The organism is Methylophilus sp. VKM B-3414 (assembly GCF_032248435.1).
Classification (GTDB): domain Bacteria; phylum Pseudomonadota; class Gammaproteobacteria; order Burkholderiales; family Methylophilaceae; genus Methylophilus; species Methylophilus glucosoxydans.
This window is the reverse complement of sequence record NZ_JAVTLI010000010.1, coordinates 1-53,540: the sequence shown is the minus strand read 5'-3', so window position 1 is coordinate 53,540 and position 53,540 is coordinate 1. Positions and strand designations below refer to the sequence as shown.

Annotated in this window: 69 protein-coding genes, 3 tRNA genes and 1 pseudogene; 46 read left to right on the top strand and 27 right to left on the bottom strand. The window is 49.8% G+C overall.

The window, feature by feature from the left end; genetic code table 11:
• Positions 1–441: 441 nt before the first annotated feature.
• The 6 genes from Q9292_RS10135 to gloB form a co-directional block, all read right to left on the bottom strand.
• A complete protein-coding gene (locus Q9292_RS10135) occupies positions 442–1,227 on the bottom strand; it encodes an enoyl-ACP reductase (RefSeq protein WP_194747633.1) in 786 nt (261 codons plus the stop codon).
• Between the two features lie 48 nt (positions 1,228–1,275).
• On the bottom strand, positions 1,276–2,100 hold the full coding sequence (locus Q9292_RS10130; protein ID WP_194747631.1) for an ABC transporter permease: 825 nt from the start codon (positions 2,098–2,100) through the stop codon (positions 1,276–1,278).
• 11 nt (positions 2,101–2,111) lie between these two features.
• Positions 2,112–3,137 carry an ABC transporter permease gene (locus Q9292_RS10125; RefSeq protein ID WP_313987584.1) on the bottom strand — a complete coding sequence of 342 codons (1,026 nt, stop codon included), beginning with the start codon at positions 3,135–3,137 and terminating at the stop codon, positions 2,112–2,114.
• 3 nt (positions 3,138–3,140) lie between these two features.
• Positions 3,141–4,748, bottom strand: a complete 1,608-nt coding sequence (locus Q9292_RS10120; RefSeq protein WP_313987982.1) for a peptide-binding protein — start codon at positions 4,746–4,748, stop codon at positions 3,141–3,143.
• A gap of 125 nt (positions 4,749–4,873) precedes the next feature.
• Entirely contained in the window at positions 4,874–6,442 is a 1,569-nt protein-coding gene (locus Q9292_RS10115; protein WP_313987582.1) for a transglycosylase SLT domain-containing protein, read from the bottom strand.
• A gap of 210 nt (positions 6,443–6,652) precedes the next feature.
• Positions 6,653–7,432, bottom strand: a complete 780-nt coding sequence (gloB, locus tag Q9292_RS10110) for a hydroxyacylglutathione hydrolase (protein WP_313987579.1) — start codon at positions 7,430–7,432, stop codon at positions 6,653–6,655.
• Between the two features lie 90 nt (positions 7,433–7,522).
• Here gloB and Q9292_RS10105 point away from each other — a divergent pair, with 90 nt between their 5' ends.
• From Q9292_RS10105 to rfbD, 7 genes are all read left to right on the top strand, one after another.
• Entirely contained in the window at positions 7,523–8,302 is a 780-nt protein-coding gene (locus Q9292_RS10105; RefSeq protein ID WP_275355281.1) for a class I SAM-dependent methyltransferase, read from the top strand.
• Positions 8,292–8,717 (top strand): ribonuclease HI, encoded by a 426-nt coding sequence (gene rnhA / locus Q9292_RS10100; protein WP_409934496.1) that lies wholly within the window; start codon positions 8,292–8,294, stop codon positions 8,715–8,717. Before Q9292_RS10105 ends, rnhA begins: the two co-directional genes overlap by 11 nt.
• Before the next feature lie 13 nt (positions 8,718–8,730).
• Positions 8,731–9,411: a DNA polymerase III subunit epsilon gene (gene dnaQ / locus Q9292_RS10095; RefSeq protein ID WP_275355277.1), complete on the top strand. Its 681-nt coding sequence runs from the start codon at positions 8,731–8,733 to the stop codon at positions 9,409–9,411.
• A 122-nt stretch (positions 9,412–9,533) separates the two neighbouring features.
• The gene (rfbB, locus tag Q9292_RS10090) at positions 9,534–10,619 is read left to right on the top strand and encodes a dTDP-glucose 4,6-dehydratase (RefSeq protein WP_313987573.1); all 1,086 of its coding nucleotides are present in this window, start codon (positions 9,534–9,536) and stop codon (positions 10,617–10,619) included.
• The gene (gene rfbA, locus Q9292_RS10085) at positions 10,619–11,500 is read left to right on the top strand and encodes a glucose-1-phosphate thymidylyltransferase RfbA (protein WP_275355273.1); all 882 of its coding nucleotides are present in this window, start codon (positions 10,619–10,621) and stop codon (positions 11,498–11,500) included. The genes rfbB and rfbA overlap by 1 nt, the downstream gene beginning before the upstream one ends.
• Positions 11,500–12,045, top strand: a complete 546-nt coding sequence (gene rfbC, locus Q9292_RS10080; RefSeq protein ID WP_313987568.1) for a dTDP-4-dehydrorhamnose 3,5-epimerase — start codon at positions 11,500–11,502, stop codon at positions 12,043–12,045. The genes rfbA and rfbC overlap by 1 nt, the downstream gene beginning before the upstream one ends.
• Positions 12,046–12,084: 39 nt before the next feature.
• Positions 12,085–13,002, top strand: a complete 918-nt coding sequence (gene rfbD, locus Q9292_RS10075; RefSeq protein ID WP_313987566.1) for a dTDP-4-dehydrorhamnose reductase — start codon at positions 12,085–12,087, stop codon at positions 13,000–13,002.
• A gap of 13 nt (positions 13,003–13,015) precedes the next feature.
• Here rfbD and queD read toward each other — a convergent pair whose 3' ends face one another.
• A complete protein-coding gene (gene queD / locus Q9292_RS10070) occupies positions 13,016–13,462 on the bottom strand; it encodes a 6-carboxytetrahydropterin synthase QueD (RefSeq protein ID WP_194747617.1) in 447 nt (148 codons plus the stop codon).
• Positions 13,463–13,532: 70 nt separating this feature from the next.
• A complete protein-coding gene (locus Q9292_RS10065; RefSeq protein ID WP_194747616.1) occupies positions 13,533–13,706 on the bottom strand; it encodes a hypothetical protein in 174 nt (57 codons plus the stop codon).
• A gap of 221 nt (positions 13,707–13,927) precedes the next feature.
• On the opposite strand from Q9292_RS10065, the gene Q9292_RS10060 reads away from it, so the two are divergent.
• The 4 genes from Q9292_RS10060 to Q9292_RS10045 all read left to right on the top strand — a co-directional run bounded on the left by Q9292_RS10060 (position 13,928) and on the right by Q9292_RS10045 (position 15,778).
• Positions 13,928–14,458: a glutathione peroxidase gene (locus Q9292_RS10060; RefSeq protein WP_409934495.1), complete on the top strand. Its 531-nt coding sequence runs from the start codon at positions 13,928–13,930 to the stop codon at positions 14,456–14,458.
• Positions 14,459–14,640: 182 nt separating this feature from the next.
• Positions 14,641–14,716 (top strand) — tRNA-Ala (locus tag Q9292_RS10055).
• 88 nt (positions 14,717–14,804) lie between these two features.
• Positions 14,805–14,880: transfer RNA gene (locus tag Q9292_RS10050), tRNA-Glu, on the top strand.
• Positions 14,881–15,514: 634 nt separating this feature from the next.
• On the top strand, positions 15,515–15,778 hold the full coding sequence (locus Q9292_RS10045) for a hypothetical protein (RefSeq protein WP_313987563.1): 264 nt from the start codon (positions 15,515–15,517) through the stop codon (positions 15,776–15,778).
• A gap of 144 nt (positions 15,779–15,922) precedes the next feature.
• Here the strand turns inward: Q9292_RS10045 and Q9292_RS14340 are convergent.
• The 7 genes and pseudogenes from Q9292_RS14340 to Q9292_RS10015 form a co-directional block, all read right to left on the bottom strand.
• A pseudogene (locus Q9292_RS14340) lies at positions 15,923–16,351 on the bottom strand (recombinase family protein); the annotation flags it as partial.
• 68 nt (positions 16,352–16,419) lie between these two features.
• Complete coding sequence (locus tag Q9292_RS10040) at positions 16,420–16,587, bottom strand: hypothetical protein (RefSeq protein ID WP_313987560.1); 168 nt, start codon at positions 16,585–16,587, stop codon at positions 16,420–16,422.
• A 4-nt stretch (positions 16,588–16,591) separates the two neighbouring features.
• Positions 16,592–16,954 carry a hypothetical protein gene (locus tag Q9292_RS10035; protein WP_313987559.1) on the bottom strand — a complete coding sequence of 121 codons (363 nt, stop codon included), beginning with the start codon at positions 16,952–16,954 and terminating at the stop codon, positions 16,592–16,594.
• Between the two features lie 5 nt (positions 16,955–16,959).
• On the bottom strand, positions 16,960–17,130 hold the full coding sequence (locus Q9292_RS10030; RefSeq protein WP_313987556.1) for a hypothetical protein: 171 nt from the start codon (positions 17,128–17,130) through the stop codon (positions 16,960–16,962).
• Positions 17,127–17,612 (bottom strand): hypothetical protein, encoded by a 486-nt coding sequence (locus tag Q9292_RS10025; protein ID WP_313987553.1) that lies wholly within the window; start codon positions 17,610–17,612, stop codon positions 17,127–17,129. The genes Q9292_RS10030 and Q9292_RS10025 overlap by 4 nt, the downstream gene beginning before the upstream one ends.
• The gene (locus Q9292_RS10020) at positions 17,609–17,857 is read right to left on the bottom strand and encodes a hypothetical protein (protein ID WP_313987550.1); all 249 of its coding nucleotides are present in this window, start codon (positions 17,855–17,857) and stop codon (positions 17,609–17,611) included. Before Q9292_RS10020 ends, Q9292_RS10025 begins: the two co-directional genes overlap by 4 nt.
• A 58-nt stretch (positions 17,858–17,915) precedes the next feature.
• Positions 17,916–19,667 carry a ParB/RepB/Spo0J family partition protein gene (locus Q9292_RS10015; protein WP_313987547.1) on the bottom strand — a complete coding sequence of 584 codons (1,752 nt, stop codon included), beginning with the start codon at positions 19,665–19,667 and terminating at the stop codon, positions 17,916–17,918.
• A 17-nt stretch (positions 19,668–19,684) separates the two neighbouring features.
• Between Q9292_RS10015 and Q9292_RS10010 the strand changes: the two genes are divergently transcribed.
• A complete protein-coding gene (locus Q9292_RS10010) occupies positions 19,685–20,017 on the top strand; it encodes a hypothetical protein (protein WP_313987543.1) in 333 nt (110 codons plus the stop codon).
• Positions 20,018–20,028: 11 nt separating this feature from the next.
• Here Q9292_RS10010 and Q9292_RS10005 read toward each other — a convergent pair whose 3' ends face one another.
• The 11 genes from Q9292_RS10005 to Q9292_RS09955 form a co-directional block, all read right to left on the bottom strand.
• Complete coding sequence (locus Q9292_RS10005; protein ID WP_313987541.1) at positions 20,029–21,384, bottom strand: RNA-directed DNA polymerase; 1,356 nt, start codon at positions 21,382–21,384, stop codon at positions 20,029–20,031.
• Positions 21,385–21,397: 13 nt separating this feature from the next.
• Positions 21,398–21,748 carry a four helix bundle protein gene (locus tag Q9292_RS10000; RefSeq protein WP_313987538.1) on the bottom strand — a complete coding sequence of 117 codons (351 nt, stop codon included), beginning with the start codon at positions 21,746–21,748 and terminating at the stop codon, positions 21,398–21,400.
• Between the two features lie 18 nt (positions 21,749–21,766).
• On the bottom strand, positions 21,767–22,216 hold the full coding sequence (locus Q9292_RS09995) for a hypothetical protein (RefSeq protein ID WP_313987535.1): 450 nt from the start codon (positions 22,214–22,216) through the stop codon (positions 21,767–21,769).
• Positions 22,217–22,244: 28 nt separating this feature from the next.
• Positions 22,245–22,610: a hypothetical protein gene (locus Q9292_RS09990; protein ID WP_313987532.1), complete on the bottom strand. Its 366-nt coding sequence runs from the start codon at positions 22,608–22,610 to the stop codon at positions 22,245–22,247.
• A gap of 145 nt (positions 22,611–22,755) precedes the next feature.
• Positions 22,756–22,893, bottom strand: a complete 138-nt coding sequence (locus Q9292_RS09985; RefSeq protein ID WP_313987530.1) for a hypothetical protein — start codon at positions 22,891–22,893, stop codon at positions 22,756–22,758.
• Complete coding sequence (locus Q9292_RS09980; protein WP_313987528.1) at positions 22,890–23,156, bottom strand: hypothetical protein; 267 nt, start codon at positions 23,154–23,156, stop codon at positions 22,890–22,892. Before Q9292_RS09980 ends, Q9292_RS09985 begins: the two co-directional genes overlap by 4 nt.
• The gene (locus Q9292_RS09975; RefSeq protein WP_313987526.1) at positions 23,149–23,400 is read right to left on the bottom strand and encodes a hypothetical protein; all 252 of its coding nucleotides are present in this window, start codon (positions 23,398–23,400) and stop codon (positions 23,149–23,151) included. The genes Q9292_RS09980 and Q9292_RS09975 overlap by 8 nt, the downstream gene beginning before the upstream one ends.
• Positions 23,401–23,403: 3 nt before the next feature.
• Positions 23,404–23,652 (bottom strand): hypothetical protein, encoded by a 249-nt coding sequence (locus Q9292_RS09970; RefSeq protein ID WP_313987523.1) that lies wholly within the window; start codon positions 23,650–23,652, stop codon positions 23,404–23,406.
• A gap of 5 nt (positions 23,653–23,657) precedes the next feature.
• Positions 23,658–23,900, bottom strand: coding sequence for a hypothetical protein (locus Q9292_RS09965; RefSeq protein WP_313987520.1), 243 nt, complete (start codon positions 23,898–23,900; stop codon positions 23,658–23,660).
• Positions 23,901–24,286: 386 nt separating this feature from the next.
• Entirely contained in the window at positions 24,287–24,799 is a 513-nt protein-coding gene (locus tag Q9292_RS09960) for a hypothetical protein (protein ID WP_313987517.1), read from the bottom strand.
• Positions 24,800–24,830: 31 nt separating this feature from the next.
• On the bottom strand, positions 24,831–25,217 hold the full coding sequence (locus tag Q9292_RS09955) for a helix-turn-helix transcriptional regulator (RefSeq protein WP_313987515.1): 387 nt from the start codon (positions 25,215–25,217) through the stop codon (positions 24,831–24,833).
• 84 nt (positions 25,218–25,301) lie between these two features.
• Between Q9292_RS09955 and Q9292_RS09950 the strand changes: the two genes are divergently transcribed.
• Positions 25,302–25,562, top strand: coding sequence for a YdaS family helix-turn-helix protein (locus Q9292_RS09950; RefSeq protein WP_313987513.1), 261 nt, complete (start codon positions 25,302–25,304; stop codon positions 25,560–25,562).
• Positions 25,563–25,575: 13 nt separating this feature from the next.
• On the opposite strand, the gene Q9292_RS09945 is transcribed toward Q9292_RS09950, so the two are convergent.
• On the bottom strand, positions 25,576–25,872 hold the full coding sequence (locus tag Q9292_RS09945) for a hypothetical protein (RefSeq protein WP_313987511.1): 297 nt from the start codon (positions 25,870–25,872) through the stop codon (positions 25,576–25,578).
• A 67-nt stretch (positions 25,873–25,939) separates the two neighbouring features.
• Here Q9292_RS09945 and Q9292_RS09940 point away from each other — a divergent pair.
• The 33 genes from Q9292_RS09940 to Q9292_RS14335 all read left to right on the top strand — a co-directional run.
• Positions 25,940–26,012 (top strand) — tRNA-Met (locus Q9292_RS09940).
• Positions 26,013–26,299: 287 nt separating this feature from the next.
• Positions 26,300–26,662: a phage regulatory CII family protein gene (locus Q9292_RS09935; protein ID WP_313987978.1), complete on the top strand. Its 363-nt coding sequence runs from the start codon at positions 26,300–26,302 to the stop codon at positions 26,660–26,662.
• Complete coding sequence (locus tag Q9292_RS09930; RefSeq protein ID WP_313987508.1) at positions 26,659–26,841, top strand: hypothetical protein; 183 nt, start codon at positions 26,659–26,661, stop codon at positions 26,839–26,841. The genes Q9292_RS09935 and Q9292_RS09930 overlap by 4 nt, the downstream gene beginning before the upstream one ends.
• Complete coding sequence (locus Q9292_RS09925) at positions 26,834–29,299, top strand: VapE domain-containing protein (protein WP_313987506.1); 2,466 nt, start codon at positions 26,834–26,836, stop codon at positions 29,297–29,299. The genes Q9292_RS09930 and Q9292_RS09925 overlap by 8 nt, the downstream gene beginning before the upstream one ends.
• Before the next feature lie 283 nt (positions 29,300–29,582).
• Positions 29,583–29,882 carry a hypothetical protein gene (locus tag Q9292_RS09920; RefSeq protein ID WP_313987503.1) on the top strand — a complete coding sequence of 100 codons (300 nt, stop codon included), beginning with the start codon at positions 29,583–29,585 and terminating at the stop codon, positions 29,880–29,882.
• Between the two features lie 210 nt (positions 29,883–30,092).
• On the top strand, positions 30,093–30,500 hold the full coding sequence (locus Q9292_RS09915; RefSeq protein ID WP_313987501.1) for a hypothetical protein: 408 nt from the start codon (positions 30,093–30,095) through the stop codon (positions 30,498–30,500).
• A 38-nt stretch (positions 30,501–30,538) separates the two neighbouring features.
• Positions 30,539–30,739 carry a hypothetical protein gene (locus Q9292_RS09910; RefSeq protein WP_313987498.1) on the top strand — a complete coding sequence of 67 codons (201 nt, stop codon included), beginning with the start codon at positions 30,539–30,541 and terminating at the stop codon, positions 30,737–30,739.
• Positions 30,740–31,053: 314 nt separating this feature from the next.
• A complete protein-coding gene (locus tag Q9292_RS09905) occupies positions 31,054–31,815 on the top strand; it encodes a hypothetical protein (protein WP_313987496.1) in 762 nt (253 codons plus the stop codon).
• 150 nt (positions 31,816–31,965) lie between these two features.
• A complete protein-coding gene (locus Q9292_RS09900; protein WP_313987494.1) occupies positions 31,966–32,526 on the top strand; it encodes a hypothetical protein in 561 nt (186 codons plus the stop codon).
• Entirely contained in the window at positions 32,526–34,514 is a 1,989-nt protein-coding gene (locus Q9292_RS09895; RefSeq protein WP_313987492.1) for a phage terminase large subunit family protein, read from the top strand. Before Q9292_RS09900 ends, Q9292_RS09895 begins: the two co-directional genes overlap by 1 nt.
• Positions 34,515–34,526: 12 nt before the next feature.
• On the top strand, positions 34,527–36,323 hold the full coding sequence (locus Q9292_RS09890) for a hypothetical protein (protein ID WP_313987490.1): 1,797 nt from the start codon (positions 34,527–34,529) through the stop codon (positions 36,321–36,323).
• 5 nt (positions 36,324–36,328) lie between these two features.
• Positions 36,329–36,871, top strand: coding sequence for a hypothetical protein (locus Q9292_RS09885; protein WP_313987488.1), 543 nt, complete (start codon positions 36,329–36,331; stop codon positions 36,869–36,871).
• Positions 36,871–38,553 carry a phage portal protein gene (locus tag Q9292_RS09880; protein WP_313987486.1) on the top strand — a complete coding sequence of 561 codons (1,683 nt, stop codon included), beginning with the start codon at positions 36,871–36,873 and terminating at the stop codon, positions 38,551–38,553. Before Q9292_RS09885 ends, Q9292_RS09880 begins: the two co-directional genes overlap by 1 nt.
• Entirely contained in the window at positions 38,546–40,456 is a 1,911-nt protein-coding gene (locus tag Q9292_RS09875; protein ID WP_313987484.1) for a phage major capsid protein, read from the top strand. Before Q9292_RS09880 ends, Q9292_RS09875 begins: the two co-directional genes overlap by 8 nt.
• Before the next feature lie 64 nt (positions 40,457–40,520).
• Positions 40,521–40,940, top strand: coding sequence for a hypothetical protein (locus tag Q9292_RS09870; RefSeq protein WP_313987482.1), 420 nt, complete (start codon positions 40,521–40,523; stop codon positions 40,938–40,940).
• 2 nt (positions 40,941–40,942) lie between these two features.
• Complete coding sequence (locus Q9292_RS09865) at positions 40,943–41,221, top strand: hypothetical protein (RefSeq protein WP_313987479.1); 279 nt, start codon at positions 40,943–40,945, stop codon at positions 41,219–41,221.
• A gap of 2 nt (positions 41,222–41,223) precedes the next feature.
• Entirely contained in the window at positions 41,224–41,664 is a 441-nt protein-coding gene (gpU, locus tag Q9292_RS09860) for a phage tail terminator protein (protein ID WP_313987477.1), read from the top strand.
• 39 nt (positions 41,665–41,703) lie between these two features.
• Positions 41,704–42,321: a phage tail tube protein gene (locus Q9292_RS09855; protein WP_313987474.1), complete on the top strand. Its 618-nt coding sequence runs from the start codon at positions 41,704–41,706 to the stop codon at positions 42,319–42,321.
• Positions 42,321–42,641 carry a hypothetical protein gene (locus Q9292_RS09850; RefSeq protein WP_313987472.1) on the top strand — a complete coding sequence of 107 codons (321 nt, stop codon included), beginning with the start codon at positions 42,321–42,323 and terminating at the stop codon, positions 42,639–42,641. The genes Q9292_RS09855 and Q9292_RS09850 overlap by 1 nt, the downstream gene beginning before the upstream one ends.
• 20 nt (positions 42,642–42,661) lie before the next feature.
• Entirely contained in the window at positions 42,662–42,790 is a 129-nt protein-coding gene (locus Q9292_RS09845) for a hypothetical protein (RefSeq protein ID WP_313987469.1), read from the top strand.
• On the top strand, positions 42,774–44,981 hold the full coding sequence (locus Q9292_RS09840; protein WP_313987467.1) for a hypothetical protein: 2,208 nt from the start codon (positions 42,774–42,776) through the stop codon (positions 44,979–44,981). Before Q9292_RS09845 ends, Q9292_RS09840 begins: the two co-directional genes overlap by 17 nt.
• Positions 44,981–45,343, top strand: a complete 363-nt coding sequence (locus Q9292_RS09835; protein WP_313987464.1) for a hypothetical protein — start codon at positions 44,981–44,983, stop codon at positions 45,341–45,343. The genes Q9292_RS09840 and Q9292_RS09835 overlap by 1 nt, the downstream gene beginning before the upstream one ends.
• Complete coding sequence (locus tag Q9292_RS09830; protein ID WP_313987460.1) at positions 45,336–45,869, top strand: DUF1833 family protein; 534 nt, start codon at positions 45,336–45,338, stop codon at positions 45,867–45,869. The genes Q9292_RS09835 and Q9292_RS09830 overlap by 8 nt, the downstream gene beginning before the upstream one ends.
• Entirely contained in the window at positions 45,838–46,278 is a 441-nt protein-coding gene (locus Q9292_RS09825; RefSeq protein WP_313987457.1) for a C40 family peptidase, read from the top strand. Before Q9292_RS09830 ends, Q9292_RS09825 begins: the two co-directional genes overlap by 32 nt.
• Positions 46,262–49,981: a host specificity factor TipJ family phage tail protein gene (locus Q9292_RS09820; RefSeq protein ID WP_313987454.1), complete on the top strand. Its 3,720-nt coding sequence runs from the start codon at positions 46,262–46,264 to the stop codon at positions 49,979–49,981. The genes Q9292_RS09825 and Q9292_RS09820 overlap by 17 nt, the downstream gene beginning before the upstream one ends.
• A complete protein-coding gene (locus Q9292_RS09815) occupies positions 49,978–50,322 on the top strand; it encodes a hypothetical protein (protein ID WP_313987451.1) in 345 nt (114 codons plus the stop codon). Before Q9292_RS09820 ends, Q9292_RS09815 begins: the two co-directional genes overlap by 4 nt.
• The gene (locus Q9292_RS09810) at positions 50,319–50,960 is read left to right on the top strand and encodes a DUF6453 family protein (RefSeq protein ID WP_313987449.1); all 642 of its coding nucleotides are present in this window, start codon (positions 50,319–50,321) and stop codon (positions 50,958–50,960) included. The genes Q9292_RS09815 and Q9292_RS09810 overlap by 4 nt, the downstream gene beginning before the upstream one ends.
• A complete protein-coding gene (locus Q9292_RS09805; protein WP_313987447.1) occupies positions 50,957–51,550 on the top strand; it encodes a hypothetical protein in 594 nt (197 codons plus the stop codon). The genes Q9292_RS09810 and Q9292_RS09805 overlap by 4 nt, the downstream gene beginning before the upstream one ends.
• Before the next feature lie 28 nt (positions 51,551–51,578).
• Positions 51,579–51,968, top strand: coding sequence for a phage holin family protein (locus tag Q9292_RS09800; protein ID WP_313987443.1), 390 nt, complete (start codon positions 51,579–51,581; stop codon positions 51,966–51,968).
• Entirely contained in the window at positions 51,961–52,359 is a 399-nt protein-coding gene (locus Q9292_RS09795; protein ID WP_313987441.1) for a hypothetical protein, read from the top strand. The genes Q9292_RS09800 and Q9292_RS09795 overlap by 8 nt, the downstream gene beginning before the upstream one ends.
• A gap of 17 nt (positions 52,360–52,376) precedes the next feature.
• The gene (locus Q9292_RS09790) at positions 52,377–52,583 is read left to right on the top strand and encodes a hypothetical protein (RefSeq protein WP_313987438.1); all 207 of its coding nucleotides are present in this window, start codon (positions 52,377–52,379) and stop codon (positions 52,581–52,583) included.
• The gene (locus Q9292_RS09785) at positions 52,584–53,123 is read left to right on the top strand and encodes a hypothetical protein (RefSeq protein ID WP_313987435.1); all 540 of its coding nucleotides are present in this window, start codon (positions 52,584–52,586) and stop codon (positions 53,121–53,123) included.
• Between the two features lie 189 nt (positions 53,124–53,312).
• Positions 53,313–53,540: DUF6538 domain-containing protein (locus Q9292_RS14335; protein ID WP_409934494.1), on the top strand; the 228-nt coding region annotated here is incomplete at its 3' end.

The following is a 53,540-nucleotide window of genomic DNA, read 5'->3' as shown; positions in this document are numbered from 1 at the left end:
TCAACTACAAGGAAGCGTCACGTACCAAGAGCTAAAATGCGGCGTTCGCATCAACTCAGTTATGCGACGACGCATACTTCGTCCTTCGTTTTTTACCAGCTTTTCCAGAGTTTATACACCCGCTTTTTTTCTTCGTCCGAAGAGCTGTCAAAATCTAACGTTGATTAGACTCCAAAAACGAACCAAAAATTTTATTTTGAATAGGGTCTATAAATATTAAAAAATAAATTATTATTAAAATACAATATATTATATATTTTTAGTGCACCATAATTAAATGGGAGTTAAATTTTAGTGCACCTTTATTAATTTTTTTGATTGCTTTGAGATACTGGGCAATTTAGCGCATTGTTGTTAAACAGTGCAAGTATTCGGCGTTTAGCCATAAAAAAACGCCTGGCTTTTTACAGCTCAGGCGTTTTGTTTTGCTAGTGGTCAGCTTTAGTCAATTTGACCGGCAGCAGTAATATTCATGCCACCATCTACATAAGTGATTTCACCAGTCACACCAGAGGCGAGGTCGCTGGTCAGGAAGGCGGCGACATTGCCAACTTCGTCGATGGTCACGTTACGGCGCAAGGCGGCGTGTTTTTCGTTAAAACCGATCATTTTGTCAAAGTCAGCGATGCCAGAGGCAGCCAGCGTTTTGATTGGGCCGGCTGAGACAGCGTTAACACGGATGCCACGTGGGCCCAGGCTTTGTGCCAGGTAACGCACGTTGGCTTCGAGGCTGGCTTTGGCTACGCCCATGACGTTGTAGTTAGGCATGGTGCGTTCTGCGCCCAGGTAGCTGATGGTCAACAGGCTGCCATTGCGGCCTTGCATCATCGGGTAGGCTGCTTTGGCCATCGCAGAGAAGCTGTAGGAGCTGATATCGTGTGCAATGCGGAAATATTCGCGGTCGATTCTTTCGAGGTAGTCACCATCAAGAGCGACTTTAGGGACGAAAGCAATCGAGTGCACCAGGCTATCCAGGCCATCCCAGACTTTAGCCAGCTCTACAAACAGGTTGTCGATTTGTGCATCTTCAGCAACGTCACAGGGGAGAACGATCTCGGATTCAAAGTCTGCGGCCAGGTCACGTACACGCTTTTCGTGCTTGTCGACTTGATAGGTAAATGCCAGTTCGGCACCTTCACGTTTCATTGCGGCTGCGATGCCATAAGCGATTGAACGGTTGCTCAGCAAACCGGCAATCAGGATTTTTTTTCCAGCAAGAAATGCCATGCTTGTTCCTGTGTGGTTGTTAGTTCGTTTGGTCAGTTGATTGAAGGGTTAGCGTACTGTGTTGGAACGTGGGTCGAACACATCCCGCAGTCCTTCGCCGAGCAGATTATACCCTAACACCGTGATTAAAATGGCAAGTCCGGGAAACACGGATAACCACCAGGCAAACTGGATATACTCTTTACCATCGGTGAGGATGTTGCCCCAGGAGGCTTGCGGCGGTTGCACGCCCAGACCTAAAAAGCTGAGGCCAGACTCAAGGAGCACGGCGCTGGCGATGCCCAGCACGACACTGACCAGAATAGGGGTGAGGCTGTTAGGCAGGCAATGCTTGAAAATAATGCGACTGTCCAGAGCACCGAGAGCCGTGGAAGCGGTGACAAATTCACGTTGTGTCAGACTCAGGAATTCAGCGCGCACCAGCCGCGTGACGCCCATCCAGGAGGTGAGGCCGATGACCACCATGACGTTGGTGATCGAAGGACTTAAAAAGGCAATCACGGCTAAAATCAAGAAAAAACTGGGAATAGACAACATCAAATCAACCAGTCGCATGATCAGCGTATCTACCCAACCACGATAGTAGCCAGCTAAAGCACCGAGCACGACCCCGATGGCAGTCGAAATCCCCACCGCGACCAGGCCTACCAATAGCGAGACGCGACCGCCAAACAGCATCCGGCTCCAGACATCCCGCCCCAGACCATCGGTGCCCATCCAGTGCTGGCCCGAAGGCCCCACCAGAATCTGCTTGACCTGGATTGCATCCGGGTCATAAGGGGCAATCCAGGGCGCGAGTAGTGCCAGCAGCAAGATGATGCTGATAATGATCAACCCGGTTAGGGCTAAGGGATTTTGCAGGACTTTTTTCATGTCTGGATAGCCTAGCGTTGTGGCATGACCCCTTTACGCAAACGCGGATCCGCCCACGCGTAGGCCAGATCAGCCAATATGTTGCCCACCAGTGTCAGGGCTGAGCCTATGGTGAGTATGCCCATGACGACCGGGAAATCACGCATCATCACCGCTTCATAAAACAGTTTACCCATGCCTGGAATGGCAAAAATGGTTTCTGCAATCACCGAGCCGCCAATCAAGCCCGGCAGTGACAGGCCGACCAAAGTAATCAGTGGTAGCAGGGCATTGCGCAGAGCATGTCTATAAGTCACGACCCGGTCACTCAAGCCCTTGGCGCGGGCGGTGATCACAAAGTCTTGGCTCAATACGTCCAGCATGCCGTTTTTCACAAACATGGTGACACCTGCGAGGCCCGTCAATGCTGGAATGATCACAGGCAAACACAAATGCATGAACAGATCCTGTGCTTGCTGCCAGGCGTTGAGTTGGTCGTAGTTGAGGCTATGCAGGCCAGAAATCGGAAACCAGGGGTGAATTACGCCCAGCCAGTACATCAGCAACAGGGATAACCAGAAGCCGGGGATAGAAAAACCAATAAAATTAAATAAGGTAATGCTGCGATCTTGCCAATGACCATGTTTTTTGGCCGCCATGACGCCCAGCGGAATCGCAAGGCTCAGCGTCAACAACAAACCAACTAAATTCATGAGTAAGGTCACTGGCAAGGCTTCTTCAATCATGCCCTTGGTGGTATTACCGTCTTTGTCGGTTTCTGACCAAAACACCGGTTTTTGATGGCTGGCAAACGAATGGCCGAAATCAAGGTGCACCATGCGCTCCAGCCATAAGCCATACTGCACGATAATGGGTTTATCCAGATGATAAAGCTCACGCAGTTTTTGCCGTGACTCTTCTGAGGATTTGGGGTCGAACGCAGATTCCGTACTGGTGATATCGCCGGGCGCCAGATGCATGATAAAAAACGAAATCAGACTGATGCCGATCAACATCGGGATCATCCATAACACACGTCTGATTAAATAACGTAGCATGTTTTATTCAGCCTGTATTTGCGCGCGGCGCAGCGGCGCCGGAATATACCATTTTTGTGAGTCGTAGCCGACACCCGCCGGAGGTATAGGATTCATAATCCCTTGCACACGTTTGTGGATGGCGGTCAGCCCGTAGCCGGCAGACAGGTAAACCAGAGGACTGTCGTCATAGAGGGCCTTGGCAAATGCATGATAAATCTGCATGCGTTTTTCCGGGTCAAACTCAAGCCGCCCTTGCTCCAGTAGATGGTCTACTTGAGGATTGTGGTAGCCGATAAAGTTGAATTGCCCAGGATTCTGCTGACTGGAATGCCAGATATTGTACTGGTCAGGGTCCAGACCCAGTCCCCAGCCCATTACCACGGCATCAAAATTACCCGGTTTGATAAAATTGGTCAGTAAACTGGCCCATTCCAGCGTACGCAAGCGGGTATCAATCCCGACTTCCTTGAGTCTGCGCTGAATAATGACCGAGGTTTTCTCGCGCTGCTTGTTACCGAGGTTGGTCAGGATTTCAAATGACAGTTTTTGACCATTTTTGTCTAGATAACCGTCGCCATCGCTGTCTGTGTAACCTGCCTCGGCTAGCAATTGTCTGGCTTTGGCCGGATCGAAGGCATAGGGTTGAAGATCAGGATTGCTCCAGCGCGTGCCCGGCTTGTAAGGGGAGGCAATCGCAATGCCGAGGCCAAGATAGACACCATCAATAATTTCCTGTTTATCAATGGCATAGTTGATCGCTTTACGCACACGCACATCATCAAATGGTTTGCGTTTGAGGTTAAAGCCCAGGTAGGTATAGCTGTTGCCTAGCTCTTTGTATTGGTTGAGCCTGGCTGCGAGTGCCGGACGCGAAGGAATAATGCGTGCATAGGTAATCGGATCCATGTTCATGCTATCAATATGGTCCGCCATGAGCTCGAGAAATTGGGCGGCTGGATCAGGGATCACGCGTTCGACCAGTGTTTCGATGTTGGCGGGTCCCATGACAGACTTGGGGTTGCGACTTAATTTGATGTATTCGCCGTGTCGCCATTCCTGAAGCTGGTAATAATGACTGCCTAACGGTTTTTGCGCAAAACTGGTGGTATGTATATCCTGTCCTGCCAGTTTGTGTTTAGGCAGCACTTGCAAACTGGCCCAGCTTTCGAGCGCGGGTGCAAAGGGCTGCGAATAGTGCACGATAAACGTTTGTGGATCTGGCGCTTCTGCCTGGGTAACGAGTTGATAATCAGAGGCATAAGGGCTATGCGTTTTTTCGTCTGTGATCAGCTGCCAGGTGAAAAGCACATCCGCACTGGTAAGCGGCTTGCCATCGGCCCATTGCAGATTGGGTTTGAGCTTGAAAGTGATGGTCTTATTGTCGTCTGCCACTTGCCAGGAAGCGGCTAATTCGCCGGCCAAATCCAGATTCTGGTCGTATTTGAGCAGTGAATTAAACAGGTAACTGCCAATTGCCAGCGAGGCGGATTCGCCAGCCACCATACCGATCATGCTGCTCGGATCTGAGGGCATGGCGCTCATCATGGTGCCCCCGGCCTGTGGTGGGTAGGCCTGATCAAACGCCAGTGTCTCCTGGTTGGCTTGCTCTGGACTACAGGCTGACAGCATGGCCGCCAGAGCCATGGTCATCATGGCATGGCGCACATATCCTCGGCGCTTGCCTTGCGCATTCTGCGGATGAGACACAACGTGCAAATTGAGCGGTGAGTGTGCAGTGCGCATGATGGGCCGATTTAATGTTTGCTGGACTGACTTTTCTTATGATGCGATGTTGTGCTCTTTTTAGCTGAATCTGATGAAGAGGCACTATGTTTACTGTGGCTGCCTGCTTTCTTAGCACCAGATTTTACGCTTGTTTTTGAGTAATGCGATTTTCCAGAGTTCCCTTTACTTGATTTGCTGGCATGGCTTTCTTGTTTTTGCAGTTGCAATACCTGGCCAGCCGCCAGTTTTTTAGACTTGAGATGGTTCTGTTGCATGATTTGCTGGCTGCTGATGCCATAGCGCTTGGCCAGAGTGGACAAGGTCTCGCCAGCTTTCACTTTATGGGAAAAAGTCGTTGGTTCGCTGGATGACTCTTTTTCAACCGGCACTTCTACGGAAAGTTTAGCCATGGCTGCAACATCAATCGGTTTGGTCAGACCGGCTGACTCCACGCTGGCGGGCACTAACAATGGTCGCTGGACAATCAGATTGCGATTCGGCTTCAGGTTATTGGTTGCGCTCAATTCGTAAATACTGATATCAAACTTGCTGGCAATCACACCCAGGCGCTCACCACGCTTGGGCTGGTAGCTGTGCCAGTTGGAGAGAGGACGGTTATACGCATTCAGATTTTGTGTAAAGTTGCTGGCCGCCCAGGTTGGTAACAGAAGTTTTTGATAACTGTTTTCCGTGATGAGGACCGGCCGCGTAAAACTTGGGTTGAGTGCGCTAAACTCCTCCAGCGTAATCCCTGCCAACTCTGCAGCCAGTTTTGCATCAATCTTGTTGGGGGCCTGGACGGTGGTAAAGTAAGGCCGGTTTGGAATTTCGTTGAGCGTCAATCCATATTGTTCAGGCCGGAAAATAATGTTTTTGATGGCCTGCAGCTTGGGCACGTAATTGCGAGTTTCATCCGGTAAGGACAAGTGCTGGTAATCGGTCGGCAAGCCCAGGCGCTCATTGCGCTCAATGGCGCGTGCAATCGTGCCTTCGCCCGCGTTGTAAGCGGCCAGTGCCAAGTCCCAGGCGCCAAACATGGTATAAAGCTTTTGCAGATAATTGAGCGCAGCCTGGGTGGCGGCAGTCACGTCTTTGCGTGAGTCTTTCCAGTAGTTCTGCTTGAGGCCAAAGTCTTTGCCGGTAGAGGGGATGAATTGCCAGATGCCTGACGCCTTGCTGGTAGACAGCGCTTTAGGATTAAAGCCGCTTTCTATCATGGGCAGTAGCGCAATCTCGGTGGGCATGCCTCTTTTTTCAACTTCAACAACGATGTGGTAAAGATACTTTTTACTCCGCTCCAGCATGCGTGAAACGTAGTCGGGGCGAGAGGCGTACCATTGTTCGTGTTTGTTGGTGTAGCTTGAGTCGATGTCCGGCATGTTAAAGCCATCGCGCACGCGGTCCCACAAGCTGTTTTGCAAGGTCAGGCTATCTTCAAACTGATAACTGGAGGTGTAGCCTTCTACGCCAGTCTCTCCATAGCTTTCGTCATAACTGCCATTGTCATCGGACAAGGTGGCTGGTTCCACGTATTCAGCCGATCCGCACCATGGCGAGGCTGACAGTGCAATGCAGACGATGAATCTTTTAAAACGCATGACGGTAATACTTTATCCTGAGAGTGTTGCGCATCCGGCAGGGCGGATACACATGGATTGCTAAATCCGGATGGCCGTAGCGGCCGCGCCGATCTGTTTGAGATAGGCCTAACGCACACAAGCGCTTTAAGGAGGACATCATTCTACGTTAAATTCGGGGGGAGACAAGCCCTTGCCAGCGAGCCCAGACTGTGCTTGAAGGTTGTGCGATCAGAAGTCATTGCGGCGGGTGCGGATCTCGGTAAACACTTCCAGCGCCGAGCGCGATTGAAATTCAGGGCGCAGACGCAACTGTTCACAGCGCAAAAACGGATTGGTCGCCAATTCTTGTGCCAAGGACGTTGGCAGACTGGGGCGTTGCTGATGGCGTAACTCGCGGGTGGTTGCGATACGTTGGAGTAATGCGCGGTTATCCGGCTCTATGGTCTGCGCAAAAGCAAGATTGTGCGCGGTATATTCATGCGCAGGATAAACGAGTGTTTCTGGGGGAAGCGCGGCAATCTGTTGTAGTGAGGCATACATTTGCACAGGCGTGCCTTCAAACAGGCGGCCACACCCTGCACCAAACAGTACGTCGCCGCTAAACAAATGCTGCTGATTGACATAATAAGCCACATGATCAAGTGTATGGCCCGGCAGCGAAAGCACTTCGCAGCTTATTATGTCTTCTGGCAGCAGACTGATAGTGTCCCCGGCGTGGACGGGGATGGTCTGCATGGCCTGATAAGACGGCTGTGAACTGTCTGGGGCATAGACAAGACAGCGCCAATGCTTTTGCAAGCTGGCAGCGCCGCCCACATGGTCTGCATGATGATGTGTGAGTAAAATCCCTTTTAAGCTCAGTTCTCTCTTGCTCAAAGCCTCTTCAACCACGTCGGCATCGCCCGGATCAACCACCCAGGCCAGCGAGCCAGACTGAATTAACCACAGATAATTGTCGCTAAAAGCGGGCAGGGGGATGATTTCTATACTTGCAGAACTTTTGTCCATCACGCATCATTGAAAAAATCATGATGCTTGTCAAGGGAGATGCCCTGGACGGTATTCAAGAGGTGTTTTAAGTGCGTGAGGGAATCTATCTTGCAATCAAGCCAGTCAGTGTTCTTTGAACAAATGCCTCTGGGTCAATATATTGTCGCGCGTGAAACGCCTTTGTACGCGCAGGCCGTGGCTGATGTGTTCGGCTTTCATGCTCTGCAGATCGGATGGTCTGCGCATGACCTGCTCGAGCAGTGTCGGATTCCTTACAAACACTCCCTACAGCTAACCGCCTCGGCCAATGCATCGTTATTATGCGAAAGCGAGTTTTTGCCATTTGCCGAAAATTCAGTTGACTTGGTCTGCATGCCCCATGTGCTGGAGCAGTGTGCGGATCCACAGCAGACGTTACGCGAAGTGTTTCGGGTACTGGTGCCTGAAGGTAGTTTGGTGCTGACCGGGATTAGCCCTGCCAGTTGTTTAGGCATGCGCGCCAGAGTCGGGCAATTCAGGCAGGCAGGCGGTTTCAGCAGATTGTTTACAGCCTGGCGCATTCGTGACTGGTTGAGTGTATTGGGATTTGAGGTCGTGCGTAGTGGTTATTTGATGCACGCTTTTCCATTCAATGATCCTGACTGGCTGGCGCGCCAGTCTTGCCTGGAACGGTGGGGGCCACGCTTGTGTGGCATGAGTGGTGGCATTTATTTCCTGATCGCCAAAAAAAGAGTGCTCAACATCCGTTTGTTAAAACCAGACTGGAAAATGTTGCCGCTGAATCCGGCGTTGCAGGTCAGAAAAGGCCGTTCCAGCATACAAAAAAACGGCCAAAAGCAGTTAGAATGCGCGGATGTCGAATCAACAATGGATAGAAATGTACGCTGATGGTGCTTGCAAGGGCAACCCTGGCGTCGGTGGCTGGGGCGTATGGCTTAAAGCGGGCTCGCACGAAAAATCCCTCTATGGTGGCGAAGCGCTGACCACCAATAATCGTATGGAGCTGACGGCGGTGATTCAAGGCTTGCAGGCGCTCAAGAAACCCTCGCATGTCAGAGTGTATACCGATTCCAGCTATGTGCAAAAAGGCATGACCGAGTGGTTGGCAGGCTGGAAGCTCAAGCAATGGCGTACGGCGGATAAAAAACCGGTTAAAAATGCGGACTTATGGCAACAGTTGGATGACATCGCCAAGCCTCACCAGATTGAATGGATTTGGGTGAAAGGGCATGCCGGCAACGAGGGCAACGAGCGTGCGGATGCCTTGGCAAATCAAGGTGTACTAACCGTGGCGATAGGATAGGAGCGTAGCTTAAATGAGACAGATTTTCCTCGATACCGAGACCACTGGCCTCTATCCCGATCAGGGACATCGAATTATTGAAATTGCTGCGGTCGAGATGTTGAACCGCCGACCAACCCAGCGTCACTTTCACTTGTATATCAATCCCGAGCGTGAGATTGATGCCGGTGCGCAGGAAGTACATGGAATTTCGCTGGAGTTCTTGCAGGATAAGCCGCTTTTTGCGCAAATTGCACAGGATTTCATTGCGTTTATTCGTGGTGCAGAGCTCATTATTCATAACGCTCCGTTTGATGTCGGCTTCCTCAATATGGAGTTGTCCAGGCTTAGCATGGACCCGCTGCCGTCATTCGTCAGTGGTATCGTTGATACCTTGAAAATGGCCAAGGAAATGCGTCCCGGCCAGCGTAACAATCTGGATGCCTTGTGCCGCCACTACGGTATCGATAACTCACAGCGGACCTTGCACGGCGCCTTGCTCGATGCGGAATTGCTCGCCGATGTCTACATTGCCATGACGCGCGGACAAGAGAGCCTGTTGATGGAACTCTCAACCTCCGAGCAACAAACCATGCAAAGCCATATTGAGGTCGACTTTTCTGCAATGAAGCGATTGCCGCCTAGCGAAGAGGAGTTGGCCAGCCATCAGCAATATATAGAAAGTCTCAGCAAGTCTGGCGCTTCACCCTGGTGACGACCGTCTTTTGTTGTGATTTGATGCGGCTCTGCTGCGCTTATTCACTCTTTACATGCCGGGTGCTTGCGGTAGTATCAAAAGATATTTCCAAGTTGTAATCACTATTAAGCAGAGATTTTATGCACACAGACACCATTGTAGTGACCGGGGGTGCCGGTTTTATCGGCAGCAATTTCGTCAATGCCTGGGTAAAGCTGAAGCTGGGTAAACTGGTCAATCTGGACAAGCTCACTTATGCCGGTAACATGGAGAATCTGGCGGAGATTAGCCATGACCCGGACCATGTCTTCATTCATGCGGATATCGGTGACCGTGTTGCGGTGAAGTCACTGCTAGAAACCCATAAACCCAGGGCAGTGCTTAATTTTGCTGCAGAAAGTCATGTAGACCGCTCTATCCACGGGCCGGATGCGTTTATCCAGACCAATGTGGTCGGTACGTTTAACCTGCTTGAAGAGGTCAGGGCCTATTGGCAAGCATTGCCGGTAGAGTCGCAGCAGTCGTTCCGTTTCCTGCATGTGTCTACCGATGAAGTCTATGGCTCACTGGAACCCAATGATCCTGCATTCAAGGAAACCAACCCTTATCAGCCCAACAGTCCATATTCAGCCTCAAAAGCGGCCTCAGATCATCTGGTGCGTGCCTATCATCACACCTATGGCCTGCCGACGCTCACCACCAATTGCTCCAACAATTATGGCCCTTACCACTTCCCGGAAAAACTGATTCCGTTAGTGATTCATAACGCCTTGTCTGGCAAACCCTTACCGATCTATGGGAATGGTAGCAATATCCGTGACTGGCTGTATGTCGAAGACCACTGCAATGCCATCCGTGAAGTGCTGGCCAAGGGCCTGCCTGGCGAGACATACAATATTGGTGGCTGGAATGAGAAAACCAATCTGGACGTTGTACATACGCTGTGCGACATCCTCGATCAGGAGCAGCCCAAAGCACAAGGCAGCTACCGCGACCAGATTACGTTTGTCAAAGACCGTCCCGGTCATGACCTGCGTTACGCCATTGACGCCAGCAAGATCGAGCAGACCTTAGGCTGGAAACCTCAGGAAACCTTTGAAACCGGGATCCGTAAAACGGTGCGCTGGTATCTGGAGCATACCCAATGGGTGGCACGCGTCACCAGCGGTGAATACCAGCACTGGCTCAGTACAAACTACCATGAACGTGGCGAGGAGTTGGCATAATGGCAAGAAAAGGCATCGTATTGGCCGGTGGCTCCGGCACCCGCTTATATCCAGTGACGCAAGTCGTCTCCAAACAACTGTTGCCGGTGTATGACAAACCCATGATCTACTACCCCCTGTCCGCACTCATGCTGGCAGGCATCCGGGAAGTGTTGATTATTTCTACCCCGATGGACACGCCACGCTTTAAAGAACTGCTGGGCGATGGCAGCCAGTGGGGCATGCGCATTGAGTATCAGGTACAACCCTCACCCGATGGGCTGGCACAAGCCTTTATCCTCGGCGAGTCGTTCATTGGTAACGACAGCAGCGCCCTGGTGCTCGGTGACAATATTTTTTACGGGCATGAGCTCGGTGACATGGCCATGACTGCCGGTAAACGCGAGCAGGGCGCCACCGTGTTTGCCTACCCGGTCAACGACCCCGAGCGCTATGGCGTGGTCGAGTTTGATGCGCACGGCACGGCCATCAGCCTGGAAGAAAAGCCTACACAACCCAAGTCGCGCTATGCGGTAACGGGGCTGTATTTTTACGATCAGCGCGTGGTTGAGATTGCCAAGAACCTCAAGCCCTCGGCCCGTGGCGAACTCGAGATCACTGACGTCAACAAGCATTATTTGGCCTCTGGGGACCTCAATGTCGAAGTCATGGGGCGTGGCATGGCCTGGCTGGATACTGGTACCCACGAATCACTGCTGGAAGCCAGTGGCTTTATTCAAACGATTGAAAAGCGCCAGGGCCTGAAGATTGCCTGTCTGGAAGAAATCGCCTATCGCCAGGGCTTTATCAATGCAGAGCAACTGGACAAACTGGCGGACAAATATGCCAAGAATGGGTACGGACAGTATTTGAAGATGATTTTAAAAGAGCGGGTGTTTTAATGCTGGTGACTGCGACCAAAATTCCAGAGGTGTTGATTCTAGAACCCAAGATATTCGGCGATGCACGAGGCTTTTTTATAGAGAGCTTCAATGCGCAAGCCTTTAAACAAGCCACGGGGCTGGAGGTGACATTCGTGCAAGATAACCATTCCCGTTCGGCCAAGGGCGTATTACGCGGCCTGCACTATCAAGTCCAGCAAGCGCAGGGCAAGCTGGTGAGAGTGGTTGCCGGAGAAGTGTTTGATGTCGCGGTCGATCTGCGCCAGAGTTCAGCGACCTTTGGACTATGGGAAGGCGTGCATTTAAGCGCTGACAATCACCGTCAGTTATGGATTCCGCCTGGCTTCGCGCATGGCTTTGTCGTGCTCTCTGACACGGCTGACTTTCTGTATAAAACAACGGATTACTATGCACCACAACATGAGGCCTGCCTTAAGTGGGATGACCCGACGATTGGCATAGACTGGCCGCTGGACATGCCCCCCAGCCTGTCTGCCAAAGATCAGCAAGGGCTCCCCTGGGCACAGGCGCCTAAATTTGACTAATCATTAGCATATTCTTTGATTCGGACCTTGTTCACGCATATGAAAAAAATCCTGTTAACAGGCGTCAATGGTCAAGTGGGGCATGCACTTGCCGCACAGCTGCAACAACAGCCCATTGCTCAAGTACAGCTAATCAGCTGTACCCGCCAACAACTGGACCTCAGTCAGCCAGCGCACATCCGGCAAGTCATCCGCCAGGTCAAACCAGACCTGATTATTAACCCCGCCGCCTATACCGCGGTAGACCAGGCCGAAACCGAGCGTGAACTTGCCTTTGCCATCAACGCCACGGCCCCACAAGTGATTGCAGAAGAGGCCGCACGAGTGAATGCAGCGCTGATCCATTTCTCGACTGACTATGTATATGACGGCAGCAAAGCCACAGCTTACCTTGAAACCGACGCAGTTAATCCAGTCAGTGTTTATGGTGCCAGCAAACTTGCAGGCGAGCAGGCGATTGCTGCGGTTGGCCTCCCGCATCTCATCCTGCGTACCAGCTGGGTCTATGGCAGCTACGGCAAGAACTTCCTCAAAACCATCATTCGGTTAGCACAGAGTAGGGAACAACTACGCATTGTGGCAGACCAGCATGGCGCCCCCACGGCCGATATCGCAATTGCTGAAGCAGTCGCGCAATTAATTGAACGCTGGCATCCGCACAACGCTGAACAAACCGGGATTTATCATTTGGTGAATCGAGGTGAAACCACCTGGTATGGTTTTGCCAGTGAGATTGTGGCGCAGTATCAAGCGCTGGCGCTACAACAAGGCTGGCCCGCCTTGCTACTTAAAGAGCTGCAAGCCATATCATCCGCAGAATACCCAACGCCTGCCAGACGCCCCCAAAACTCAAGGCTGGTTAGTAATAAGCTGGAGCAGGTGTTTGGCGTGCGTTTGCCAGTATGGGGTGAGTCACTTGTGAAAGTCATGCCAGCGTTGAGTGCGCTGGAAAATTAATTCTGATCGCAGACTATTTCTGATCGAATGCGTCCGTCCAGCTATTGGGCGTTTCGTAAAGGCGAACTCTCACCAGCTTGAGCTGGTTGCCAAAGGTATCACGATATTGCGCCTTGAGCAGCTTAAAGGCTTCCGCAGCCATGTTTTCTGCCGTCGGGATGGTTGGGAACACCACAGTCTTGTGATTGGGCAAGCTGTTTAGAAAATCCAGCACCGCCGTATCGCCATGGTAGACCAGAAAAGCATGGTCCCAGCGATCGACAATGGTTTCACGGGCAATTCTTTTTACATCGGCAAAATCCATTACCATGCCATTTTCAGAGGCATGCTCTGCCTGAATCACCTCTCCAGACAGTGTAATTTCAATTGCGTAGCGATGACCGTGCAGATTACGGCATTGACTCTTGTGATCAGGAATGCGATGGCCCGCATCGAATTCCAAGCGTGTAGTAATTTCCATCACGCCATTATATCAGCAACCACGGCTCACGCTGATGCGCGATCACGGATTGCAAATGCAAGTGCATGCATTAATACAAATCATCAATATTCATCAATGCATCTTCATCGGCAGAGTAGTGCTTATGACTTTTTTCATAGCTGCCATAGCCACTGTCATAATCATCGACTTCATCGCCGGCAAAGTCTTCGAGCATTTGATCAATTTTCTTGAATTTATCGTTAGGTGCTGCTTTTTGTAACATGATGATCTCCCATGACGTTATTCTGTTAACAAAACCTGTCAGTATCAAATTGCTTTAGAACATCTTTAGCATAGACTGTGCCAAGCATGGCAAAGGTTCCTTACAAGAAGGTTAACGGCACCTATTAAAAAAAGTAAAATATGAAAACTTAATTGAGAACAATCAAGCTAACACATTGTCTACAAAGGCATAACACAATCATAACTATTTGGAGAGATGCAATGCGTAGTTTTATATTGATGTTTTTAACCCTGGGGGGGGTATCCATGGCTGGGGCAGAATGTCTACCGTTATACCAGCACCAGTTTAAGACACTGCAAGGTCAAACTGTCGATTTTTGTCAATTTCAGGACAAGCCAGTGCTCATTGTGAACACTGCCAGCAAATGCGGATTCACGCCACAGTTTGAAGCGCTGGAAGCCATGTATGAGCAATATAAGGATAAAGGGCTGGTGGTGATTGGCTTCCCCTCCAATGATTTCCGTCAGGAGCCTGGCAACAACAAGCAGATTGGCGACTTTTGCAAGCTGACTTATTCGGTCAAGTTTCCTATGGTTGAAAAATCCAGCGTGACTGGAAGTGGCGCCAATCCGCTTTATCAGCAACTGATCAAACAAACAGGGCAGGCACCACAATGGAATTTTTACAAATATCTGATTTTGCCAGGCGGGCAGAAGGTTTATTCTTTTAACAGTATGACACGTCCGGAAAGTGAAGAAATTCTCGGCAAGATCAAACCCCATCTCAAGTAAGTTTCTCAAGTTTTTTCACGGCAGGCTCTGTGCAACACAAGGCAGGGCCTCATAAAACAAAACGATATAAAGTTTTTTTCATGTTTTCTTATCAAAGTCGTTGACAAGATATCTGGGCATCATTAATATGGCGCCTTCTTTGAATTGCACTGCAAAACAAAGAACTGCAATACCAGAGATTTGGGGGTATAGCTCAGCTGGGAGAGCGCTTGCATGGCATGCAAGAGGTCAGCGGTTCGATCCCGCTTATCTCCACCAAGTGATTGAAAATATTGAATTTTTTAAAAAATAAATATTTTAATTATTTGAAAAACTGGTATAATGCACGGGTTGTTAAATTTCTTAGGTCCCCATCGTCTAGAGGCCTAGGACACCTCCCTTTCACGGAGGCGACCGGGGTTCGAATCCCCGTGGGGACGCCACACTATCCCCGCTACTGATTCTGTAATGAATGTTAAAAGTCAGTTGCGGTGATTCTGTTAGCTCAATTCTTTCTACTACGCTTTGCAGGTAGTCTTTTACAGAATCAGGATCGTCGATATCCACATTGGCTTGCAGTGATTCCAGTATCCGTTTTAAATCTCTTTGTGTGATCACTCTGAGCACATTGGCTGATTCATAGTCGAATTGTGCTTTTTCCATTTGTTCCAGGGTTGCCTGGCGCTCGGTTTCTAGTCTGTTGATCTTTTCAAGCCATGGCCGTGGGTGTTCTGCTTCTGCCGCCATATCCGTGAGTTTGTCTATTTTTTCGTTTATGGCCTTAAGCTGGGCTTTGCAGGCTTTTAGCTCGTTATCTGGCGCGGCGGTCTTGCTGGCTTGTTTGCGGGCTGCTTCTAGCAAGTTGTTTAAAAATTGCTCGCTTTTGGTCTCAGCCATAATGTCCTGGAGTAGAAACCGCTCGATTTTCTCTTTGGGCAGGCGTTTGCCCTTTTTAGCGCGGTAATAGAGGCCGTCGCAGCCGTGATAAGGCGTGCCTGCAGCACTAAATAACAGGCCTGTGAGCACGTAGTGCGTGCCATTGCGACGTGTGGTCCTGTGCGCGTTGTTTTCAATGGCATGGATGATCAGCTCGGCTTGCTCTTCGGTGATCATGGCTTCATGGGTGTTTTTATTGATGACCCACTCATTGCGCGGTTTACGCTTTGCGCCGCCTTTATAGCCGCCATTGGGGAGGGTTTCATTGTGCACGTTCCATACGGTGTGGCCAGCATAGGTGAGGGCGTTCCATTCAACACCGACCAGGCTGGTGTGCGCGATGTTGGTCACGCCGGCAGCTTTTGCCGCCCTGGTTCTTGCCATGCCGTTGGCGCGCAGCTCTAAAAATTTTTTGATCTTTGGCGCTTGCTCATCAAATATCAATTTGGATTTTTTAACCGGCATGCCGTCGCGCATGGCGCCGGTCTCGATGTGCTCAAGTTTGTAGCCTATGGGCGCACGTCCACCGGCGCGAAAGCCTTGTTTCACATTCTCGGCCATGCCGCTTAAACCTTTTTCTTTACTCATGAGGCTGTGCAGCTGGTCAAACGCCTGCATCACTGCGCGGATCACCAGGTCGACCGCTGAGCCTGTCTCGGGCATTTTGGAGTAAATGATCTTAATGTTTCGCTTTTCGCACTCGTAGTGTAGCGCGTGGGCAAGGTATTGATTGCGGGCGATGCGCGAGGTGTCCATGGCCATAAGCACGGACCAGGTGCGCTCTTTGTGTTTAAGCCTGGCAAGTAACGACTGAAAACCAGGTCGGTTATCATCTTTGCCGGATTCGACCGCATCGCTAAACTCTTCAACGATGCTGAAGCCTTTTTCTTTGGCCAGTGCCTGAAGCTCTCGGCGCTGGGCGTCAATAGAGACGTCTGAACGGTCCTTGGAAGACCGCAGATAAATTGCAGCGTGCATTTATATCCTCAACGATTTATCGTTTTATTGTGTGCGTAGTGTAATCCCCGCATGAGGATAAAAGCAAATCAGGCCGCTGCCTGGGTGATTTGTTGGGGTTGATCTTCTGGCTGCAGCTTTTCAATAGCGGCCATCACAAGCGGCAAGATCGCCTGCGCCGCAATATGCGGGTCAGGCTGGCCGTGAGTAATCACGGTCATTTCAAAATCGCCGTCTTTGTGATGGTAAGTGGTCATGGTTTTAATCGTATTTAAATTCTATTCGAGTGACGATTGCGTCTGGCGTACATCCTTTATGAGTAGCGCAAAACATGGCCACAAACTTACCTGGGTGACAGTAGTCAGGGTGAGATCCGAAGCCCTCCAGTTCACACTCTTTCATGCCATATTCCAGGTTATCTAGCATTGAGTTCAGTGGTTCGCGACGAATACTTACGACCGTTATTGGATCTCGCAAAATATCCAATTTTTCCCCGGGTTTAAGACCCATGCATTTACGCACTGGGCGCAGCTGTTGACCTGGCTTTAAATTCAGCCATCCTAAGCGACGAGTGACGGTCTTTGTACCTTCCATGATTTGGTCAGTAGTTAGTGCAAAGCTCATGTTTCTCATTTCTTTCTAAACTCCCACTCACGTTCACAATTCACCTGGCCATAGTCGCTCACCTCGCAGCGTTGCGTTTGCTCGTTTTCCGGGATAGGCTCCAGCCCGGTTTGGCAGGCCGTTAATTCGGCAGCAATTGCGATGATTAATAGTTTTTTTGTGACATTCCTACTCATAGCCTGGACTCCCCTGTGTACATGACACCGCTGGCGCGCGTTTTTCGGTCGCGGCGAGTGGCGGCAGATTGTTGAGCGTGTTGCTCTTTGGTATGGCCATAAACGGCGACAGCATTGGATGCAGGCTGCTCGATCACCGGCGTGATCGCACGCAAGAAGCTGGGCAGCTTGGCCAGCTCGGCAACGGCCACCGGCTCAGCTTTAAGCGCTGCCTCTGGTGGTGGCGCTTTAGGCACGCGCACAGGGGTGCGTAAAGGCAACGGCCTGCCGGTGACGCGATACAGCATCTGATAGCCATTTGTGATGACTTGTTTTTGAGTTGCCAACGCCCCTGCGGTTGTCATCTTTGATAGCACGTTCATGGTGCTGGTGATGTGATAGTCAATGGCTTCTGCAATCTGCCTGGAGCTGCTGTTGGGGTGCTCGGCTACATAGGCAAGAATAGCCTCGGCCTTTTGGTAAGCGGCGACTGAGAGCATCATGGTTTGCTTACCTGCAAAATGCCACGCTCGATTTGATGCTTACGGCGGGCTATTTCTTGAGCGCCTTGGTGCGGACGGCTGTACTTTGAATTTGAGCGACGAAAGGGGTATGAGTATGTATTTTTTTGCTTAACAACCCCACGGGACCTTGATGGACTTTCGGTGTACTTAGTTAAAGCACCTGCTAAAGAGCTAAGACCGGCAATCGCTCGCATTGCAGCTATTGTTGCAAATGGATTCTTCATTTTGATACTCCTTGAGTTAGTGGGCATGGTTTACCCTGGCCAATCGGCCAGGGCTTGATTAAGCGTCCGCTTGGGCGGACTCCTTTTGTGATTTTTTCGCGGCTTTACGGGCGCGTTTTGCTTCGGCTTTTTCACGAATGGCCGCGAAGCGGGCAGCTTCGGCAGCTTTTTCTGCGTCCAGCGGAGCGGGCGTAGGGGTATCGGCGGGTTCAGACGTCTCGACCGTAGGGGTCGCGTTAGCGGCCGGGGTTTCGGCAACCGGCTCGGGCGCCTCGGGCTCGGGCGTCAATTCTTGCGCTTGCGCAGCAGGAAGTGGGGGGGGGGCAACGCCGGTGAGGTTTTTTAGCGTGTTTAAGGTTGCTTCTCGATCTTCGTCTTCTTCAAGTTCATCGTTATCGTTTAGATCCCAAATCCCAATTTCAAGAGAGCTAACTAAATCCAAACATAAAATGCTGATTAGCATTTGTTGGGGGGTTAGGTTTTGGGTGTTAAATGTTTCGTAGAAAAAATCTAAATCTCCGTTGTACTCCATGAAGTCCGCAAAACGGGTGTTAATGAACGATAGAAATTGATACTGGCAATCTTCTGTTTTGCCCTGGTCATCAATAATTTGCAGGCAGGTCTTTAAATAGTTTCTAAAATTTTCATTTATTTGAGCTGCAATGGGTTCTTGCCGCTCACGTTGAAGCTGCTGACGTGATTTCCCAGGTGGATTTTGCGTTTTTGGCGGCTGTAATTCGCCGCTGGCTATTTTTTCGGCCAGCTTTTCTTTGACTAGGGTTATTACCTCGTTTTCTTGGTAAACAAGATTGATATTTTTTTTCTCATCAACCAATTTAAACGGTTCTGGCGCGTCATCTCCAAGGATTTCTGCAGCGTTAAATCCATCAACTTCCACTTTATCCAGGCTGCGCACATAGCCATTTGTAATGAAATAATCGTAGCCATAAGGCGCGACCTGCTTGGCTTCGTCCCCATGAATCACCCGTGGCATGGTTTTAATCACACGGTCGGCATAAGCGGCTTTTTTATTGCTATAGCATGTTGGGTCAGTGCAGACGTCTGGACTCTCAATGTCCGGATGCAGCTCGGGATAGTTGCCGCTGCGTTTGGGGCATTTAGCGCAGCTGGGTGTCTCTGCCAGTACAGTTTCGTCAAACTTATCCCAGGTGGCTTTGGTCAGGTCAAAAGTAAAGTCGCGGTGGATGTAGTCCTTGGCGGCGCGATATGATAATTCGCTTTGAACGATGGCTGTCACCAATTTTTCCTGAAGCTTTTCACCTGGTACGCGTGAAACCAGCAGGGCGGTTTCGCGCCCGAATTTATCTTCTAGAAACTTGTCTTTAGCAAAGTTGCTGAGTTTTAGCAGGTTGAGGCTGGCAAAGACATAGGATCTGGATTTGCCGATTTTTGTGCCTAGCTCTTCATGCGTCCATTGCTTGTGGCCATTGCTACCGGTGGCTTGCAGCATGTTTTGCAGGGCCTGTGCCTCTTCAAGTGGGTGCAGGTCAGAGCGCTGCATGTTTTCGATGATTTGCAGCTGCAGGGTTTCAATGTCGTCCAGCTCGCGGACTGTGGCAGGGATGGTTTCAAGCCCGGCCAGTTTGCTGGCCCGCCAGCGACGTTCCCCGGCTACAATCTCGTAGCTTTCAAATAATCCAGGCATTGGGCGCGCCAATATTGGCTGCATGACGCCTTTTTCTTTGATGCTGGCGGCGAGATCCTGCAGCTCTTTTTCATTAAAGCGCTTGCGTGGGTTGGTTGGGCTGGGTGACAGTGAATCTATGGGTAATTCTTGAAAATTGAGCATAGCAATCCCTTAAAAAAATGTATTTATCAAAAGTGCAGCTAAACGTGATTGATGAGATAGCGGATTCCGGGGCGACCTCGGCGGCGCCGGAGCTTGTTGATTACTTGATTAAGCAAGGCTTGATAGCAGCTGACTTGCTGGGCTATGTGGTGACCGAGCGGGGCACAGAGGCTTGCATGGCTAACAGGGCAGATCAGCAAAAGCTTAAAACGGATTTTTCTGACAATGTGTTTGCAGCCAGGCGTGATAAATTTAGCCAGGCGGATGACATAGCTTTGAAAAAACGAAAGCCCCTGGACCCTGTGCCAACTAAGGCAAAGACATTGAAAAGATATAAATCGTATAATTAGAGTGTGATTTATCATGGGCGCGTTTTTCTAAACACTTTGCTCATATCTGATTTCACGGTGAATCCGTGCTGCATCATTATTTTGGCGACTCTGGTTTTGTTGTGATGGCTTGCGGTGGACTGTCCCATTAAGCCTAGATAGCTGTTACCAACAACGAATTGATCATGTGAATTTGTTTGTTTAAGTCTTGCCAGTGCAGTGTTGACTGTGCGTTTTCTGGTGTGGCGATGCCATGGTTTCATGACCTGGCCAACAAAGTCCACGCCACGACTGACTGGCTGCAATAATGTTTTGCGTGGGTTTAGCTTTGCATGCAGTTGTTGTGGCAGAAATTCATTGATTTGTTGCAGTGCCTGATTCAGCCATTTTGATGATTCATGCAGTAACACGAAATCGTCCACATATCGGATGTAGTGCTTGGCGCCGATGCGGTGTTTGATGAACTGGTCCAGCTCATTAAGGTAGATGTTCGCAAAAAACTGCGAGCTTAAATTGCCAATAGGTAAACCGCAGTTGCCCGACTGCAATGCCAAGCGCTTATGCTCTGGCACCAGTGCCAGCTTGGCTGGGTCACCGCGTAACTCATAGTTTTGGCGTGGGTCGTGAAATAGTATGACCTTAGCCAATGATAGCCACCATGGCTCATCAATGCGTTTAGCCAGTTGCGTATGCAGGATGTTTTTATCAATTGCCACAAAGAAGTTGGCAAGGTCACACTTAAGATAAAAGCATGGCTGTGACCAGTTTTGTGTGGCGCTGCGTATTTTTTTCTCTAGGCGCTGTGCTGCATATAATGTGCCGCGCCCTGGGATGCATGCGCAGCTATCGGCAATAAATGTGGCATAGAACCTAGGTGCAATAGCGTTGTAAAACAGATGATGCACAATTCGGTCACGAAACTCTGCCGCCCATACTTCGCGAGGCTTTGGTCTGGTGATAACAAAGCAAATGCTTTTGCCTGGTGTGTAGGTGCCTGCCTTGAGTTCGTCAAACAGGTTAACAAGATTGCGCTCTAGGTTCTGCTCGAACTCTAGGGCGCTTTCTGTATTGCGTTTGCGCTTTCTGCAATCGAGGTATGCTTGTACCAATTGCGGGAAAGTGAAGCTGTTGTAATGATCTGCGGACAGCGCGGGCGCGGCAATTGTTGTTGCTCTTGTGATTGTTGTTCTGGTTACCATTGTTGAAGTTCTGATACCAAGCCCACTCTGAATCGTTTTACTATCTACGTCACCTTGCCGAAGGCTATTGCCGATCAGCATGGAAACTGCGCCAGACCGTTCCTGATTGCTATCAGCGGTATCTGTGATGCGCATGGCGGTGGCCTTTTGAGCCAGCGGTAAAACCAGATTATTTAATCGTGCAGTCATAGGGCCTTAACCTTTATGAAGCGGACGATGCGGATTTGCGCCAGCCATTGGCTTGTTTGCCAATGCTGTCGGTTAACTGGATGGCTTTTGCATATTGGCCCGTTGAAATCAGGCGCATATCTCTGGCCAGCCGTAATAGGAGCTCACACACCTGTAAGCGCTCAATCAGGTTTATCAGGTGCCTACCTTTATCTGATGAAACATTAGCCCTGAAAATCAGCGTGACGATTTCGACGCATTCGTCACGTAGCTTTCCACCTATGCTTTGCTTAAATTCTCGAGGCATATTTTTGGTGATTTCTACAATTGCTTTTAGCAAATCGTAAGCAACTTTGTAGATGGGCAGGGTTGTGTGGTTTGCCATAATTAAATTACTAAATGACTAAATTTCTAATCTGCGGACAGCGCGGGCGCGGCAAAGGTCGTGGCTCTCGCGAGTGCCGTACTGGTTACCATTGCTGAAGCCCTGACACCAAGCCCACTCTGACTCTTTGTGATGCGTGGTATTGGTCCAATACCAATTTTCTTGAAATAGGCCCTTATGGTTGGCAAATAACATTGATTGCTCAATACGGTTTGGTAAATCACCGCCTTTTTCCTTTGCCCAATCAATTGCATCCTGCCAATTGCTGTCATCCTTATCGCCTGGTAGTAAGATGGTGTGATGGCCGGTGCCATTTGCATTGATGAATGTGCCGACATAGATTTCACCTTCACGAAGTTCTGGCGCTTCTATAGTGCGTGGAAAAGTGGTTTTTAAAGCCTTGAGGATCGCAATCATCTTGCCGATTTCCTCATGTTTACGTTCGATTTCTTCGATAGATGTACTCATTGAAAACATCCTTTAAATGACTAAATGATTAAATGACTGAGATTCTGCGGACAGCGCGGGCGCGGCAATCGTCGTTGCTCTTGTGACTGCCGTACTGGCCACCATAGCTGAAGTGCTGAAACCAAGCCCACTCTGAATTTTCTGCATGGGGTTCTCCTGACCAGTACCAGTCGCTCTTAAATTCTGGTTTGGCATTGGCAAACAGTAGTGATTGCTCGTTGCGTGTTGGCAGTTCGCCGCCTTGTTCTTTGGCCCATGTTTTTGCGTCGTGCCAATTGCCGTCATTTTTGTCACCAGGCAGCAAAATCAGCCAGTGTGACGCGGTGCCGTTAGCGTTCATGATTAACCCGGCGTTAATTTCGCCTGGATTAAGAGTTGGTAAGATGAGTTGCATATCAAATACTCCTTTGGTTGGTTGGGTTAAGAGAAAAGTCCTATGATTAAAAAAGCAGCGACAACAGACACAAATGCAATCAGTGCTTGATAGTTGTATTTGTTGACCGCATAGGCGCTTTGTCGGTGTTCATGGCGCTGCATGATTACCTCGCTGCCTGGTGCCAAGCCACGCGCACCTTGTAGTTGGTTGTAGCGAGCAGCCACAAGAAACGTGGCACGCGGCGCAGCCAGTTTTGTTTGCTGATGAGGCCGATGGGTTGTGGTGTCAGTGGTTTATTCATTGCTGACTCCAGTCGCCCATGGCGAGGATAGGTTTTGTTACCTGATAAAACTTAAAGGCGTTGTAACCGCCCCAAATCAAGATGGCGGCAACGGCCATGATGATTAAGGCATTGCGCAAGCCTTTGAAAATGCTTTCTGTGATCGGGTCAAGATCAATAGGGTCTGATGTATCCAGGGGGATGTCTTTCCGCTTGATGCGATTGCTGACGATGCCAGGCACGTCATGCTCGATGAGCGGTGGCAATTCGTGACGGTTACACATGTGTGGCCTCCTGTGAGAGTGATTTTTCTGCTTGGTGGATGTTTTCGAGGTGCTGCTCAAGTGACTTGATCATTTCCAGCGCCTGCTCTTTACCCAGGTTAAACTCAAGCGTTGAGCGCACACCGTGCGCATTGACGGTCATGAGGCCGTATGCCGCAACTCGCCCCTGGTCAAGCGTGTCGGTGTATGGGTAGCAGAAAGTGCTAAAAATGGCGCCATTAAGGCCGATGTGTTTGCTGTGCATGGCTTAGTCCTTGTTGTACCAGTGGTTAGGGTTTGGGGCGGTGCGTGGTTTAGGCGCTTGTGTAGCGCGTTTGATAATGGTGACTACATCCACGCGGATTTCGTGGGGGATAAAGTCCCAAGCGCGGTATTTGTAGTTAGGGTTGCGGCCAGCGTCTGTTAGCAACTTGGCGCGGACAGCTTTGGAAGCGTTATTCCAGTAATCAACAAACTGCTTGTCGTTACTGTCATCACGAATGCAGCGGGTTGCCATGGCGATCATGCTGGCGTCCCCTCATATGCGTAGAGGGCGCCTTTAAGATACGAAAGGCTAAATTGAGCGTTTAACCCTGCGGCTTTGCGTTGGCGATCATTAAGATCAAGGTCGGTCAATGCCAGAATCGCTTCATCAACGATCTGGATCGCGTCATGGATATTGTGCGCATAAACAATGCCATCAAGCACGCGAACATGCTTAAAAGCGCCTGATCCACTTGTCTGAGATTGATAGTCTGCAACCATGTTTCACACCTTTGTGTGTTGATGATGGGTGCATGATATAACCATGGTTATTAATATGTCAATAACCTAGGTTATATTTTGTGGTATTATTTTTTCGCAGTTGATGATTATTTAATTATTTTGGTAATAAAAAACCCGCCTGGTGGCGGGTAGAAAGGGTGATTCATGACCGAAGAGTTAATTAATATTAGTGCTGACTTAGATAAGCTTTCGAGTGAACGTGTAGTTATCGTATGGCCGGATAATGATCAATGCGATGATACTTCGAATGGTGAATATTGTTGGATTCCAAGAAAGCTAGTAACTGAGTCATAGCTCTGTGGGGTTTGCAGAAAAAAAAATTGCAGAATTAGGTTCGGCAGAAAGAAAACTGTAGGAATATTCTTTTACTCCTGCCAGCTGGTTACAAACCCATCGTCTGAATAAACGTATGTTCTGTAATAAACATGTTGCTTGTGAATATGCCTTGCAGTTACATGTTTATTTATACGATCAGGTTTTCCCCAGCTGGCGAGTAATTCACAGTCGCTCATTCCAATTTGGACATGTTTTTTTAATACAGCAGGATGTTTGGGGGTGTATGGGAAGTTTCTTTTTTTTATTTCTGCATAAACAACATTTGTAATATCACTATTTTTTCTTTCCAGAATGCCACTTTTAATGCATAAATCAATGTCATTTAGTTTGTTAAAGTATTCAGGAGTTTTTTGGTAAGCTGTAATTTTTGCTTTTTTATTATTAAGTACCTTCTTTGCTTTTTCTTCTGCTTCTTTTTTTTCTTTAGCTGCTTTTGCTTCTACAGCTTTGTAATCATATCCACCTGGCTCGACCCAACCTCCTGGTTCATCGTCAGCAAAAAGGAGGTTGGGTATAAGCATTAAAATTAATATAAAACGCATCTAATCCTCCATTCTTTTAAGGATGATTAAGTTATTTGGAGTTGTGTTTACCGTTAGGTTCTTGGGTTGGTTCAGCAAGCGAATCAAGAAGTCTTGCAGCTTGTGATTTCATGTAAGGTTGCATCTGTTGCATTACTTGCAAAACTTTATACTCTGGGTCATTTACTGAAACAGAGTAAACATCAATTTCAGGTTTTCCAATTTCAAAAATCAGCCATTCAGGACTGACATTGCAGACCTTGGCAATGAAGTATGAAAAGTTAGATCCCACTGTATTTTCGTTTTTCTCCATCTTTGCCAGATTGGCCTGGGACATCATAGGTTTGCCATTTTCGTCTGTAGGCAATAAGTCGACAAGTTCTTGCTGAGTAAAGCCTGCGTTTTCTCGGGCCCACTTTAAACGTTCGTTAAATTTCATTTCTAGAAAATACAACCATGGTTTTTTAAAGTAAAACAACTATGGTTATTGACTAAAATATAACTGCGGTTATATGATTGCGGCATGAATGAAAACCTTAAACGTTTAATCGAATTGGCCGATGGGCAAAGCGCACTTGCTAATGCGTTGAGGGATGAAAGGAATCCGATCACTCAAGCGCATGTATGGAAGTGGGTAAACACGACAAAGTTGGGTATACCAGCTGAGTTTGTGATTAAGGCAAGTGAGGCAGTTAACTGGCAAGTTACCCCTCACGAATTGCGCCCGGACCTTTACCCACATCCGCAAGACGGCTTGCCAGAACATTTGCGCGAGGTGGCTTGATATGCAGCTACATTCAGCGATTGCCGCTTTTGCTATTGATCGCGACCTCTGTGATGTAGCGTCCTCTTGCTTCGGCGTTGATATCCAAGCCGCGGTCGTGACACCAACGACTAAATTCTTTGGGATTGATGATGACGCGCTGGACGGCATATCCGCTGGCAATCGCTTGTTGCTCGGTATGTATGGCTTTTTTGAGCCAAGCGTCGTAAGACCGGGGGAGGTTATCCCTGTCGGCCATGATGCTGATCGCGGCGTCATACTCTTCGGCTGTGTACCAGCTGATGGGCAGCAGTTTGATGGTGTTATCCATGGGTAGCCTTTTTGTGAAAAGTTTTGTGTGGAAACTAAACTATAGCAGATTGGCCGCCCGCCTTTTTCGCGGGGTAGCTCAGTTGGCAGAGCGCCGGACTCATAATCCGAATGTCGCTGGTTCGAATCCAGCCCCCGCAACCGTTGGTCCAGCTGGTATACCTGGTGTGCTTGTATACCAATTTGTGCCTGTGCAGCAGTTTTGCATGCGTACATCTATATCCTCCCTGTGCCGTCCTTAGCCTTTTGGCTTTGGACGGCTTTTTTTTGCATGGGTGGAGTATGGCAGTGGCGTTAAAAAATAAGAACGTGAATAAACGGAGGATGCACACGTGGAATTAACTACAAAGCTTCAAAAGCTGGTTGCACTGTCGCCTGATGGCTTGGTGCGGGCGCTAGCTGAGATTAATGACGGGCGCACAAACCAAATGGGGGCGCAGGTTTTGAATAATAAGCTAAACCCGAATTATGAGCCGGATTGCTTAAACCTGATCCAGTTTGAGGCGATTGTGCGCAGGCTGGATTTGAATTTTGAGCTTGCAAAGTATTTTGCCGCCAAAGCAAATGCGATTGTTGTGAGTCTGCCAGCGGTGCCGGAGAGTGATATGGCGCTGCTGGATGATTTTATGAATATTGCCCGCGAGCTGGGCGAAACCAGCCAGCGTTTTCAGGCTGGTTTTGCTGATGGCGTGATCACCCAGGCTGAATATTTGCAGATCAGCAAAGAAGTGCATGACACCGTTGCAGCCTTGCTGCAATTTGAACAGAGCGTGGCAAGGGTGGTGCGATGAAGTATTCACCAAATGATTTGCAGTCGATGGCCTCTGAGTTTTTAACTTACAAGCTTAGAAATGGCCAAGATTGGAAAGTAAAAGCAGTCATCCAAGAGTTGCAGCTGGCCTACAGACTGAGTGAGCAGCAAGTACTTGGCCTGATCGTGAAATTATCGAAGGGTCTGCAAGTTGGCTAAGTTAACGCCTATTCCTTATGCGGAGATTGCACAGGCTGCAAATAACGCTGCTGAAAGTCTAGTACGTGCTTGGCTGCCTGGTGGAAAAAAAACTGGGCAGGAATATTTTGTATGCAACCCAAACAGGGCAGACTCTAAGCCTAATTCATTTGCCATCAATATCTCGGGTGATTCAAAGCATATAGGGCGTTGGGGTGATTTTGCCACGCCTGATGCTGGCACTGATTTAATCAGCCTTTATGCATACATTTTTGGTTTAGAGCAATGGGAAGCCGCCATAGAGGTCGCTGACCAGATCGGCTTCAAACTGCCTGAAGGTTGCCGCCCAGCAGAAAGCCAGCCACGTGAGCGCAAAGCGCCGATTATTGACCCTGCCACCATCAAGCAAAGCAAGCCAAAAGAGGAATCACCCTGGCACCCTGTGATGCCGGTACCAGCGGGTGCTGAAGAAGCGCCATTGGCTCACCGTCACCGTGGATTGCCTGCCCTAAAGTGGGAGTACAAGGATGCTAACGGCCAGCTGCTTGGCTATGTGTATCGCTTTAACAGCTCAGACGGTGGTAAAGAAACGCTGCCGCTCACCTATTGCAAAAACCAGAAAACTGGCAAGCATGAATGGCGCTGGATGCAGTGGCCAGAGCCGAACCGCCCGATATATGGCCTTGATAGGCTTGCGGCTAAACCGGACGCTTATGTGCTGCTGGTTGAGGGTGAAAAGTGTGCCGATGCGCCTCTGGATATGATTCAAGGTGTGCCAGTGAGTTGGCCAGGTGGTAGTAAGGCGATTGATAAGGTTGACTGGTTACCCTTGGCTGGCCGCAAGATTTACGCATGGCCAGACTGTGACGCGCAGCGCGAAAAGCTGACCAGTGAAGAAAAAGAGCAGGGTGTGGACCCGGCCAGTAAGCCTTTGTTGCCCGAGGAAAAACAGCCAGGCATGCTGGCGATGCTCAAAATCCGCGACAAGCTGCTTGAGCTTGACCCTGCGACTGAGTTTCACATTATTGATATACCAGCCCCGGGAGAAAAGCCGGGCGGCTGGGATATTTACGATGCAATCCACGACGATGGCATGAATGCAGCTGCATTGACTGCATTTATTACAAAAACACGGCCAGCTTTAACGCTGGTTGCTGATAACTCAAAAGAGCAATCTACCGCTACCCCCGCTGACGCGGAAAAAGATGAAAAGCCTAAGTGGGTTGGTTATCTTCTGCGTAACAAAACTTATGACATCACGCCGTGCCTGGCAAACATTGTCGACATTATTGAAAACGATGAGCGCTGGAGAGGTATTTTAGCGTTTGATGAGTTTGCGCAGCGGGTTATCAAGCTCAAAGCGCCACCGTTTTGGAATAACTCTGGCGAAGCGGGTGAGTGGGATACGCAAGATGATGCCCGCCTAGCGATGTGGATCACCAAGATATGGCGATTTAGCCCAAGCACGGCACTGGTGGCTGAGGCGGTTGAGGTTGCGGCAAGAAATAACCCTGTTAACCCTCCGAGGGATTGGCTAAAAAGTCTTAAATGGGATGGTAAAAAACGGCTGCTGGGCTGGATGCATGAATACATGGGTGTGGCGGATAACGAATACACCCAGCGTGTTGGCTGCTGGTTTTTTATGGGTATGGTTAAGCGGGTATTTGAGCCTGGCTGCAAGTTTGACTATTGCCTGGTGATTGAAGGCCCGCAAGGCCGCAAGAAATCAACCGCACTGGCTGTGATTGGTGGTGATTGGTATGGCGACACCGACCTTGATTTGCATAACAAAGACTCGATGAGTGCATTGCGCGGAAAGATGCTTTATGAGTTTAGTGAAATGGGGTCTGTAGCCAAGGCAGAGGCCACCAAGCAAAAATCGTTTTTAAGTCGTCAGGTTGATGAATATCGGCCTGTGTATGGGCGCAGGGAGATCCGTGTGCCGCGTCAGCTGGTTTTTGCTGGCACCACCAACGAATGGGAGTGGAATAAAGACCCGACAGGTGGCAGGCGCTTTTGGCCGATTGAGGTCACGACGCAAATTGACATTGATGGCCTGCGCGAGGTGCGCGATCAGTTGTTTGCCGAAGCCGTTGAGCGAGTGAACGCAGGGCAGCGATACTGGCCCACGCAGGACGAACAGGAACGTCTATTCGACAAAGAGCAGCTGAAACGCACCATCACGGAGTCATTCGTGGACGGTATTGAAGAATGGGTGTATCAGCGATCAGGCTTGCTTAAAGATCAGGAATTTACCCTTTATATGGTGGCCACCGAGTGCCTCGGCATGGACGCCTCAAAAATCTCACGCGATATACAAACCAGGATTGGCAATGCACTGCGCCAGCTGGACTGTAAGCGCGTGGAAAAACGCAACAGTGAACACCGGTTTTGGTACAAGCCACCAGAAAGAAAACTGGCCACGTCGACAACCGGCGCTGATGCATCACAGCCGCAACAAAATCCAGGGGGGGGTTGATGATGATATCCCATGGTAATGCGGTTAAAACTTCCACACCTTCCACACCTGCAATTTTAGGTATGGAAGGCTGGAAACAAGCAATGGCGCGGGGTTTCCATACCTTCCATACCTTCCACACCTTTTCACTCACGTACATGCACAGGCGCACACACACGTGCGCGCACGCGTGTACACACCTGTATCTTTTTGGTATGGAAGGTATGGAAGGTATGGAACAACAAGCAAATAAAAGGCTTTCAGGCTTCCACACCTTGGCGCTTAGGTTTGGAAGGTGTGGAACATGAGCCAGTTTGATGAGTTTGAACGCCCAGCCCAGCCGGTTTTGCACCAAGAAAAACCGAAAAGCGGTGTGGCTGAACAGTTTCCGGCATCTACGGCTTTGGTAGCTGAATTGCACGCTTTGTGCCCTGAGTTGTTTGCCGGTGCCAAAACGATCTACATGGCCGAAGGCGGGCGAGAGATTAAAACGCGGGTGTATCGGCTGGTTGAACAAATGCATGAAATCAGCGCGGATGAGTATATGGCCCTGGGGCATGCTGCCAAGCGTAATGAGGTTTTTTCGAATAGGAGGCGGCGATGAATACAGTTTTGCCAGCCAGGTATTACAGCCGCGATCCTGCGGATATTGTGGCAGATGATCAAATCCACCAATTAGGCTGCAGGGTTTGCGATCACTGTGTTTCAGCATTGAACCGCTGGTATTGCAGCAATGATAAAGCGGTGAAGTTTCATAAACGGGTGCCAGGTATTGGCCCCAATTGCAAGTATTTTGAGTTGAAGGGATAGGGCGATGTTAAACACATATGTGAATAGACGCATGGTGCAGTGGACAGGCTGGCTATTGAAGCGAGAAGGCGGTGCGCTTGGGTATCCTAAGCAATGTTCATATACGCGCCTTGCGGCGAGTGGCGGCAATGCTGGTTATGTCCCTGATCTGGACTCTGACGCCATGGAAGTAGACGCCATCATGTTGAAAATCAAAAAACAAGATGAAAAGATTTTTAGGGTGATGCACATGTTTTACGGGGTTGATTTTGTTGGGGGCCATGCCGTGCCCACAGCGACCAGCACTGCTCAATTGCTGGCTAAAGAGTTTGACTGCCATCGTGACACGTTGTATGCCTGGTTGGAAAAAGGGCATCGGCTGATGATGGATGGCTTTCATGAGAATGATGTGCTGGCGCACATTCGGAAGTAGGCGGCACCGGCCTTTGGTGCTCAATGAAGGAGAGTTATATGAGTATTGCATTGAATGACGGTGATTTTAAGCTTGAGTTAGGTCAGCAAGTAGTAATTTTAGTTTCAGGCGAGCAAGGTGAAGTAATTGGCAGAGCTCAGTATTTGCATGATGAGAACCGCTATTTTGTACGCTATATGGCTGGTGATGGCAGAGCGACAGAAGTTTGGTGGAATGAAAGTGCATTGACCGGGGATTAAAAAACACTTGCACCGATCCGACAAAGCATGTATAAATGCGGTAAATTGTGTGTAGTTGCGTTTAATGAAAGCCGTTCTGTTTACTCAGAGCGGCTTTTTTATTGGGCTCAACCACTGCAATTTATACAATTTGTCTGGATATAGACCCCATACAATCAGCCGCATGCAAGATGCCTGGAGCGGCCCCGGACGCTGTACCCGGGATGAACACTATAACGTGAGAGAGGGATGAACCGGAGGCGACACGGCTAAGCCAAAGGGGACCATGATATCGCATGCAGGGCCGAACGACTGCATGCGCACCGGGTTAAACGATGATCAAGATTAGCGGACAGTTTCCGAAAGATCAGGTCATCAATGACCTGCGCAAGTTTCAAAAGCAGGTGCAGTTTGCCAATGTGGTAGCACTGACGCGCACGGCTCAGGATGTGATGGCAGCCGAGCAAAAGCAAGTCGACGAAGTGTTTGACCGAGCAACGCCTTACGCACGTAACGCTTTTTTTTTAAAGCCTGCGACCAAAGATAAGCCGGAGGCTAGAGTCTGGATTAAGTCAGACACGTTTAAGGGCACGCCCGCTGAAAACTTCTTGCGGCCACAGATTGATGGCGGCACACGTAAGGTTAAGCGCTTTGAGCGGGCTTTGATTAATGCTGGCATCATGCCAGCCGGTTACTACGTGGTGCCTGGTGAAGCCTGCCCACTGGACCAGTACGGCAATATTCCCTCGCGCTTGATTGTGCAAATGCTTAGCTACTTTCGCTCATTTGGTGAGCAAGGGTATAAGGCAAACATGGATGCCAAGGGCCGTGCAAGGTTTGATCGTCGGGCATCTAAAGCTATAGGCCAGCAGGTCACATACTTTGCTGTTGGCCTTAAAGGTAAGTTGCAGCCAGGGATATACCAGCGCATTAACTTCGCATCGGGTAGTGCGGTGCGACCGATCTTCATCTTTGTGAAGTCAGTCAACTACAAGCGCCGGTTTAGATTTTATGAAACATCCGAGCAGGTAATTAATCGGCGGTACAAACCAAACATGGACGCCAGCTTGCAGGCCGCACTGGCTAGTCAGCGTTAACGGGTCCTTCCTGGGGTTGTCGCTGCCGAGGGTAATTCGAACCACGCTTTTAAGCTAGTTAGTGGCTTGTTTGTGGGGTGGTCGCTTTGGTGGTCATGTAGTGTTTTTGAGTGGTCAATTTTTTCAGGATGAATTTTCCGGGGTGGTCAAATGCGTGAATTGCTGAGTTTGCGCGCATATGCACGTCACCGCAATGTAAGGTTGTCGGCGGTCCAGAAAGCGATTGCCAATAATCGTATCAGCACTGTGCCGGATGAAAAGGGCCGTGCAAAAATTGATCCAGCCGTCGCAGATATACAGTGGGCGCAAAACACCAACCCACTGCAGCAAGAGCGTGGCAGCCTCAAGGATTTTGAACGCACCCAAGCAGATTTGCCGGGCGCTTCTCAGCTGCCGCTGGCAGGTGAAAAAACCGGCGTCCAGACGTCTGTACTGAGTGAAGAAAAGGCCGAGACAGAAAACGTCCGCCGCCAGCTGCTTGAGATCCAATTGGCCAAACAGCGCGGCGAGTTGGTCCGGGTTGAGGATATCAGCCGCGCCCTGGCAAATAAACTCAAGGCCGCGCAAGAACATTTAAACACGGTAGCCGACCGCCTGGCGCCGATCCTTGCTGCTGAAACCGATGTCAGCAAAGTCGATGAAATGCTGCGCAGCGAGATCCGCCGCGCCATGACACAGATCGCGCTTGAAGCGCCCCACGTCACGCAGTAATGGGCGCACCAGATACACAATTAGTCGATGCCTATCGGCTGATTGATTCGCTATTTGCCGAGCACTTCCGGCCACGCATCCCAAAGGATGTGGACGAATGGGCAGATGCGAACCGCATCCTGCCAGCTGGCAGTGCAGAGGCTGGCCCCTGGCGGACTGACAGGACGCCATTTGCGCGCGAGATCTACAAAGCATTAAGCGATAGCGACCCCTGCGAAGAGGTCGTGCTGATGACGGCCACCCAGCTGGTCAAGTCCGAGGCCGGGCTTAACTGGATCGGGACCATTATTGAAGAAACCCCGGCGCCGGTCATGATCGTCCAGGCCACGGGCAACACTGGCAAACGCTACAGCCGCCAGCGCGTGGGGCCCATGATTGCAAACTGTCCAAGCCTGCGCAAGCGGGTGGCTAGTGCCGTGGCGCGTGATGCAGCCAACAGCGCCAGCATGAAAGAGTTCACAGGCGGCGTGCTGATTATCACCGGCGCAAATAGCGCAGCCGAGCTGGCCTCCATGCCAGCAAAATATATCCACTTTGATGAGGTGGACGATTACCCGGATGATTGCGGTGGCCAGGGCGACCCAATCAGCATTGCCGTGGCGCGGCAAGATACATTCCGCCGCCGCAAGCGGCTGCTCAGTAGCAGCCCCAAAAAACCCAAGGGCTACAGCATTATAGAAAACGCCTACCTGGCGGGCACGCAAGAACAGTATCACGTGCCATGCCCACACTGTGGCCATAAGCAAGTGCTGGTCTGGGCAAACCTCAAATGGTTAAAAAACGAGGCAGGCGAAGCCCTGCCAGAGACTGCACGCTATCTATGCGATGGCTGCAGCGTGCTCATTGATGAGCACCACAAAGAAAAAATGCTGGCAGTAGGTGAGTGGGTTGCCAAATACCCAGAGCGTAAAGGCTTACGCCGCAGCTTTCACCTGTCCAGCTTGTACAGCCCGCTAGGCTGGCTGACCTGGGCAGACATGGCCCGCCAGTTTGTGCTGGCCATTGAGTTGCAAAAAAAAGGCAATAACGAAAAGTACATCACGTTTGTAAACACCCGCCTGGCCGAAACCGTCAAGGAAGAGGCCGAGCAAAACAGCGCCACCGAGCTGTTGCAAAGGGCAGAGGATTATGACCCAGCCATTGTGCCCATGGGTGGCCTGCTGATCTGCTGCGCCGTAGACATGCAAGATGATCGCTTTGAATGCTTCCCCTGGGCAGCGGGTGAGGGTGACTTGCGCATCGCGCTTAAGCCCGAGGTGATCCGCTGCGACCCAGGGGAAGAAAGCAGCTGGCAAATGCTCGATGCTTACCTGCAAACAAGATTTAAACACGCCAGCGGGCAAAGCCTGCCAATTGAGGCGGTGGCTATCGACACGGGTGGGCACTATACCCACATGGTTTACAACTATGTACGCCGTGCAGATCCACGACGCAAAATCAGTGCGATCAAAGGTGACAACCACAAGCCAGGCATCCCAATACTCGGCAAGGCCAGCAACGTCGACGTGAACTGGCGTGGCGAGATTATTAAAGGCGGCTGCAAGCTATGGTTTGTTGGTGTAAACACAGCAAAAGACTTACTCAATAACCGGCTCAAACGCCCGGGTGTCATCCGCCTGAGTAAGCAGCTGCCGGTTGAATACTTTGAAGGCCTGACCGCCGAAAAGCGCGTTCCGCAACGCACCGCGCGTGGCATCCGCTATATGTGGGTCAAAGTCGCAAGCAACGCTCGCAACGAGCCGCTCGATGGCGCCGTGTATGCCGAGTGGTGCTTTGAGCGGCTAGGCGTGAGCAAATACCCCAGCAAAGTATGGGAGCAAATCCGCGAGCGCGTGCAACCGCGCATCGGCAGTTTGTTTGATCAGCCTGACCAGGAATCTGTAAGCCAGCCTCAGCCAGTGCAGCAACCAGCAGTTAAGCAAGCAAAACGAGTTAACAACGCAATACCGCGCAGCAGCCTGATAGGGCGGCTTCGTGGCGGACGATAAAAGGAAACTGAAATGACAGTGATTGTTAAAAATGCCGGCAAGTTTGAAGGTGTGCACTACGCCGAAAATCAAATTGTAACTTCAACTGCTGATATCGAATCTAGAATGATAAATGATGGATTTGCCAAATTTTATCAACCAGTTAAAGGGCTTGATGGCCAAAACGCATGGCGAGTAATCGGGCAAGAAAGTTCAATGCCAAAAGCTGCTGGTACTTGGCGGTTGCTTGGTTCAAAAAATACTCGCGTCATGACACACCGATTAAATAAAGTTCTTTTTTCGCATTCATTTCAATTCGGTGTTGGTGAAAGTATGAAAGCTGTAAACGCTGGCACGACTAATGGCAATGGTCTTGTTCATGCTTCTTTAATTCATAACGGCGTTGCATATCCCACCTACGTGGCCAAATTAGTTGGTGTTGACGATAACGGCAATGCCATTATGGAAAAAGTCAATTTACGCGATGCAACTGCAGATTATGGTTCTGCGTGTTATCTGATTGCGGAACTGCCATACTTTCTAGAACCTGGCGATTCCTATGTCGAGTCAGTGATGTGTTATCAAAATGCCCATAACGACAGTGGTGCAGGGGCTACGCTCGCTGGTCAGTTTATGAATTACACAAACAAAACCAGGGGCAAAGATAAGTTTTACCGTCACAATTCCACAGATCCTGTAGTTATTGAAGCATGGAAAACATGGGCTGATAGTGCAGATTTAGACGCTGTGCCAACTGGTGCCGTGACTGTAACCATCAATGGTGTTGTGACTGCTGACCAGCCTATTGGCTGGAAAGCGCACAGTGTTATAGGCTGGGTTGATGCTTCTACTGTTTCTGTATTCTCTGCGGGGGATTCGCGAGAGCATGGTCAAGATAATGGGGCAACTTCAACGACTGATCCCGGGCTTGATATTTATGGAAACAATGGCGAGGCATCTCATATTTTCAGAAACATTTGTAATGTCGGTATTCAAACAGAAAAAGCGGGCGACATCACGGATGCAAGCAAGTTTAAACGAAGTGAATTTTCGGTGTTTTGTAACGTTGGTCTTTTTGGGTATGGCATTAACGACCTCAACCAGGCTGGCAGTGCAATCACTAAGGAAAACACGTCAGTTTCAACATATAAGCAGCTTGTTGACGCGATTAAATCATACGTCAAACCATTTAATGTTTGGCTATGCAAAACAATTAGTCCCAGCGTTACATCAAGTAATTACTTGATTGATATTGCTGGGCAATCGCCTCAAGTAGCCACGGCAATAAGGCGTATCAATGGTGCAATCCGCCGCGGACTTGTTGGAAATGATGGTTATGTCGAAGTGCACAATGCTGTAGCACCATCCCCAGATGCTTGTATTTATAAAGTATTGCCTCAGTCTCGTATGGTTAATACTGGCACGCTAACTTTGTCTAGTGTTGCTGCTACGACAGATGACGCTGCATATATCTTAGCGACTGCGTCATCAAATATATTTAACCGCGACGATAATTTTTTAAAGGGCGTGATTAAAGGAATTGCAACCGGTTCGGCGATTCCAGCCACTGACCTCAAGTTTTTGATGGAGTACATTTCTGCGGCTCAAGTCAAAGTGTGGCTGCGAGGTACTAAAGACAACCCCGTCCCATATCCAACGTCATGGATTAATGGATCGCTGCCGCTTGTAGTTACTTTAAGTGCAAATCCTCTTTACATCGGTGCAGATCATTATTGTGATAGTTCAAATACAGGATACATCCATTTATCACCAGAGGGTGAAGAGCAAGTCACTATTGCAAATCGTCAACTTGATCTGCCACGAATTTAATCGCTATGCAAAAAACACTTTACGCAGGCGACACTATCAAGCAGGTAGTCAGCTCGGCTGATTACCCTGCCACCGATGGCTGGACCTTAAAAGGCCGCTTTGCGCCTGTTGCTTCTGGCACGCCGGTGACAATCACGGCTGCTACTGCAGATAATGGTGCTGACTATGTGCTGACAGTACCAGCTGCCACGACTGGCGGGTGGGATGCTGGTAACTGGCAATACACGCTTTATGTTGAGCTGGCAGGGGAGCGCCATACCATTGAAGTGGGCAATATTAATGTGCTGGCTAACCCAGCCAGTGCCACAGCAGGTGCCGATACGCGCAGTCATGTGAAAAAGACGCTGGACGCGCTGGAAGCGATGATCGAGGGCAAGGCGGGTAAGGATGTGCAGAGTTACAGCATCAATGGCCGCCAGCTGCAGCATTACTCATTTCCAGATTTAATCATACTGCGAGATAAATACCTCGCCGAATACGCCCGTGAGCAGCAAACAGCAAGTGGCAAACCCGGTGGCCGTGGCCGTAAAATTCATGTGAGGTTTTAATGGTGCAGAAATATACTGGTCTTGGAAGTATTGCCTGGCTTAAAGGCATTCTTAAATCAGCACCGCCGCTGCCAGAGTGGATCCCACCCAGCGAAACCAACCCGCTATTGGTGAAGGGCCTGCAAAGCAAAACCACGCAATATGCACAGGTGCAAAAACAGCCGCATCGTGGACAAGTGCGTTTTTTTACCGCAGCTGGCCACGCACGTAACCAGGTAAGCTGGATCTCGCAAGATACGGCGATCAATGCCATATTGCAAAGCCAGCTTTACACCATGCGCACCCGCAGCCGCCACCTCACGCGCAACACTTCCCCGGGGCGTCGCTTTACGACGTTGGTCAAAAACAACGTCATCGGCCCTGATGGCATTCGCCTGCAATCACGTTGTGGCGATATGCGCACGGTCCAGGGCGAATTTAAATGGGTGCTCGATAACCTAGCCAACGATGCTATCGAATCACATTACAAAATCTGGTCACAGGCAAAGCATTGCGATGTGACTGGTGAGCAAAGCCTGCCAGAAATGTGCCGCATGTTGGCACACCTGCTGGCGCAAGATGGTGAAATTCTGGTCAAGGAAGTCGTTGGCACAAAGGCCACGCCATACCGCTACCAGCTGCAAGTGCTAGCCATTGATCGGCTGGATATTCACAAAAATGGCACTGCGGAAAATGGTAACCAAGTGCGCATGGGCGTTGAGTTTGATAGCACCGGCAAGAAAACCGCTTACTATGTGCTGCTGCGTAACCCTAACGACAGTCTCAGCCTGGGCATGCAAAAACATGAGCGCATCGCCGCTAATGAGATCATTCACCGTTTTGTAAAAACAGATCCTGAGCAGCTGCGCGGATTCCCATGGACCCATGCCGTGATGAACGGCGAGCGTATGCTGCAAATGTTCCAGGATGCTGCGCTTGAGGCCAGCGTGGTGGGTGCCTCAAACATGGGCTTTTACAAGCCGCCTGCGGCAGGTGAGGCGGGCTATATCGAACCTGGAGAAAACGGTGCAGGCGCAGAGGTAGCTGACGCACAAGAGGCTGGCGGCGCATTAGTAAAAGATGCGGTAGGGGGCGCTTTTGAAGTGCTGCCAGAAGGCTGGGACTTCACCAAGTTTGACCCTAACTATCCGCATGCAGCGTATAAGCCTTTTGTCGATGCAATCAAGTTGGATTTGGCCGCTGGTCTGGACATCGCAAACCATAACCTCAGCGGTGACATGACTGGCGTCAATTATTCCAGCGCCCGCATTGCCGAGCTGCAAGAGCGTGACGTGTGGCGTGGCATGCAAAAGTTTTTCATCAATGCGTTTTTCAAACACGTTACCGAACGCTGGTTGGAGCTTGGCTTGCTGGCAGGGGCCATCACTATGGAAAATGGCTCACCACTGCCAGCCACCAAGCTGGACAAGTTTTTGGCAGGACTCAACTACGTGCCACGCGGCTGGGATTGGGTAGATCCCAAAAACGAAATCGCCGCCGCTGCCGAGGCGATTGACCAGGGCCTCACTACTCGCAGCAAGGTTGTGGCCAGCAAGGGCGGCGACTTTGAGGAAAACATCATAGAGCTGGCTCGCGAAATGGAAATTTTACAAACCCATGGCGTCACGCTGGGGCAAATGAACAAACCAACGCAGGCCGCGCCTGCACCCGACAACATACAGGGAGACACCCAAAATGCCTAAAGTCACAAGTCGTGATTTTGAAAACAAGCAGCAACACCGCGCGCTTGTCGTCACCCGCGAGGCAATTGACCAGGAGTCACGCACCGTGCAACTGGCTTTTGCAAGCGAGGTGCCTTATGAGCGCTGGTATGGCACAGAGATTCTGGACTGCAGCCTGTCTGCTGTCCGGTTGGAGCGGATGCTAAATAAAGCGCCGCTTTTGTTTAACCATGATCGTGATGCACTGATTGGCGTCGTTGAACAGGTATCGCTGGGGGCCGATAAGGTATGTCGGGCCGTGGTTCGCTTTGGCAAAAGCGAGGATGCTGAGGAATGCTGGCAAGACGTGCTAGACGGTATTTTAAGCAAGGTGAGTGTGGGTTACATGATCCACGAAATGGTGCTGGAAAAAGAATCTGACACCGAAACCATCTACCGCGTAACCGATTGGGAGCCATACGAAATCAGCATGGTGACTATCCCCGCCGATGACACGGTCGGGATCGGTCGCAGCCACTCACCGCCCGAATCACCCCCGCAAAACCCAGCAACACCACAAGCCCGCGAAAGCGGGCTTTTTGTTACCCAAAACAAGGAGCCAAAAATGGAAAAAACCGTAGAGCAGTTGGAAAAAGAAGGCGCAGAATTGCGCGCAAAAATGAGCGCTGGCGAATTTGAAACCGCCCGCCGCGATGCCATCATCGAAATCGGCGTGAAATACGCCGAGCACCTAACACCTGCCGACATTGCCGATGCCATCCGCTCTGGCAAAACACCCCCGCAAGTGCAAGAAATGGTCATCGAGCGCATGAGTGCCAAACACAGCGACGTGTCTGCTGCACACATTGGCATGGATAAAAAAGACATCAAGCGCTACAGCATCGCCAATGCTGTGCGTGCCATCATCACCGGTGACTGGTCCAAAGCTGGGCTGGAAGAAGCTGCAGCAAAAGAATGCTCTGAGCGTTTTGGCAGCACCACTGGCTTTACTGGCCGCAACTTGCTGGTGCCATACGATGTGCTGACGCAGCGTGACTTTACCGTAGGCACAGCGGCTGAAGCTGGTAACCTGGTCGCTACCGATCTGCGCGGTGATTTGTTTGTGGACATTCTGCGCGCCCGCACAGTGCTGGGCGAGGCAGGCGCAACAGTCTTGTATGGTCTGACCGGCAACGTGGATATCCCGCGCAAAACCGTAGGCTCCAGTCTGGCATGGTTGGCCGAGATCGGCGCAGCTGCTGAAACCCAGCCAAACACTGGCAAAGTTAGTCTGACTCCAAAACGTATTGGTGGCTTTGTTGAATATTCCAAACAAGCGGTGATCCAGTCTGCCCTGGCAGTTGAACCTATGCTGCGTCAGGATTTGGAATCGGAATACCTGGTGCAGTTTGAAACTGCTGCATTAAATGGCTCTGGCTCCAGCAACCAACCACGCGGTATCCGTAATGTGTCTGGTATTGGCTCAGTGCAGGGTGGCACAAACGGTGCACAGCTGGCTTGGTCCCACGTGGTCGGTCTGGAGTCTGCTGTTGCAAACGTTAACTCTAACCCTGGCGCAAATGCTGCGTACATTGTCAACACACGTACCCGTGGCTTTGCCAAGCAAACGCTTAAAGCGGCTGGCTTTCAGCAATTTATTTGGGATAACGGTGACACACCGCTCAATGGCTACCGCGCATTAGTGACCAATCTCATGCCAAGCAACTTGACCAAAGGCAGCAGCTCCGGCGTGTGTTCCAGCGGTTTGTTTGGCTCCGATTGGTCCATGCTGGTCATGGGTACATTTGGCGCCCTGGAGCTGACACTGGATGAAATTACCCAGGCAGTGAATGGCATGAACCGCCTCATCCTCAATGCATACGTGGATGTGGCTTGCCGTCGTGCAGCTGACTTCTCAGTGATGGATGACATCCTGACCGTATAACTGGTTATCTCCAACTTGGCCCGCCTAGAGCGGGTCTTTTTTTTGAATATTTAGGAGTAAAAAAATGGCTACAGGTGATAAGAATTTACCAGTGAAACTGGTAGTGGTTGAAGCCACTAAAATTGACGGCAAGCATGTTTCTGTAGGTGAGATTTTAAACAATACACCTACAGAATTAGCTTTTGAGTTAGGTGCTGCAGGTAAGGTCCGTGCCTGGACCAAAGAGTTAGAAGCCGATATGAAGGCACGTGCCAAGGCTGAAGAAGAAGCCAAGCAGGCGCGTGCAACTCAATCAGGTGCTTTTGTTTTGGGTGAAGCTGTTGCAACAGGTTCTGGCGTGTCGGCTGATGACATTAAGGCAGCAATCTCCCAGGGCATCGCAGCAGGCATGCAGGCAGTGGCTGAACAATTGGCCGCTGCGCCAGAAGAAACCCCAGGCGGTGATAACGCTGAAAATACAGCAGACGCTGATAAAGCCAAGTAATCATGCTTGAAGACTTGACGCTGTTTTTTGACCAGGCAGAGTTTGCACAAGATGCGGTCTGGAGTGCGCAGCCAGATAAACCGGTAGAGGTAATCTTCGATAACCAGTATCTGGAAACGCTGGGCGTAAGCACCTCAAACCCGCAAGCCACGGCTATTGCTGCGCACATGCCAAATGTGGCACGCGGACAAACCCTGACAATTAACAGCGTCGTCTACAAAATTGATGATATCCAGCCGGATGGCACCGGCATTCTCGTATTGCAGCTTAAAAAGGCATAACCATGGCCCACGCCCGCACACAGATCCGCGAAGCGGTCAAAGCACATCTGACAAGTATTTCTGCCTTTAATGGAAATGTGTTTAGCAGTCGTTTTTCCAATTTGCAAACCGCTGAGCTGCCCAGTGTTACGGTATTTTCTCCGCAAGAAAATAATGATTCTGGTGACATACATGGCTTTTCAGTTGAGCGCACATTGCAGTTGGCTATCAGCATTAAAACAGCGGAAATTTCCAATATAGACATCGTTCTAGATGATTTGTGTGAAGCAGTAGAAATAGCAATGGATACAGCCGGCGGTTTTGGAGGTTTGGTGAAAAACATTCAACTTACGGCTACCCAGATTCAGATCAATGAGGATGCAGCCGAGCCTGTTGGTGAAGCGCTATTGCAGTACCAGGTGACATATTTCACGCAGGCAAATAATCCTGCAATCACTTTATAAAGGAGTATTTAAATGGCACAAGTGACCATTTGGAAGGGCGTGCAGATTGCCATGCAATCGGCTGTTGCTGCCGCAAAAGATTTAACCGCAATTACCAAGGCTAACCCTGGTGTGGCTGCATGTGCTTCACACGGGTACGCAAACGGTGAATACCTGCGCTTTAAAAACGTGCTAGGTATGTACCAAGTCAATAACCGCATCATTCGCGTTGCTGGGCAAACTACAGGTAACTTTAACCTTGAAGGTGAAGATACTACTTTGTATGGCACCTTTGTTTCTGGCCAGGTTGAAAAAGTAACTTTTGGGACTACGTTCAGCACCTTCCTGGATTGTAGCGTGACAGGTGGTGACTTCCCTCAAATCGATACCACCACGATTCACGATTTGCAAAAATCCAGCCAGCCAGGCATGCCAAACGGTTTGGTGATCACCTCAAACAACATTTGGGATGTTTCGGATGCTGCTTTGATTGCGGCTAAAAAACAGTCCGATGCTCAAACCTTGAGTGCATTTTTGGTGACCTTCCAAAACGGCCAGAAATTCGTCATCAATGGTTATATTGGTTGTACTTTGTCGCCAGCCGGTAACGCGCAAGAAAAAGTCACCACCCAGATTGTCATTACTGGTGTTGGCTCACCAACTGTTTACGCAAGTTAATGGTCATCAATAAAGCCAACGTACCGCCACCTGTTTTACCCAAGCAGGTGGTAGATGTGCCGGAGTTGGGCGGCGAGGTGATTGTGCGCGGGTTGATGCTAAGCGACCGCGTGCGTGTCATGAACATGGCAGCCAGCAGTGGTGTCATGGTCTCTGATTTATTGGCCTGCACCGTGGTGGATGCTGCTGGTGATCCCATTTATACCAAGGCTGAGTGGGAAGAGTTTGGCGCGTCGAACTTTAATGTTTGCCTTGAGCTGTTTAAAACTGCCAAAGCATTAAGCGGGCTTGATGCTGAGGTCAACGAAAAAAAATCCTAGCGCCCGGTGTGCTGATGCGCATGAAAATTGCAGCACAGCTGGGCCGCACATTGCATGAGTTAGAGCACACCATGTCGGGCGAAGAGTTCGGCATGTGGGTGGCTTATCACACCCCGCCAGAAAGTCGAGAAAATGAATCCAATCTATGAGGTGATTATCTCTGGTAAAGACCAGACCAAACAGGCCTTTGATAGCATCATTGGCAATGTGGGCAAGGTTAATGGCCTGGTGGCTGGTTTGGGGATATCCATTAGCGCCGGTGGGTTGGCTGCACTGATTAAACAAGCGGCCGATTTTAATGACGAAATGGGCGATATGGCCCAGACGCTCGGCACCACTACAGAAAATCTGTCAGCGCTACAATATGCAGCCAAGTTTGGGGGCGGGGTAGATGAATTAAACGCCGGGCTGACCAAGCTGGCAAAAAATGCCAGTGATGCGGCCAATGGCAGTAAAAGTGCACAGCAGGCTTTTGACCAGCTAGGCATTGATCCTGCAAAATTCAATGACACTTCTGAGTTGTTCGAAGCTATTGTCGAGCAGCTATCTTTATTGCCAGATGGTATTCAAAAAACTGCAATAGCCCAAGACCTGCTTGGTAAGTCTGGGGCCAAACTGTTGCCATTAATTAATGGCGGCAAAGAAGGCTTGCGCGCCATGCGTGAAGAAGCTGAACGCCTCGGCCTGGTTGTGAGTGAGCAGGATGCAGTTGCCGCTGGTGAGTTCAATGACAACCTTGACCGCTTGTCTCTTACTGCCAAAGGCTTGGCTGTTCAGTTTGGGAATCAATTCGTTCCAATAATGAACGAAGTTGGTGATCGGATGGTTGAAGCTGCAAAAAAAGGAGGAATATTAAGCGGTGTTATTGAAGGTATTCTTGCTACAGGCGAGATTGTTTTATTTGGAGATGAGTTTGAACGTCGTCTTTCAAAAATTGATGAGCTAAATAAAGATCTGCAAACATATTCAACAAGGCTTGATTTAATCAATAAGGGCGACTCAATCTTAGAAGCTATATATGGTAAAGATGAGACTCGTGCAAAGATTGAAGAAACCTCCAAAGAATTAAAAAAATTATTAAAAGAGCAAAGTGATTTTTTAAACAAAAAAATACCTAGCTCGCCAGCCAAAACCTATGAACTGCCTCCCACACCCACCGGAAAAACCGAAGCTGAAAAACAGGCCGAAGCGGCTGCACGTGCTGCTGATAGCTTTGTGCAATCACTCAAAAAACAAGCTGACCAGCTTGGCCTGACCAAATCTGAGCAAATCGCCTATGAGGCCAGTTTGCTCAAACTCACTGATGCTCAGCGTAAATCTGTCAGCGCCAGCACTGCCAAGATTGAAGCCTATGAGCGCGAAAAAGAAACGCTCAAAGACCTGGCCGACTTTGAAAAAATGTTGCGTGAGTCTGATAATCAACAGCTTGAGGTAGATACAAGTATTTCTGCGGCACAAGATCAGCAGGTGGCTGATCAGGTGGCAGCAGCTGATAAGTTAAATCAGCAGCTCATTGAAAAAAATGAGCAGCTTAATATTGACCTGATTGAAAATGACAAAGAGCGAGCAAAAGCACAGCTTGAACTAGAGAATAAAAGAATTGTTGAAAGTATTGAGGCCTTAGTCACTGAGCAAGAGGTGCGTGATGATCTACTTGCTAAGCAAGCGTCTGCTTATGAAAAACAAATGCAGAAAATTGAACAAAGCTCCAAAAACACCACCACTATCGGCAAAGAACTTGGCTTAGTTTTTAAATCCAGCTTTGAGGATGCGATTGTTGGCACCGGTGATTTTGGTGATGCGCTAGAAGGTTTGGGGCAAGATATCGAGCGCTTGGCCGCACGTCGTTTAGTGCTGGAGCCTTTGTTGCAAGCATTTGACCAATTGTTATCTGGCGCTGGTGGTAGTGATATTTTAGGTAGCATTTTCAGCACCAGCCCTGTGATCACTAATGCGAAAGGTGGCGTGTATTCCGGTGCTGGGATCAGTGCGTATTCTGGCCAGGTGGTTTCCAGCCCAACGCTGTTTCCGTTTGCTAAGGGTGTTGGTTTAATGGGTGAGGCTGGCCCCGAGGCAATTGTGCCGCTCAAGCGTGGCGCAAATGGTGCCCTGGGCGTGAGCGCTGAAGGCATGGGCGGCGGCAAGGTTACTGTCAACATCATCAACCCGCCATCCCAGGCAAACGTATCACAGTCGCAAGATGCACAAGGGAATCTCACGCTCGATGTGATGTTTGACCGCATTAAAAACGAGCTGTCACGCGATGTGCGTCGCAATGGTCCTTTTGCCACTGCCTTGCAAGATCAATACAGCTTAAGCAGGGTAGGAGGGGCAGCATAATGGCAACCTGGCCCGCAACTGTGCCAGCCCCTTCTTTAGAAGGTTATGGCTATAACCCCGCCGATATCACCGCACGCACTGAAATGTCAGCAGGCTTGCCACGCGTGCGTCGCAAAAGCGTTGCCAAGTTTGGCCAGCTGCAATTCAACCTCAAGTTAAACTCGGCACAGGCGGCGGCATTTGAAAGCTGGTTTTATGATGAGGCAGGAGCCAACGGCGGTGCCGCATGGTTTGAAATGCTGGTTAAACTGCCTGCTGGCACTGTCACTAAAATGTGTCGATTTGTGCGGCCTTACGAGTCGCAATTGCTGACGCCAGATCGCTGGCAATTCTCAGCTGTCATCGAGGTCAGTTATGCCTAACGCTACGCTCTCAGATGCGCTCAAAGAAGCCTACGCCCGCGCGCCGACGGATACAGTCATTATCAACACCCTTGAGTTGCGTCACCCTGCATTTACTGAGCCGTTGCGCGTGGTGGCTGACTTTGTGGCCATTGATGCCTTGCTGGAAGACACCGCGCCGCTGAATGCTGGCGAGGTGGTGACGTTTCAGCCTTATCAGTTTGAGTTTCAATTGCCCGAGGTGATTGACAATGGTATCCCGGAGCTGGTGATCACCATTGAAAACGTCTCCCGGGAGATCATCCGCAACATCGAGCTGGCTGTGCCTGAAACTGACAAGCTGGAAGTCACCTACCGCGCTTATTTAAACAGCGACTTGACTACGCACGGGCCACACAATAACCCGCCGCTGCACCTCACCATCACATCAATACAGGCGACGTCTTCAACCATTGAGGCGCGCGCCTCGATTGTTGATTTTGTAAATAAAAAATTTCCCAATCAGGAATACACCGATGTCAGATTCCCTGGCCTTATTGCAGACTAATCAGGCTGTGCATTGGGCATTTGCTTACTTGGGCACACCCTGGGTGCGTGGCGGTGAAGGCCCCGGCTATGACTGCTACAGTTTTGTACGCATGGTCCAGCACCAGCACTTTGGCATTGTGATGCCAGTGATTGATGTGGATGCGGATGACTTTCGTGCGGTGGCTACACACATGCAGCAAAGCCATGAAAAAGCCAACTGGCAGCGCGTGAGCCAGCCGCAAGAAGGTGATTGTGTGTTGATGGCGCATGCCAAATACCCTACGCATATCGGCGTGTATTTGGCCGCTGATGGCGGCGGGGTGCTGCACTGTGTGCGTGGTGAGGGGGTTGTGTTTAGTAGTTTATCTGCCCTGGTATTAAGTGGCTGGGGCCGTTTGGAGTATTACCGTTATGCAAGCTGCGCTTAATATCTGCTATAACCCGTTTAACCTGGCCGCGGATCGCGCCCAGCATGCGGTGACTGACTCAGCCAGCATTGCCGAGCTGGTTGATCGTTATTGCATCCGGCTCGATCAACCGGTGATCTGCCTGCATAACGGCCAGCCGATGTTAGAAGCAAGTTGGCCAGAAACAACGCTGCAAGATAACGACGTGCTGGCTTTTGTGTATGTCCCGCAAGGTGGCGGTGGTGGCAGTAACCCGGTGCGCCTGGCGTTGACTATTGCGCTGGCAGTGTACGCTCCAGCGTTGGCAGGCAAGCTGGTTGGTGCTCAGTCCGGCATCCTTTTTGAAGTTGCAAGGGCAGGTATTGGCCTACTGGGCACTGCCTTAATCAATGCTCTGGTGCCACCTACACAAGCCCCTAAAGCCCGCCAGCAGTCTGCAGCGCTTTCTCCCAGCCCCACTTACTCTATCGGCGCACAGGGCAACCAGGCCCGCATTGGTCAGCCTATCCCTGTTTTGTATGGCAGCTTGCGCCCGTTCCCCGACTTTGCCGCCCAGCCATACGTTGAGTACGAAAACAACGAGCAATATCTGTATCAGTTGTTTTGCATCACGCAGGGTAAATGCTCGTTTAATGTTGATGATATCTGGCTGGAAGATACGCCGATTAATGGCTTTACTGGCGATTACACCATTGAAAAAATTGAGCCGTTTGCCGCCAGTACGTTGTACCCATATGAGGTGTTTAATGTCAGCGAGGTCACCGGGCAGGAGATCATTGATATTCAAATTGGCTACTTTGTTGCAAACCCGGTTGATACTCAGATCAACCAGCTTTCTTTTGATATTGTGCTGCCGCGTGGTTTGTATTATTTGAATGATGACGGCAACTATGAAAGCCGTACTGTAAGCGTAGTGTGTTTGGCTCAGCCCATCAATAATTCTGGTGCAACAATTGGCCCTGCGGTCACATTAGGCACTGAATCTATCAGTGCGGCTTCACCGACAGCCATTCGTAGAACGTTTAAATATTCAGTCAGCCCCGGGCGTTATCAGGTGGCGGTGTCTCGCTCGCCTGCATTTAACAGTGATCAGCGCCTGGCAAATGATATGGTGTGGGCAGGCGCACGTGGCTACTCTAGCCAAGCCCGCACCTATGGCAACTTGACGATGCTGGCGATTAAGCTGAAGGCGACCAATACTGTCTCCAATCAATCCTCACGCAAGGTCAATATTGCAGTCACCCGCCGATTGCCTGCGCCTTCTGTGGTGGCTGATGAGGTGGTCTGGTCCATCGAAAACAATACCCAATCTATTGCCTGGGCCATTGCTGACATGATCCGCGCAGAATATGGCGCAGGCGTTGCCGAGTCGCGCTATAACCTGGCGCAGCTGATGAGCCTGCACACCATTTGGGAAAGCCGTGGCGATACGCTTAACGCTTTGTTCGACACCGCATCCACATTTTGGGAGGCGCTCACTTTGGCCTGCAGGGCTGGCCGTTGCCGCCCTTATATTCAGGGCGGTGTAATCCACTTTGTGCGTGACAGCCTGCAAACCTTGCCCACGGTGTTGTTTAGTAACCGCAACATTGTTAAAGACACGTTCCGGCTCAACTACGTGATGCCGTCTGAAGACAATGCAGACGCGGTCGACGTGGAATACCTGGATGAATCCTACTGGAAGCCACGTACAATACGCTGTGCGCTTGATGCCGGTAGCGTAACCAAGCCGGTCAAAGTGCAGGCCTTTGGCATTACCAACCGCGCCCAGGCATTCCGTGAAGGCATGTATATGGCAGCGGCTAACCGCTATCGCCGCAAGGAAATCACTTTTGAAACCGAGCTGGAAGGGCACATCCCTAGCTTGGGTGATTTAATCGGCGTGCAGCACGACATGCCCGAGTGGGGGCAGTATGGCGAGGCCATCGCCTATACTACAGGCCAGATCATCTCTAGCGAGCCGTTTGAGTGGGTAGATGGTGCCACGCACTTTATGCTATTACGCACGGCCACAGGCGGCGCACAAGGGCCGATTGAAGTCACCCGTGGGGCTGATGATGCCACGCTGGTGTTTAACCCTGCCTTGCTCTCAGAATCCGTATATACCGGCTGGGACAAAGAGAAAACCCATATTGTGTTTGGTCCCTCTGGCCGCGTGATTCAGTTGGCCCGGGTGCTTAGCATCAAGCCACGCAAAGATACTGTTGAAATCGTAGCGATTAATGAAGACGCCCGGGTGCATAGTGCAGATGGCACCACTGTGCCGGTCGACGTGTTTGACTGGTCACTCCCTGCGCCTACCTTGCGCCCGATACTGGCGGACTTTACGCTTACTCAATCTGGCAGCGGCTTAACCCCCAGCCTTGCATTAAGCTGGCAGCCGCCTGCGGGATCAACCAAGTTCATCATCGAAACCAGCACCGATGACGAAAACTGGTCGACCATTGCAGAGATCACGCAAAACACCTTTAACTTTGTGGCTAACATTGGCCTGCTTTACGTGCGTGTGGCCGCGTTTGGCAGCCTTAAAGGCCCTTATGTGACCAAGTCTATCAATGTGGGTCAGGTAGCCCCACCGCCAGATGTTGCCAGCGGTACCATCACGCCCACTGGCCAAACGTTTGGGGTTAAGTGGGCAGCGGTGCCAGACTCTGACGCCTACAAGGTGCAAGTGGTTGTCGCAGCCAGTGTAAAGCGAGAATTTACCCTGACCAGCAACACGTTTGATTACTCTCTTGAAAACGCCCTGGCAGATGGCGGCCCCTGGCGGACCATAGGTGTGCGGATCTGGGCGCTCAAAGGCGGCGTGCAGTCTCAAAACCCGCTGGTATTATCTGGCACAAACCAGGCACCGGCAGCGCCGTCTGTCACACTGGTCCCGGGGCAAGGCAGTATTGGCATTACCGTTAGCCCCAGCACTGAGTTTGATTATGCGGGGACGTTGATTTATGCCAGCGACACTGCCGAATTCACGCCGGGCCCAGCCACGCTGGTGTATGAAGGCACAGGCACTTATTACTTGCTGATGACAACCGGCATTAAATACATTAAAGCCGCGCACTATGATACCTATGGTAAAACCGGCCTCAACTATTCCAATGAGTACAGTACCTCGCCCGGTAGCACAGTCGGTGGTATTGAGTCGGTTGATACACTGCCAGCCACAGGTACGGCTGACCAGATTCTTTATTTGACAACCGATGAAAAGCTGTATCGCTGGGATGCTACTTTGGGCGAATGGGTGACCGGTGCGAGTGGTGGATTGCCTGGTCCAGGTGAAGTGACCAGTGAAATGCTGGCGACCGGCGCTGTCATTGCCAATAAGATCTCTGTGGCTAACCTTGCAGCCATCAATGCCAATATGGGCGCAATTACCGCAGGCAGCATCACGCTTGATAACGCAGGCTGGATATCTGGCGGCATGTCTGCGTATGGGGTTGGGACAGGCTTTTACTTGGGTTACAGCTCTGCAGCCGGTGGCTATGTAATGCAGGTTGGGAACTCGACCAAGGGTTTCACCTGGGATGGTACTGACTTTACGATTAAAGGTAATTTTTTGGCAGGTTCGGTGAATATTAATAACCGATTTATTGTTGATGCAACTGGTTCGGTACAGATAAAAAGCGCATCCTCTGGTGCAAGAAATGAATATTACAGTGATGTAATCAAAACCTATGATGCTTCTGGTGTTTTAAGAGTTAAGCTTGGTAATTTGCTGGCATGAGTTATGGCCTTTTAGTTTACGATTTTTCAGGTAATCTGAACTTTTCATTAAAAGGTCAAACGCCAAGGTTTCATAGCTCTGGTGTGTTTACTGTACCTGGTGGTGGCAATGGCGTTATTGGCGCAAGGGTTGTTTATACCGTTAATATTTCTGTACCGGAAATAACAGATCCTGGTTTATGGTGGGTCGTCGATATTCCAATGACAAGCCCGGCTTATGAATATTCCTACAATGAAATATTCAGAGTAACTATCACCGCAGGCAATATAGAAATTATCGTCAGAATAAACGACACTCGTTTTAACATGCCCTTTAAATATGTGCTTATGGTGATGAGATGAGCTTTGGTATTCAGGTTAAAAATATCTATGGCGATACTCAGATTGATGGCCTTTATAAAAACTTTCAAGTTCAGTCTTATGGAGTCTCTAACCCTACCGTAGCAAGTCCTGATGGCTTTGGATATTTATGCCCCGTATATGCAAATTTTAATAGTGGGTCTCCCATTGTTATGGGTAGAAATGTCGGAACTTACTCAGGTAATTCATTAGGTGCCAGCGCGTATTTTTACCCTGAAAATACTATCAATGTTGGGGCTGATACATCTTTAAAATATGTGATCCTTGAGCCTATACCTGCTTTGCCAACGCCTGGTGCGGGTGAGTTTGGTCTTGAAATATTTAATCCTTCTGGCCTTGTTGTTTTTTCTTCACGTAGAAAAAATTTTATTATTGATGCAGTTATTACATTAACCAGTTACAGCTATAACAGTAGTCATGATGTCACTTTACCTGCGGTTGAGTTTGGCGAGCGCTATTACCAAATGTTAGTTAGATATGGTAATCAAACTGATGGTGTTGGTTATGGCATTATTTATTCTGAATTATCGCCTACGTTGTTAAGAGTTTATTTGTCTGAAGCTATTGGTGCCACAGGGCCAAGGACTGTTTCCTTTATTACAGGATATTTTCAACCATGAAATTGCTTAAGCACGATTCTGCAGGAAATATTACACTTGTAGTCAATTGCAACACTTACGAAGAGGCTCCGCCAGACTGTGTTTTATTGGAAACTGATTTGGATGATTTGGCTATTATCAATGATCATTATTTAAAAGATGGCGTTTTAAAAAAACGTTCACCAAGGCCGACAGAGAATCATTTATGGAACACTGATTCTGAATCTTGGGTATTAGATTTAAACAATCTGAAAAATTCTAAATCTAAATATGTTGATCAAGCCTGCAAAACTGCTATCGTTTCCGGTTTTGTCTCATATGCGCTTGGTAAACCGTATCATTACCCATCAAAAGTAACCGACCAGCAAAACCTTTCGGCATCCGTACTGGCAAGTTATGACCCTGATAACGCGCCAGATTGGAAAACCCCGTTTTGGTGTTCTGACGCAGCGGGAGAGTGGGCTTTTAGGCCGCATACGGCTGCGCAGATCCGGGAAGTGGGGCGGGATGCAAAAACCGCGATTATTGCCTATCAGTTTAAAAATGAAGGTTTGCAGGCTGATATCTCAGCAGCGACAACAGTAGAAGAGATTGCCGCTATTTTGTGGTAGCTCATATATTTTATCCAGCCACCCTTGGGTGGCTTTTTTATTGCCCGCAAAAAAACAGAAAGGCCACAAAAAAATGCTTACTCCTCCAAAATCACCATTCGGTTACGACCTGCTTGTTTATGTCTGGGTGATCTTCTTGTCCGTGCTAGGTGGCATTGTCAATTTCACGCGCAAGATGCGCGAGGGAAAGGTGCGAGTTTTTAACATCACTGAGTTTATTGGGGAGCTGGTTACCAGTGCGTTTTCCGGGCTCTGCACGTTTTGGCTGTGTGAGTGGGCAAACCTTGACCAGTTGCTGATGGTGGTGTTTGTAGCCATAAGCGGCCACATGGGCAGCCGCGCGATTATGCTGTTTGAGCGTTGGGCAGAAGATAAATTTCAAAAGTTGGGAGGGGTTAATGATGCTCACCATGGCTGATTACGCAGGCAAGTGGCTGTCACATGCCGATTTTACAAAGCAACGTCAAAACAGCGCCGATGCCTTATTGCGTCAAGTTAATCTGCTGCTCAATGCGGCGCAGCGTGCCGGCGTCGATTTACCAATTAATCCGGCCACCGGCTCGCAAGTTTCAGGTCAGCAATATGGCGGCTTTAGGCCGCAGTCATGCTCAATCGGCGCGCCTGAGTCTGCGCACAAAGTTGGCATGGCCGTAGACATATACGATCCGGCCAACAAGCTCGATGCGTGGATCAATGATGGCATCCTGACCCAGTATCAGCTTTACCGTGAAGCGCCAGAAAGTACACCAGGCTGGTGCCACCTGACAACGCGGGCACCACGGTCTGGCCGCCGCACATTTAAACCTTAATTTTTAAAGGCTCACTTATGACTGCTCTTGTTACTTCAAATGATCTTGGCTTGAGGATTGCAAAAATATTAAATATTCCTGCTGATAATTTAGTGTCTGTTTCAGTTGAGCTTAATGCAGGAGAAATGGCAAAAATAGTTACAGCGCACGCTGTAACTCCTGAACACGCTGATGAGCTTGTGAATGAGCTTCGGCAGTTCAATCTGGTTAATCAGGTGGAATAAATGATTTTTGCAAATATCAGCTGGCAAACCAAACTCATCGCCATTGCCGCCCTGTGCATCGCCAGCTTTGCAACTGGCTGGCGTGTCCACGGCTGGAAAACTAAAGCCGACCTAACCCATACCATTGCCAAGGCCGAAAAAACGCGTCAGAGCGATGAAGGCCAACAGGCCAATATCGTCACCGACAAGCAAGATGCGCAGGCCGAAGTCAAAATCATCTATCGAACCATCCGGGAGAAAATCCATGATCAAAACGATCAGTCTGTTTGTTTTACTGCTGAGTCTTTGCAGTTGTGGAACGCTGCCATCGGCGCAAACACAGATCTACATCGACGAAAGCCTGCTGGAGAAGCCGAAGCAGCTGATACCGCTGAAAGGCAGCAAGGCCAAACAGGACGAGATCTCGTCGCCACGGTCACAGACACCCTGACTAACGCGACCGACAATTTTGAGATATGCACCGATAACAGTGTTAAACACCTGGCACTCATCGAGCGCGTGAGATCGCTGCAGGGCAAGATGTGTTATTGCAGCCAGTAGACCATATGCTTGGTTAAGCGGCTAGTCTTAATTGCTGAATCAAGGTAATATGCGCGGGGTTAGTGTCGCATCGCCGTGGGGACGCCAGTTCAGTCTTAAATGATTGATTCGCAATAAAATTCACAAGTATCAAAGACTTACACTCACCTTTTTGGATACAAGGCTGGATACATTCAGCTACAATCAGGTATGAAAGATATGTCTACGCAAGGTCTGTTAGAACGCTCTAACGGTTACTACTTTCAAGCTCGAATACCCAAGCAATACCGTCAGCACTACCCTAGAGAAGTCATAAGGGAAAAGCTACCCACGGACAACCGCAAAGAGGCTATAGCTTTGGTTCGTATGAATCGCCCCGGCTGCATTAGATACTTTTTAGCCTCATACTTGAGGTTAATAGGAGTATTAAATGAGCAA

What these genes read in the sequence shown, in the direction of transcription:
- Q9292_RS09915 (WP_313987501.1), top strand. Translation starts at nt 30,093, where the DNA reads ATGTTAAACACATATGTGAATAGACGCATGGTGCAGTGGACAGGCTGG.
- Q9292_RS09950 (WP_313987513.1), top strand. Translation starts at nt 25,302, where the DNA reads ATGAATGAAAACCTTAAACGTTTAATCGAATTGGCCGATGGGCAAAGC.
- Q9292_RS09910 (WP_313987498.1), top strand. Translation starts at nt 30,539, where the DNA reads ATGAGTATTGCATTGAATGACGGTGATTTTAAGCTTGAGTTAGGTCAG.
- Q9292_RS09995 (WP_313987535.1), bottom strand. Translation starts at nt 22,216, where the DNA reads ATGAGTACATCTATCGAAGAAATCGAACGTAAACATGAGGAAATCGGC.
- Q9292_RS09965 (WP_313987520.1), bottom strand. Translation starts at nt 23,900, where the DNA reads ATGGTTGCAGACTATCAATCTCAGACAAGTGGATCAGGCGCTTTTAAG.
- Q9292_RS10020 (WP_313987550.1), bottom strand. Translation starts at nt 17,857, where the DNA reads ATGAAGAATCCATTTGCAACAATAGCTGCAATGCGAGCGATTGCCGGT.
- Q9292_RS09990 (WP_313987532.1), bottom strand. Translation starts at nt 22,610, where the DNA reads ATGCAACTCATCTTACCAACTCTTAATCCAGGCGAAATTAACGCCGGG.
- Q9292_RS09985 (WP_313987530.1), bottom strand. Translation starts at nt 22,893, where the DNA reads ATGAATAAACCACTGACACCACAACCCATCGGCCTCATCAGCAAACAA.
- Q9292_RS09865 (WP_313987479.1), top strand. Translation starts at nt 40,943, where the DNA reads ATGCTTGAAGACTTGACGCTGTTTTTTGACCAGGCAGAGTTTGCACAA.
- Q9292_RS10135 (WP_194747633.1), bottom strand. Translation starts at nt 1,227, where the DNA reads ATGGCATTTCTTGCTGGAAAAAAAATCCTGATTGCCGGTTTGCTGAGC.
- Q9292_RS09930 (WP_313987508.1), top strand. Translation starts at nt 26,659, where the DNA reads ATGAAGTATTCACCAAATGATTTGCAGTCGATGGCCTCTGAGTTTTTA.
- Q9292_RS10130 (WP_194747631.1), bottom strand. Translation starts at nt 2,100, where the DNA reads ATGAAAAAAGTCCTGCAAAATCCCTTAGCCCTAACCGGGTTGATCATT.
- dnaQ (WP_275355277.1), top strand. Translation starts at nt 8,731, where the DNA reads ATGAGACAGATTTTCCTCGATACCGAGACCACTGGCCTCTATCCCGAT.
- gloB (WP_313987579.1), bottom strand. Translation starts at nt 7,432, where the DNA reads ATGGACAAAAGTTCTGCAAGTATAGAAATCATCCCCCTGCCCGCTTTT.
- Q9292_RS09885 (WP_313987488.1), top strand. Translation starts at nt 36,329, where the DNA reads ATGCAAAAAACACTTTACGCAGGCGACACTATCAAGCAGGTAGTCAGC.
- Q9292_RS10040 (WP_313987560.1), bottom strand. Translation starts at nt 16,587, where the DNA reads ATGACCACTTACCATCACAAAGACGGCGATTTTGAAATGACCGTGATT.
- Q9292_RS10035 (WP_313987559.1), bottom strand. Translation starts at nt 16,954, where the DNA reads ATGAGCTTTGCACTAACTACTGACCAAATCATGGAAGGTACAAAGACC.
- Q9292_RS09815 (WP_313987451.1), top strand. Translation starts at nt 49,978, where the DNA reads ATGAGTTATGGCCTTTTAGTTTACGATTTTTCAGGTAATCTGAACTTT.
- rfbD (WP_313987566.1), top strand. Translation starts at nt 12,085, where the DNA reads ATGAAAAAAATCCTGTTAACAGGCGTCAATGGTCAAGTGGGGCATGCA.
- Q9292_RS09830 (WP_313987460.1), top strand. Translation starts at nt 45,336, where the DNA reads ATGCCTAACGCTACGCTCTCAGATGCGCTCAAAGAAGCCTACGCCCGC.
- Q9292_RS09875 (WP_313987484.1), top strand. Translation starts at nt 38,546, where the DNA reads ATGCCTAAAGTCACAAGTCGTGATTTTGAAAACAAGCAGCAACACCGC.
- queD (WP_194747617.1), bottom strand. Translation starts at nt 13,462, where the DNA reads ATGGAAATTACTACACGCTTGGAATTCGATGCGGGCCATCGCATTCCT.
- Q9292_RS10060 (WP_409934495.1), top strand. Translation starts at nt 13,928, where the DNA reads ATGCGTAGTTTTATATTGATGTTTTTAACCCTGGGGGGGGTATCCATG.
- Q9292_RS09785 (WP_313987435.1), top strand. Translation starts at nt 52,584, where the DNA reads ATGATTTTTGCAAATATCAGCTGGCAAACCAAACTCATCGCCATTGCC.
- Q9292_RS09845 (WP_313987469.1), top strand. Translation starts at nt 42,662, where the DNA reads ATGAAAATTGCAGCACAGCTGGGCCGCACATTGCATGAGTTAGAGCAC.
- Q9292_RS09890 (WP_313987490.1), top strand. Translation starts at nt 34,527, where the DNA reads ATGACAGTGATTGTTAAAAATGCCGGCAAGTTTGAAGGTGTGCACTAC.
- Q9292_RS10005 (WP_313987541.1), bottom strand. Translation starts at nt 21,384, where the DNA reads ATGACTGCACGATTAAATAATCTGGTTTTACCGCTGGCTCAAAAGGCC.
- Q9292_RS10010 (WP_313987543.1), top strand. Translation starts at nt 19,685, where the DNA reads ATGTATTTATCAAAAGTGCAGCTAAACGTGATTGATGAGATAGCGGAT.
- Q9292_RS09880 (WP_313987486.1), top strand. Translation starts at nt 36,871, where the DNA reads ATGGTGCAGAAATATACTGGTCTTGGAAGTATTGCCTGGCTTAAAGGC.
- Q9292_RS09970 (WP_313987523.1), bottom strand. Translation starts at nt 23,652, where the DNA reads ATGGCAACCCGCTGCATTCGTGATGACAGTAACGACAAGCAGTTTGTT.
- Q9292_RS09975 (WP_313987526.1), bottom strand. Translation starts at nt 23,400, where the DNA reads ATGCACAGCAAACACATCGGCCTTAATGGCGCCATTTTTAGCACTTTC.
- Q9292_RS10065 (WP_194747616.1), bottom strand. Translation starts at nt 13,706, where the DNA reads ATGTTACAAAAAGCAGCACCTAACGATAAATTCAAGAAAATTGATCAA.
- Q9292_RS10125 (WP_313987584.1), bottom strand. Translation starts at nt 3,137, where the DNA reads ATGCTACGTTATTTAATCAGACGTGTGTTATGGATGATCCCGATGTTG.
- Q9292_RS09905 (WP_313987496.1), top strand. Translation starts at nt 31,054, where the DNA reads ATGATCAAGATTAGCGGACAGTTTCCGAAAGATCAGGTCATCAATGAC.
- Q9292_RS10045 (WP_313987563.1), top strand. Translation starts at nt 15,515, where the DNA reads ATGGATGATCAGCTCGGCTTGCTCTTCGGTGATCATGGCTTCATGGGT.
- Q9292_RS09840 (WP_313987467.1), top strand. Translation starts at nt 42,774, where the DNA reads ATGAATCCAATCTATGAGGTGATTATCTCTGGTAAAGACCAGACCAAA.
- Q9292_RS09835 (WP_313987464.1), top strand. Translation starts at nt 44,981, where the DNA reads ATGGCAACCTGGCCCGCAACTGTGCCAGCCCCTTCTTTAGAAGGTTAT.
- Q9292_RS09900 (WP_313987494.1), top strand. Translation starts at nt 31,966, where the DNA reads ATGCGTGAATTGCTGAGTTTGCGCGCATATGCACGTCACCGCAATGTA.
- rfbA (WP_275355273.1), top strand. Translation starts at nt 10,619, where the DNA reads ATGGCAAGAAAAGGCATCGTATTGGCCGGTGGCTCCGGCACCCGCTTA.
- Q9292_RS09955 (WP_313987515.1), bottom strand. Translation starts at nt 25,217, where the DNA reads ATGAAATTTAACGAACGTTTAAAGTGGGCCCGAGAAAACGCAGGCTTT.
- rfbC (WP_313987568.1), top strand. Translation starts at nt 11,500, where the DNA reads ATGCTGGTGACTGCGACCAAAATTCCAGAGGTGTTGATTCTAGAACCC.
- Q9292_RS10000 (WP_313987538.1), bottom strand. Translation starts at nt 21,748, where the DNA reads ATGGCAAACCACACAACCCTGCCCATCTACAAAGTTGCTTACGATTTG.
- Q9292_RS09820 (WP_313987454.1), top strand. Translation starts at nt 46,262, where the DNA reads ATGCAAGCTGCGCTTAATATCTGCTATAACCCGTTTAACCTGGCCGCG.
- Q9292_RS09870 (WP_313987482.1), top strand. Translation starts at nt 40,521, where the DNA reads ATGGCTACAGGTGATAAGAATTTACCAGTGAAACTGGTAGTGGTTGAA.
- Q9292_RS10115 (WP_313987582.1), bottom strand. Translation starts at nt 6,442, where the DNA reads ATGCGTTTTAAAAGATTCATCGTCTGCATTGCACTGTCAGCCTCGCCA.
- Q9292_RS09895 (WP_313987492.1), top strand. Translation starts at nt 32,526, where the DNA reads ATGGGCGCACCAGATACACAATTAGTCGATGCCTATCGGCTGATTGAT.
- Q9292_RS09805 (WP_313987447.1), top strand. Translation starts at nt 50,957, where the DNA reads ATGAAATTGCTTAAGCACGATTCTGCAGGAAATATTACACTTGTAGTC.
- Q9292_RS09945 (WP_313987511.1), bottom strand. Translation starts at nt 25,872, where the DNA reads ATGGATAACACCATCAAACTGCTGCCCATCAGCTGGTACACAGCCGAA.
- Q9292_RS10025 (WP_313987553.1), bottom strand. Translation starts at nt 17,612, where the DNA reads ATGATGCTCTCAGTCGCCGCTTACCAAAAGGCCGAGGCTATTCTTGCC.
- Q9292_RS09980 (WP_313987528.1), bottom strand. Translation starts at nt 23,156, where the DNA reads ATGTGTAACCGTCACGAATTGCCACCGCTCATCGAGCATGACGTGCCT.
- Q9292_RS09920 (WP_313987503.1), top strand. Translation starts at nt 29,583, where the DNA reads ATGAGCCAGTTTGATGAGTTTGAACGCCCAGCCCAGCCGGTTTTGCAC.
- Q9292_RS10015 (WP_313987547.1), bottom strand. Translation starts at nt 19,667, where the DNA reads ATGCTCAATTTTCAAGAATTACCCATAGATTCACTGTCACCCAGCCCA.
- Q9292_RS10030 (WP_313987556.1), bottom strand. Translation starts at nt 17,130, where the DNA reads ATGAGTAGGAATGTCACAAAAAAACTATTAATCATCGCAATTGCTGCC.
- Q9292_RS09960 (WP_313987517.1), bottom strand. Translation starts at nt 24,799, where the DNA reads ATGCGTTTTATATTAATTTTAATGCTTATACCCAACCTCCTTTTTGCT.
- Q9292_RS09935 (WP_313987978.1), top strand. Translation starts at nt 26,300, where the DNA reads ATGGGGGCGCAGGTTTTGAATAATAAGCTAAACCCGAATTATGAGCCG.
- rnhA (WP_409934496.1), top strand. Translation starts at nt 8,292, where the DNA reads ATGTACGCTGATGGTGCTTGCAAGGGCAACCCTGGCGTCGGTGGCTGG.
- gpU (WP_313987477.1), top strand. Translation starts at nt 41,224, where the DNA reads ATGGCCCACGCCCGCACACAGATCCGCGAAGCGGTCAAAGCACATCTG.
- Q9292_RS09790 (WP_313987438.1), top strand. Translation starts at nt 52,377, where the DNA reads ATGACTGCTCTTGTTACTTCAAATGATCTTGGCTTGAGGATTGCAAAA.
- Q9292_RS09795 (WP_313987441.1), top strand. Translation starts at nt 51,961, where the DNA reads ATGGCTGATTACGCAGGCAAGTGGCTGTCACATGCCGATTTTACAAAG.
- Q9292_RS09810 (WP_313987449.1), top strand. Translation starts at nt 50,319, where the DNA reads ATGAGCTTTGGTATTCAGGTTAAAAATATCTATGGCGATACTCAGATT.
- Q9292_RS10120 (WP_313987982.1), bottom strand. Translation starts at nt 4,748, where the DNA reads ATGCTGTCAGCCTGTAGTCCAGAGCAAGCCAACCAGGAGACACTGGCG.
- Q9292_RS09850 (WP_313987472.1), top strand. Translation starts at nt 42,321, where the DNA reads ATGGTCATCAATAAAGCCAACGTACCGCCACCTGTTTTACCCAAGCAG.
- Q9292_RS09825 (WP_313987457.1), top strand. Translation starts at nt 45,838, where the DNA reads ATGTCAGATTCCCTGGCCTTATTGCAGACTAATCAGGCTGTGCATTGG.
- rfbB (WP_313987573.1), top strand. Translation starts at nt 9,534, where the DNA reads ATGCACACAGACACCATTGTAGTGACCGGGGGTGCCGGTTTTATCGGC.